This window comes from Bradyrhizobium sp., from assembly GCF_016219575.1.
Classification (GTDB): Bacteria; Pseudomonadota; Alphaproteobacteria; order Rhizobiales; family Xanthobacteraceae; genus Bradyrhizobium.
The window spans coordinates 56,389-113,704 of record NZ_JACRMG010000023.1 but is presented as its reverse complement, the minus strand read 5'-3'; the positions used below and the strand labels follow the sequence as shown (position 1 = coordinate 113,704).

51 protein-coding genes (2 of these 51 running past the window's edge) are annotated in these 57,316 nt (G+C 65.3%); 24 read left to right on the top strand and 27 right to left on the bottom strand.

The genetic code is table 11. From position 1 onward, the window contains the following. Positions 1-1,064: the 5' portion of an urea ABC transporter substrate-binding protein gene (gene urtA, locus HZB49_RS18880; protein WP_291614100.1), read on the bottom strand. The gene continues 253 nt to the left of window position 1, outside the view; only the first 1,064 of its 1,317 coding nucleotides appear in the window; the start codon lies at positions 1,062-1,064; its stop codon lies beyond the left edge, outside the window. 594 nt (positions 1,065-1,658) lie between these two features. On the opposite strand from urtA, the gene HZB49_RS18875 reads away from it, so the two are divergent. The 3 genes from HZB49_RS18875 to HZB49_RS18865 all read left to right on the top strand — a co-directional run bounded on the left by HZB49_RS18875 (position 1,659) and on the right by HZB49_RS18865 (position 3,855). Then, on the top strand, positions 1,659-3,068 hold the full coding sequence (locus HZB49_RS18875) for a DEAD/DEAH box helicase (RefSeq protein WP_291614098.1): 1,410 nt from the start codon (positions 1,659-1,661) through the stop codon (positions 3,066-3,068). Between the two features lie 23 nt (positions 3,069-3,091). Continuing rightward, the gene (infA, locus tag HZB49_RS18870; protein ID WP_291614096.1) at positions 3,092-3,385 is read left to right on the top strand and encodes a translation initiation factor IF-1; all 294 of its coding nucleotides are present in this window, start codon (positions 3,092-3,094) and stop codon (positions 3,383-3,385) included. A 260-nt stretch (positions 3,386-3,645) separates the two neighbouring features. Next, positions 3,646-3,855 (top strand): cold-shock protein, encoded by a 210-nt coding sequence (locus HZB49_RS18865; RefSeq protein WP_291614094.1) that lies wholly within the window; start codon positions 3,646-3,648, stop codon positions 3,853-3,855. A gap of 105 nt (positions 3,856-3,960) precedes the next feature. On the opposite strand, the gene HZB49_RS18860 is transcribed toward HZB49_RS18865, so the two are convergent. The 4 genes from HZB49_RS18860 to HZB49_RS18845 form a co-directional block, all read right to left on the bottom strand. Further along, positions 3,961-4,527 carry a TadE/TadG family type IV pilus assembly protein gene (locus HZB49_RS18860; RefSeq protein ID WP_291614092.1) on the bottom strand — a complete coding sequence of 189 codons (567 nt, stop codon included), beginning with the start codon at positions 4,525-4,527 and terminating at the stop codon, positions 3,961-3,963. A gap of 19 nt (positions 4,528-4,546) precedes the next feature. After that, positions 4,547-5,104, bottom strand: coding sequence for a TadE/TadG family type IV pilus assembly protein (locus HZB49_RS18855; RefSeq protein WP_291614090.1), 558 nt, complete (start codon positions 5,102-5,104; stop codon positions 4,547-4,549). Between the two features lie 181 nt (positions 5,105-5,285). After that, the gene (locus HZB49_RS18850) at positions 5,286-5,801 is read right to left on the bottom strand and encodes a pilus assembly protein N-terminal domain-containing protein (protein ID WP_291614088.1); all 516 of its coding nucleotides are present in this window, start codon (positions 5,799-5,801) and stop codon (positions 5,286-5,288) included. 135 nt (positions 5,802-5,936) lie between these two features. Next, a complete protein-coding gene (locus tag HZB49_RS18845; RefSeq protein ID WP_291614086.1) occupies positions 5,937-6,788 on the bottom strand; it encodes a sterol desaturase family protein in 852 nt (283 codons plus the stop codon). Positions 6,789-7,089: 301 nt separating this feature from the next. On the opposite strand from HZB49_RS18845, the gene HZB49_RS18840 reads away from it, so the two are divergent. The 10 genes from HZB49_RS18840 (at position 7,090) to HZB49_RS18795 (ending at position 15,988) form a co-directional block, all read left to right on the top strand. Next, a complete protein-coding gene (locus HZB49_RS18840) occupies positions 7,090-7,254 on the top strand; it encodes a Flp family type IVb pilin (protein ID WP_291614085.1) in 165 nt (54 codons plus the stop codon). An 85-nt stretch (positions 7,255-7,339) separates the two neighbouring features. Further along, positions 7,340-7,462, top strand: a complete 123-nt coding sequence (locus HZB49_RS18835; protein ID WP_291614083.1) for a hypothetical protein — start codon at positions 7,340-7,342, stop codon at positions 7,460-7,462. 94 nt (positions 7,463-7,556) lie between these two features. Further along, positions 7,557-8,081: a prepilin peptidase gene (locus HZB49_RS18830; protein ID WP_291614080.1), complete on the top strand. Its 525-nt coding sequence runs from the start codon at positions 7,557-7,559 to the stop codon at positions 8,079-8,081. A 135-nt stretch (positions 8,082-8,216) separates the two neighbouring features. Beyond that, positions 8,217-9,017, top strand: coding sequence for a Flp pilus assembly protein CpaB (gene cpaB / locus HZB49_RS18825; protein WP_291614078.1), 801 nt, complete (start codon positions 8,217-8,219; stop codon positions 9,015-9,017). 2 nt (positions 9,018-9,019) lie between these two features. Further along, on the top strand, positions 9,020-10,516 hold the full coding sequence (locus tag HZB49_RS18820) for a type II and III secretion system protein family protein (protein WP_291614075.1): 1,497 nt from the start codon (positions 9,020-9,022) through the stop codon (positions 10,514-10,516). 14 nt (positions 10,517-10,530) lie between these two features. Continuing rightward, on the top strand, positions 10,531-11,280 hold the full coding sequence (locus tag HZB49_RS18815; protein ID WP_291614073.1) for a CpaD family pilus assembly protein: 750 nt from the start codon (positions 10,531-10,533) through the stop codon (positions 11,278-11,280). Further along, on the top strand, positions 11,277-12,545 hold the full coding sequence (locus HZB49_RS18810; RefSeq protein WP_291614071.1) for an AAA family ATPase: 1,269 nt from the start codon (positions 11,277-11,279) through the stop codon (positions 12,543-12,545). Before HZB49_RS18815 ends, HZB49_RS18810 begins: the two co-directional genes overlap by 4 nt. 18 nt (positions 12,546-12,563) lie before the next feature. Continuing rightward, entirely contained in the window at positions 12,564-14,015 is a 1,452-nt protein-coding gene (locus HZB49_RS18805; RefSeq protein ID WP_291614070.1) for a CpaF family protein, read from the top strand. 10 nt (positions 14,016-14,025) lie between these two features. After that, positions 14,026-15,003, top strand: coding sequence for a type II secretion system F family protein (locus HZB49_RS18800; protein WP_291614068.1), 978 nt, complete (start codon positions 14,026-14,028; stop codon positions 15,001-15,003). Between the two features lie 10 nt (positions 15,004-15,013). Continuing rightward, complete coding sequence (locus HZB49_RS18795; protein WP_291614066.1) at positions 15,014-15,988, top strand: type II secretion system F family protein; 975 nt, start codon at positions 15,014-15,016, stop codon at positions 15,986-15,988. 190 nt (positions 15,989-16,178) lie between these two features. On the opposite strand, the gene HZB49_RS18790 is transcribed toward HZB49_RS18795, so the two are convergent. The 3 genes from HZB49_RS18790 to HZB49_RS18780 form a co-directional block, all read right to left on the bottom strand. Then, entirely contained in the window at positions 16,179-16,982 is an 804-nt protein-coding gene (locus tag HZB49_RS18790) for a tetratricopeptide repeat protein (protein WP_291614064.1), read from the bottom strand. Between the two features lie 80 nt (positions 16,983-17,062). After that, positions 17,063-17,773, bottom strand: coding sequence for an SH3 domain-containing protein (locus HZB49_RS18785; protein ID WP_291614062.1), 711 nt, complete (start codon positions 17,771-17,773; stop codon positions 17,063-17,065). 66 nt (positions 17,774-17,839) lie between these two features. Continuing rightward, entirely contained in the window at positions 17,840-21,406 is a 3,567-nt protein-coding gene (locus tag HZB49_RS18780; RefSeq protein ID WP_291614060.1) for a hypothetical protein, read from the bottom strand. A gap of 328 nt (positions 21,407-21,734) precedes the next feature. Between HZB49_RS18780 and HZB49_RS18775 the strand changes: the two genes are divergently transcribed. The 3 genes from HZB49_RS18775 (at position 21,735) to HZB49_RS18765 (ending at position 25,041) form a co-directional block, all read left to right on the top strand. Then, positions 21,735-22,706 (top strand): GlxA family transcriptional regulator, encoded by a 972-nt coding sequence (locus HZB49_RS18775; protein WP_291614058.1) that lies wholly within the window; start codon positions 21,735-21,737, stop codon positions 22,704-22,706. Positions 22,707-22,826: 120 nt separating this feature from the next. After that, entirely contained in the window at positions 22,827-24,206 is a 1,380-nt protein-coding gene (locus HZB49_RS18770; protein WP_291614057.1) for a leucyl aminopeptidase family protein, read from the top strand. Continuing rightward, positions 24,199-25,041: an NlpC/P60 family protein gene (locus HZB49_RS18765; protein ID WP_291614055.1), complete on the top strand. Its 843-nt coding sequence runs from the start codon at positions 24,199-24,201 to the stop codon at positions 25,039-25,041. The genes HZB49_RS18770 and HZB49_RS18765 overlap by 8 nt, the downstream gene beginning before the upstream one ends. Before the next feature lie 139 nt (positions 25,042-25,180). Here HZB49_RS18765 and HZB49_RS18760 read toward each other — a convergent pair whose 3' ends face one another. The 8 genes from HZB49_RS18760 to HZB49_RS18725 all read right to left on the bottom strand — a co-directional run bounded on the left by HZB49_RS18760 (position 25,181) and on the right by HZB49_RS18725 (position 34,359). Continuing rightward, positions 25,181-26,806 carry an ABC transporter ATP-binding protein gene (locus tag HZB49_RS18760; RefSeq protein ID WP_291614053.1) on the bottom strand — a complete coding sequence of 542 codons (1,626 nt, stop codon included), beginning with the start codon at positions 26,804-26,806 and terminating at the stop codon, positions 25,181-25,183. Beyond that, the gene (locus HZB49_RS18755) at positions 26,806-27,246 is read right to left on the bottom strand and encodes a PIN domain-containing protein (RefSeq protein ID WP_291614051.1); all 441 of its coding nucleotides are present in this window, start codon (positions 27,244-27,246) and stop codon (positions 26,806-26,808) included. Before HZB49_RS18755 ends, HZB49_RS18760 begins: the two co-directional genes overlap by 1 nt. After that, complete coding sequence (locus HZB49_RS18750) at positions 27,239-27,466, bottom strand: hypothetical protein (RefSeq protein ID WP_291614049.1); 228 nt, start codon at positions 27,464-27,466, stop codon at positions 27,239-27,241. The genes HZB49_RS18755 and HZB49_RS18750 overlap by 8 nt, the downstream gene beginning before the upstream one ends. 33 nt (positions 27,467-27,499) lie before the next feature. Further along, positions 27,500-28,678, bottom strand: coding sequence for an ABC transporter permease (locus HZB49_RS18745; RefSeq protein WP_291614047.1), 1,179 nt, complete (start codon positions 28,676-28,678; stop codon positions 27,500-27,502). After that, positions 28,678-29,790, bottom strand: a complete 1,113-nt coding sequence (locus HZB49_RS18740) for a microcin C ABC transporter permease YejB (RefSeq protein ID WP_291614043.1) — start codon at positions 29,788-29,790, stop codon at positions 28,678-28,680. The genes HZB49_RS18745 and HZB49_RS18740 overlap by 1 nt, the downstream gene beginning before the upstream one ends. A gap of 3 nt (positions 29,791-29,793) precedes the next feature. Beyond that, positions 29,794-31,665 (bottom strand): extracellular solute-binding protein, encoded by a 1,872-nt coding sequence (locus tag HZB49_RS18735; protein WP_291614041.1) that lies wholly within the window; start codon positions 31,663-31,665, stop codon positions 29,794-29,796. A 14-nt stretch (positions 31,666-31,679) separates the two neighbouring features. Further along, positions 31,680-33,515 (bottom strand): extracellular solute-binding protein, encoded by a 1,836-nt coding sequence (locus HZB49_RS18730; protein ID WP_291614506.1) that lies wholly within the window; start codon positions 33,513-33,515, stop codon positions 31,680-31,682. 295 nt (positions 33,516-33,810) lie between these two features. Beyond that, positions 33,811-34,359 (bottom strand): c-type cytochrome, encoded by a 549-nt coding sequence (locus tag HZB49_RS18725; RefSeq protein ID WP_291614039.1) that lies wholly within the window; start codon positions 34,357-34,359, stop codon positions 33,811-33,813. Between the two features lie 214 nt (positions 34,360-34,573). Between HZB49_RS18725 and HZB49_RS18720 the strand changes: the two genes are divergently transcribed. Both HZB49_RS18720 and HZB49_RS18715 read left to right on the top strand, forming a co-directional pair. Beyond that, positions 34,574-35,314: a 3-deoxy-manno-octulosonate cytidylyltransferase gene (locus HZB49_RS18720; RefSeq protein WP_291614037.1), complete on the top strand. Its 741-nt coding sequence runs from the start codon at positions 34,574-34,576 to the stop codon at positions 35,312-35,314. Between the two features lie 19 nt (positions 35,315-35,333). After that, positions 35,334-36,194, top strand: coding sequence for a prephenate dehydratase (locus HZB49_RS18715; RefSeq protein ID WP_291614035.1), 861 nt, complete (start codon positions 35,334-35,336; stop codon positions 36,192-36,194). 176 nt (positions 36,195-36,370) lie between these two features. On the opposite strand, the gene HZB49_RS18710 is transcribed toward HZB49_RS18715, so the two are convergent. Beyond that, positions 36,371-37,390, bottom strand: a complete 1,020-nt coding sequence (locus tag HZB49_RS18710; RefSeq protein ID WP_291614032.1) for an LLM class flavin-dependent oxidoreductase — start codon at positions 37,388-37,390, stop codon at positions 36,371-36,373. A gap of 382 nt (positions 37,391-37,772) precedes the next feature. Between HZB49_RS18710 and metF the strand changes: the two genes are divergently transcribed. The 3 genes from metF (at position 37,773) to maiA (ending at position 43,406) form a co-directional block, all read left to right on the top strand. Then, entirely contained in the window at positions 37,773-38,687 is a 915-nt protein-coding gene (gene metF, locus HZB49_RS18705; protein ID WP_291614030.1) for a methylenetetrahydrofolate reductase [NAD(P)H], read from the top strand. Between the two features lie 3 nt (positions 38,688-38,690). Then, positions 38,691-42,566 (top strand): methionine synthase, encoded by a 3,876-nt coding sequence (gene metH, locus HZB49_RS18700; RefSeq protein ID WP_291614028.1) that lies wholly within the window; start codon positions 38,691-38,693, stop codon positions 42,564-42,566. Positions 42,567-42,740: 174 nt separating this feature from the next. Continuing rightward, a complete protein-coding gene (gene maiA, locus HZB49_RS18695) occupies positions 42,741-43,406 on the top strand; it encodes a maleylacetoacetate isomerase (protein WP_291614025.1) in 666 nt (221 codons plus the stop codon). Between the two features lie 36 nt (positions 43,407-43,442). Here the strand turns inward: maiA and HZB49_RS18690 are convergent, their stop codons facing one another. Together HZB49_RS18690 and HZB49_RS18685 are read right to left on the bottom strand one after the other, a co-directional pair. Continuing rightward, positions 43,443-43,646 (bottom strand): hypothetical protein, encoded by a 204-nt coding sequence (locus tag HZB49_RS18690; protein ID WP_291614023.1) that lies wholly within the window; start codon positions 43,644-43,646, stop codon positions 43,443-43,445. Positions 43,647-43,734: 88 nt separating this feature from the next. Continuing rightward, complete coding sequence (locus HZB49_RS18685; RefSeq protein WP_291614021.1) at positions 43,735-46,950, bottom strand: type 2 lanthipeptide synthetase LanM family protein; 3,216 nt, start codon at positions 46,948-46,950, stop codon at positions 43,735-43,737. Positions 46,951-47,113: 163 nt separating this feature from the next. On the opposite strand from HZB49_RS18685, the gene HZB49_RS18680 reads away from it, so the two are divergent. Both HZB49_RS18680 and HZB49_RS18675 read left to right on the top strand, forming a co-directional pair. After that, positions 47,114-47,899 carry a fumarylacetoacetate hydrolase family protein gene (locus tag HZB49_RS18680; protein ID WP_291614019.1) on the top strand — a complete coding sequence of 262 codons (786 nt, stop codon included), beginning with the start codon at positions 47,114-47,116 and terminating at the stop codon, positions 47,897-47,899. 48 nt (positions 47,900-47,947) lie between these two features. Continuing rightward, entirely contained in the window at positions 47,948-49,405 is a 1,458-nt protein-coding gene (locus tag HZB49_RS18675; protein WP_291614016.1) for a Mur ligase family protein, read from the top strand. Between the two features lie 143 nt (positions 49,406-49,548). Here HZB49_RS18675 and HZB49_RS18670 read toward each other — a convergent pair whose 3' ends face one another. Together HZB49_RS18670 and HZB49_RS18665 are read right to left on the bottom strand one after the other, a co-directional pair. Next, complete coding sequence (locus tag HZB49_RS18670; protein WP_291614505.1) at positions 49,549-49,794, bottom strand: DUF3551 domain-containing protein; 246 nt, start codon at positions 49,792-49,794, stop codon at positions 49,549-49,551. Between the two features lie 134 nt (positions 49,795-49,928). Further along, on the bottom strand, positions 49,929-50,582 hold the full coding sequence (locus HZB49_RS18665) for a PAS domain-containing protein (RefSeq protein ID WP_291614014.1): 654 nt from the start codon (positions 50,580-50,582) through the stop codon (positions 49,929-49,931). 328 nt (positions 50,583-50,910) lie between these two features. Between HZB49_RS18665 and HZB49_RS18660 the strand changes: the two genes are divergently transcribed. Further along, positions 50,911-51,219, top strand: a complete 309-nt coding sequence (locus HZB49_RS18660; RefSeq protein WP_291614012.1) for a Kazal-type serine protease inhibitor domain-containing protein — start codon at positions 50,911-50,913, stop codon at positions 51,217-51,219. Positions 51,220-51,265: 46 nt separating this feature from the next. On the opposite strand, the gene HZB49_RS18655 is transcribed toward HZB49_RS18660, so the two are convergent. From HZB49_RS18655 to pimC, 6 genes are all read right to left on the bottom strand, one after another. Beyond that, positions 51,266-51,895, bottom strand: a complete 630-nt coding sequence (locus tag HZB49_RS18655) for a glutathione S-transferase family protein (RefSeq protein ID WP_291614010.1) — start codon at positions 51,893-51,895, stop codon at positions 51,266-51,268. 141 nt (positions 51,896-52,036) lie between these two features. Beyond that, a complete protein-coding gene (locus HZB49_RS18650; RefSeq protein WP_291614008.1) occupies positions 52,037-52,630 on the bottom strand; it encodes a GNAT family N-acetyltransferase in 594 nt (197 codons plus the stop codon). A 114-nt stretch (positions 52,631-52,744) separates the two neighbouring features. Beyond that, positions 52,745-54,247, bottom strand: coding sequence for a glycerol kinase GlpK (gene glpK, locus HZB49_RS18645; RefSeq protein WP_291614006.1), 1,503 nt, complete (start codon positions 54,245-54,247; stop codon positions 52,745-52,747). A 219-nt stretch (positions 54,248-54,466) separates the two neighbouring features. Continuing rightward, entirely contained in the window at positions 54,467-55,240 is a 774-nt protein-coding gene (locus HZB49_RS18640) for an SDR family oxidoreductase (RefSeq protein WP_291614004.1), read from the bottom strand. 182 nt (positions 55,241-55,422) lie between these two features. After that, positions 55,423-56,565 carry a pimeloyl-CoA dehydrogenase small subunit gene (pimD, locus tag HZB49_RS18635; protein WP_291614002.1) on the bottom strand — a complete coding sequence of 381 codons (1,143 nt, stop codon included), beginning with the start codon at positions 56,563-56,565 and terminating at the stop codon, positions 55,423-55,425. 215 nt (positions 56,566-56,780) lie between these two features. Then, positions 56,781-57,316: the end of a pimeloyl-CoA dehydrogenase large subunit gene (pimC, locus tag HZB49_RS18630; protein WP_291614000.1), read on the bottom strand. It continues 655 nt past the right edge of the window; 536 of the gene's 1,191 nt are visible here — the last part of the coding sequence; its start codon lies beyond the right edge, outside the window; it ends in the stop codon at positions 56,781-56,783.

Sequence of the window (57,316 nt, the reverse complement as noted above, 5' to 3'; positions counted from 1 at the left end):
CCCGGGAGAGCGTCGATCACCTTGTCGGCGTCGGTGGACTTCACCTTCTCGACCGCCTTGACCCACATGTCGAAGCCGATGACGTGAGCTTCCATCGGATCGTTGGTCACGCGCTTCGGATTCTTGGTGTAGGTCTGCCACGCCTTGATGAACTTCTCGTTCTCGGGCGACTTGATCGACTGGAAGTAGTTCCAGGCGGCGAGATGGCCGAGCAGCGGCTTGGTGTCGATGCCGGCGAGCTCTTCTTCACCCACCGAGAACGCCACGACCGGGATGTCCTTGGCCTTGATGCCCTGGTTGCCGAGCTCCTTGTAGAAGGGAACGTTGGCGTCGCCGTTGATGGTGGAGACCACTGCCGTCTTCTTGCCGGCCGAGCCGAACTTCTTGATGTCGGCCACGATGGTCTGCCAGTCGGAGTGACCGAACGGCGTGTAGTTGATCATGATGTCTTCCTGCTTGACGCCCTTCGACTTCAAGTAGGCTTCCAGGATCTTGTTGGTGGTGCGGGGATAGACGTAGTCGGTGCCCGCCAGCACCCAGCGCTTCACCTTCTCGTCCTTCATCAGGTAGTCGACCGCGGGGATCGCCTGCTGGTTCGGGGCGGCGCCGGTGTAGAACACGTTGCGCTCGCTCTCCTCGCCCTCGTACTGCACGGGGTAGAACAGGATCGAATTCAGCTCCTTGAAGACCGGCAGCACGGACTTGCGCGACACCGAGGTCCAGCAGCCGAACACGACCGAGACCTTGTTCTTGGTGATGAGTTCGCGCGCCTTTTCGGCGAACAGCGGCCAGTTCGAGGCGGGATCGACCACGACGGCCTCGAGCTTCTTGCCGAGCACGCCGCCCTTCTTGTTCTGTTCGTCGATCAGGAAGAGAATCGTATCCTTCAGCGTGGTTTCGCTGATGGCCATGGTGCCGGAAAGCGAGTGAAGGACGCCGACCTTGATGGTCTCCTGGGCCTTCGCCTGGGTAAACGCGGCGAGGCCGAGGACCAGACCGGCGGTGGCCGCCAGCCAGCGGCGCCGGCTCATCTTCGCTATATCGTGAGTCAATTGAGTAAGCATGAGGTGTCATCTCCCTGACGCAGACGCGTTAAACGCTGCGAGAACGGCCCCACGGCCGCCTGCGTTAAGGGAATCGCAAGACTCGTGCCACCGGCGTCACCTCGGCTAACCCTTTGACAGAATGACGCAATACCCCCCATTGCGGGCAAAACCGGAAAGCATCCGCCTAAAGAGTGGGCATTAAAAATGTATGCTTTAGCGGCAATCAGCCCAAATAGTGTGCAAAATTGACCTTTTGGCTAAATTTCCGGCAGGGGTTTGCCGGTGCCCAAGCACCGAATCCGGCCGCCATTTGCCGTCCAAGTCGTTCATTCCACGCGGAATTTTTCCGTCGCCGAAACCACGTTGACGCAATTCACCTTGAAAGCGCCGCCTTGATGGGCCATATGCACAGCGACCCAAGGAATCATCAGTGATGACCGGGTCACTGCAAGCCGCGTGTTCTGAGCCCGTCTAATTCATCCGACCGACGGCGTTCTGGCTTGCCCCTTCAGCCACCAACAACTCGATACCCAAAACACGCGGGTGTCTCCGATGACCTCGCGCGCTCCTGGCATGACGCCGGGCGCCTGCTGTTTTGACAGAAAGAAACCTTTGACCTCATTTCAGGATTTCGGCCTCGCCGATCCCATCTCGCGTGCCCTTCTCGAAGAGAATTACCACACGCCCACCCCCATCCAGGCCCAAACCATCCCGCTGGCGCTGTCCGGCCGTGACGTGGTCGGCATCGCCCAGACCGGCACCGGCAAGACGGCCGCCTTTGCGCTGCCGATCCTCAACCGCCTGCTGGCCAACCGCATCAAGCCGCAGCCGAAGACCTGCCGCGTGCTGGTGCTCTCGCCCACCCGCGAGCTCTCCGGCCAGATCCTCGACAGCTTCAACGCCTATGGCCGCCACATCCGCCTGAGCTCGACGCTGGCGATCGGCGGCGTGCCGATGGGCCGCCAGGTCCGCGCGCTCATGGGCGGCGTCGACGTGCTGGTTGCCACTCCCGGCCGCCTGCTCGACCTCGTGCAGGGCAATGCGCTCAAGCTCGCCCAGGTCGAATTCCTGGTGCTCGATGAAGCCGACCGCATGCTCGACATGGGCTTCATCAACGACATCCGGAAGATCGTCGCCAAGCTGCCGATCCGGCGGCAGACGCTGTTCTTCTCGGCCACCATGCCCAAGGACATCGCCGACCTCGCGGAAGCCATGCTGCGCGATCCGGCCCGGGTCGCGGTGACGCCGGTCGCCTCCACCGTGGAGCGCATCACCCAGCGCATCATCCAGGTCGATTTCGCGGCCAAGCACGCCTTCCTCGCCGAGTTGCTCAAGCAGGAGCCGGTGGACCGAACCCTGGTCTTCACCCGCACCAAGCACGGCGCCGACAAGGTGGTGAAGGCCCTTGCCAAGTCCGGCATCGCCGCGGACGCCATCCACGGCAACAAGTCGCAAAACCACCGGGAGCGGGTGCTGGGCGCGTTCCGCTCCGGCCAGATCCGCACGCTGGTGGCCACCGACATCGCCGCCCGCGGCATCGACGTCGACGGCATCAGCCATGTTGTCAATTTCGACCTGCCCAACGTGCCGGAAACCTATGTCCACCGCATCGGCCGCACGGCGCGCGCCGGCGCCGAGGGCATCGCGATCTCGCTGGTCGCCGGCGCCGAGGAGATGGGCTATCTGCGCGACATCGAGCGGCTGATCCGCGTCACCCTGCCCCGCGAGGACCGCCGCACCCAGGGCGGCCGCGAGGCACCTGCTGCAGCCCCGCAGCACCGCCCCGGCCGGCCCGCGCCGCGCGTGCATGCGCATCGCAACAATGACGGTGCGCAGCCTTCGAAAGGCCCTCGCCGACGGCGTCGCGGTGGTGGTAATCATGGCGCCGCTCCGCAGGGCGGCCGGCATGAGTCGGCCCGCCCGCAGGGCGGTCCGGCGGAGGGGATGCAGGGGGTTGCCTTTTTGCATCGCGAAAGCCGGCCGAAGTTCAAGCCCAACCGCAACCGACGTCCGCAGCACTAGCCGTCCACGACCTGGAGAGAACCATGGCTAAAGAGGAGCTGATCCAGTTCGAGGGACTGGTCACCGAAATCCTTCCCGACGCGCGCTACCGCGTGCAGCTCGACGCGGGCCACGAGATCGTCGCCTACACCGCCGGCAAGATGAAGAAGAACCGCATCAAGACGCTGGCTGGCGATCGGGTCACCGTCGAGATGTCGCCCTATGACCTCGAGAAGGGCCGCCTGATCTTCCGCCACAAGGACGAGCGGCCGGCCTCGGCAGGCCCGGGACCCCAGCGCGGCCCGCAGCGCGGCGGCCAGTTCAGAGGACGCAGGTAACGAACAGAACCGGGGATCGCGCATGGCATTTTCGTGGCATGCGCGACCCGCTCGCACCAAGACCAGCAGCAAAAATTCGCGCAGCTCAGGATTGTTTTGAGGCCTGTGTTCGAATATTATTGACCTATCGAGTTTCGGCCGGACGACATTAGCTATCCACCGGTGCAGCCGGTTCAGACGCTGACGACCCTTCCAAAAATTCGATCTCACCCAGCCTATCGAAAGTGGGCTTCGACTTTTTTTACTAGAGGACTATCCCCGTGAGCATGGGAACTGTGAAGTGGTTCAACGCGACCAAGGGCTTCGGCTTCATCCAGCCGGATGACGGCGGCAACGACGTGTTCGTGCACATCAGCGCCGTGGAACGCGCCGGTCTTGGCACGCTGCGCGAAGGCCAGAAGGTTTCGTACGAGATCGTGGCGGACCGCCGGTCCGGCAAGTCTGCGGCCGACAACCTGCGCGTCGCCTGACGCGTTTCTCCGGGGTACGCCGGGAATTCAATCGTGATGCGAAAAGGCCGCAGCCTTCGGGGCTGCGGCCTTTTCGTTTGATCGTGCCGTTGGCGGCTCTCGCGATCAGGTCGGGCAGACCGTCTGGCTGTAGAGCACGCAGGTCGACTGGCGCGGACGCGTGAAGGTGAAATCGGAAAGCGTGATGCCGGCCTTCGCCATCACATAGCCGACCGCCGGCACGTATTTGTAGTTGACCTCGCTGTAGATCAGATAGGTGCCGCCGATCTTGAGCGCGGTCGGGATGCTCACCGTCGTGTCGGTGCCGCGCGGCGCCGCCCCCTTGCTCCACTTCACTTTCGCGGTGAGCGTGGCGGGATCGACATAGAGCTCGCTCACCGTGGTGTTGAGCGGCGTCGTTTCGTAAGGCGTCATGATCGCCCTGCCGGTGGTGGTGAAATTGGTGAGGTCGGTGTCGGTGACGGTCGAGGACTGCGACACGAGGTCAGACATCGTGCGCGCCACCAGCGTTACCTTGCGGTTGACCGCGACGCCGGAAGAGAACTCCACCGTTCCGAAGAACAGGGTCAGCATCAACGGCACGATGAAGGCGAATTCGACGGCGGCATTGCCGCGGCGGTCGCGCGCGAACCGGCCGGCCAGCCGGCATACTTTGTCCGAGAGCTTGCTCATGGCTGCGATTCCCGCTGCATCAGGGTTCGACATGGAAGGCGGAAGTGGCTGCGAGCAGCCGCTTGCTGTTCGAGGTGTTGCGGCCGATATTGGCGATGTTGTAGCCGAGACCGGTGACGTAGAGCGGCCACTGGTAGAATGCGCGCGCCACGATGGTGCCGGTGGAGCCCGCGGGCGCCGTGACGTAGCCAAGGCCGCTGGCAGTGTAGTTGCCGCTGGAATCGATCGGGTCGACGATCGTGATGGTGGTGCCGGCCGCGTAATATTTGACATCGATATCGATGCCGTCGCAGCTCATCAGCACCGAGACGCGGTTGCACAGGTCGGTCTTGAACTGGGTGGCCGTCATGCCGGAATCCTGCGCCTGGTGGGTGTAGAGCAGACGGCCCGAATCCTGGATGCCGGTCTCCAGCACCTGGCTGGCGAAGAACACGATGCCGGTCTCGATGATGGCGAACAGCAGCGCGAAGAACGGCACGGCGACGAGCGAGAATTCGACCGCGGCCGAACCGCTCCTGTCGCGGCGGAACCTTCGCAAGAATCGCTTCGGCGGGGCTGAGACGGCTGACGCGGGCATCCCTGAAATCCCTTGGGTGGCAGTCACCTGAATTCAGAATTAGCTGAAACAGATTGTTGAAATGTTTCGGCCGTTTCGACCAATCCGGCCCGGGCCGTTAAGGAAGCCTTAACCAATCCCGTCAAACGAAAGCCGCGCGGTGCGATTCGCACGCCGCGCGGCTTTGCCGGATTTCCCGGGATCAGTTCTGCGCCTTGCCGGCGGCAGCCGCCTGGCCGGTGGCCGAGCTGTTGAGCGAGCCGGCCTGGTCCATCGCCGCCTTGAAGTAATCGCCGCCGTCGCCGAGCGTGATGCGGCGCTGGCAGATCGGCATGCAGCTGTAGGATTCCCGCTCCACGCCGCGATAGACGGTGACGAGCTGGTCGGTCGGGCCTTCGACCTGGATGACGCGGTCCACCAGCACCTCGCCGGCGCGGTCGAGCGCGATGAAATTGGTGGCGCCATAGCCCTTGCCGGTGACGACGATGATGCCGCCGGGCTGCAGGGTGACGTCGGCGATCAGCGGGTTGCCGACCACGATGGTGGCCACCTTGCCGGGCAGCTTCACCAGCTTGGCCTGGTCGACATTGACCGCGATGGAGTCGGCCACCGGCGGCACCGGGGCGGCGAGCGCCAGCGCCGGCCACAACAGCAGTCCCAATGCGAGGGAACGGAATCCGAAACGCGCAAGAGCGCGGTTACGCAAGGTGTACGCCATACTCTACTCCGGGGCGTTGACTAGCCGGCATAAGCGATACGCAGCGGAACCGGCGCCCGACCGGGTTAACCTGCCTGCAATGTGTGAAATAATCGCAAAGAGTGCAGGGAAAATGCTCGGTATTTCCCTGCAATTTCAAGCGGGAGGCGCGGAAGCCTGTCGGCGGAAGGGATAGGCCATCTGGCCCGCGATTTCGTTCGGGAAGACTGCCTGGTCGTCGACGCCGTAATTGTCCGGAAGCCGGCCTTCCGGCATCCGCCAAGTGCCGAACAGCAGATCCCAGAGCGGGAAGGTGCCGGCGAAATTGGTGTTGCCGCCCTCTTGCTGGGAGGTGTGGTGCCAGCGGTGAAAGACCGGGGTGGCCAGCACATAACGGAACGGACCTAGGGTCCAGTTCAGGTTGGCGTGCACGAAGGCCGAATGGAAGATGTTGAAGGGCCCGACCCAGATCATCACGTTCGGCGAAATGCCGGCCATCAGCAGCACGACGTCGACGCCGATGGTGCCGAGCACGAGGTTGACGGGGTGGAAGCGCGCCGCCGAAATCCAGTCGAGATCCTCGGAGGAGTGATGGATGGCGTGATATTTCCAGAAGCCGCCGCCATGGAACATGCGGTGCAGCCAGTACAGCATGAAATCGGCCAGCACCAGGAACAGGATCGCCTGCACCCATAGCGGCAGCGCCGACAGCGGGCCGTGACCGTTGTCGTAGAAGGCGATCAATTCGTCGGCGTCATGGATGTTGAAGAAGAAGCCGGCGCCCAGGACCAGCAGCCCGATGCGGAACACGCGCGCGAACAGCGGCACGAAGAACCAGTAGCAGATGTCGGTGACCAGCTCGCGCTTGCGCCACCAGGGCTTGCCGGGATTGCAGGCCCAGAAATGCGCCAGCACCGTAAAGACGAGGGCCAGCGCGATCGTCACCGGCACCACCTTGGCGATCGTCTGGCCGAGCATCTCGACCACTTCCATGGGCAGGTTCGACATAGGGGCCTCGTCCGGCAGCTGCAGGCATCGAGAGCGTTACGCCGCCGCACTTAAGGAGCCATGAACGCCGGCGCGCATCGCGGCCAACCATAAAGGCGCATGCAGGAAATTTCGCTTTTTATCAATGTCCTTAATGGCACATTTACTCTGCTCAAGAACAGCCCGTTCCACCCGGTTTTGCGCGATCAAATTAACTGCGCCGCAATTGTCGCACCCTAGGGTGACGCCATGGTCACGGTGCTGAGAACGCCGGCTCGACCAAACTCAAGTTCGACAGCCACTGTGTACATGGAGTTGTGTAATGAAGAACCTGTTCACCCGTTTCGTGAAGGATGAGTCCGGCGCCACCGCGATCGAATACGGCCTGATTGCCGCCGGCATTTCGCTGGCGATCATCGCGGTCGTCAACGGCCTCGGCACCAACCTGAACAACAAGTTCACCTCGATCAACACCTCGCTCAAGTAAGCGAGTGTTGCGAGCGTAGCTTGCAAGGGCCCTGGGCGTTCCCCGGGGCCTTTTTCTTGAGCCGTCGGCAGCGTGAGTGTTGCGTATGCGTGAACCATCCCCCGCCCCCGTTCCGCGCGGCCGGATCGAACACCCCGCCGTGCTGGTCAGCCTTTCGCTGCTGCTGGCGCTGGCCGCGCTGGTGGCGCGCATCGCAAGCATCTGGTGAGACGATCCTCCATTTCCCGATCGTTCACCATTGACGGCTAGACTCGGGGCGCGCGCTCCGTCCCCTCGCCTCGTCAATACCGGGCACAAGACCGATGATCCTCGATATCGCACGCCTCCTGTTGTTCCCGGCGCTGATGGCGTTCGCCGCGGCAACCGACCTCTTCACGATGACGATCTCCAACCGGGTGTCGCTGGCGCTGGCCGCGGGCTTCCTGGTGCTGGCCGTCGCTTCGGGCATGGGGGCCTACGACATCATGATGCATGTCGGCGCCGGCGCCGCGGTGCTGGTGATCGCGTTCGGCTGCTTTGCCATGGGCTGGGTCGGAGGCGGCGACGCCAAGGTGGCGGCGGCCGCGGCCCTCTGGTTCGGCTTTGCGCATCTGATGAACTACCTGCTCTACGCTTCGCTGTTCGGCGGGGCGCTGACCCTGCTGCTGCTGCAGTTCCGGCAATGGCCGCTGCCGGTGGCGTTCGCGGGCCAGCCCTGGCTCGCCCGCCTGCACGCCAAGGAGACCGGGATTCCCTACGGCATTGCGCTCGCGATCGGCGCGCTCATGATCTATCCCGAAACGGAATGGATGAAGGCCGTCGATATCGCCCGCTTCGTCGTGCGGTGATTTCGGCAACAGCCGCCGGGTAACTCTCCGTTAAGGCAATTTACTCACGCTCCATTAACCATGCTTTGACGAATAGCTGGTCAACTCCCGTTACAGCGGCGGAAGCGTCGCGGAGTAATGTGGAAAGTGAAGCGTATGACTCCCGCACGGATCGCAGTCCTTGGCATTGCCGTCGTCGCCGGCGGCATCGCCGCATATCTGGCGAGCGGATCAGACGACAAGCCCGCTCCCCAACAGGTCGTCTCACAGCTGCAGACGGTCGACGTGCTCGTCGCCAAGAACGAGATCGGTCTCGGCCAGTCGGTGAAGCCGGACGATCTGCAATGGCAGACCTGGCCGGCGGCGACCGCGAGCGGCACCTTCATCAAGCGCACCGAACGCCCTGAGGCCACCAGGGAGATCACGGGCTCGATCGCGCGCTCCCCCTTCATCGCGGGCGAGCCGATCCGCGAACCCAAGCTGGTGAAGGCCGACGGCTCCGGCTTCATGGCCGCGATCCTGCCCACCGGCATGCGCGCCATCTCCACTGAAATCTCGCCGGAAACCGGCGCCGGCGGCTTCATCCTGCCCAACGACCGCGTCGACGTGATTCTGACCAAGCGCGAGAAGAATCCGGACAAGACCGGGCCGGACATCGCCAATTCCGAGATCATTCTGTCCAACGTGCGCGTGCTGGCGATCGACCAGGCGCCGAAGGAGAAGGAAGGCCAGAACGCCGTGGTCGGCAAGACCGTGACGCTGGAGCTGAAGCCCGAACAGGCCGAAACGCTCGCGCGCTCGCGCCAGACCGGCACGCTGTCGCTGGCGCTGCGCTCCATCGCCGACGTCAACATGGTCGACAACCGCGACGAGGACGGCCAGCAGCGGTCGCGGCGCGGCGAAAGCGTCAACGTGGTTCGTTATGGGGTCGTCAGCCCGACGACGATGCAGAAGTGACGATGGGAACAGCTGAAATGAAGTGCGGGCGAGCCAGACTGACGCTGCGGAGCCTGATGGCCCGTACCCTGTCGCTTTCGGCGGTCGCGGCGCTGATGCTCAATCAGACCATGATCGCCCCGGCGCTCGCCGGCGACTACCGGATCGGGGCTGCGCCTTCCTCCGCCGACGGGCAGAGCAACGCGCGCTTCCTGTCGCTCGGCGTCGGCAAGTCCGTCGTCATCGACCTGCCGCGCGACGTCAAGGACGTGCTGGTCGCCGATCCCAAGATCGCCAACGCCGTGGTCCGCTCGGCACAGCGCGCCTACATCATCGGCGCCGCGGTCGGCCAGACCAACATCGTGTTCTTCGATTCCGCGGGCCAGCAGATCGCCGCCTATGACATCGCGGTGAAGCGCGACCTCAACGGCGTGCGCGCCGCGTTGAAGCAGATCATGCCGAACTCCGAGATCCAGATCGACGGGCTCGGCGAGGGCGTCGTGCTGAGCGGCACCGCCGCAAACCCGGTCGAGGCGCAACAGGCCCAGGACCTCGCCGCCAAGCTCGCCGGCGGCCAGGACAAGGTCGTGAACTCCATCGTGGTGCGCGGCCGCGACCAGGTGATGCTGAAGGTCACCGTCGCCGAGGTCGCGCGCAGCATCATCAAGCAGCTCGGCATCGACCTCTCGGGCAGCTTCAACTACGGCACCTCGGTCGTGAACTTCAACAACGTCAACCCGTTCACGGCCTATGGCCGCGCACTGGTTGCCAACAACACCATCCAGGGCGCGTTCGGCAACGGCCCCAACGTGCAGGCCACGATTCGCGCCATGGAAAGCGCAGGCGTCGTGCGTACGCTGGCCGAGCCGAATCTCACCGCGATCTCGGGTGAGTCCGCAACCTTCATCGCGGGCGGCGAATTCCCGATACCCGCCGGCTATTCGTGCGACCCCACGACCCGTGTCTGTACCACGCAAATCAGCTTCAAGAAGTTCGGCATCTCTCTGAATTTCACGCCGGTCGTGCTCTCCGAGGGCCGCATCAGCCTGCGCGTGATGACGGAAGTTTCCGAACTGTCCAACGAAAACGCCCTGACGGTGTCGCAGGCGTCGAGCTTGACGACCACCAATTCCGTGACCATTCCCTCAATCCGCACCCGTCGCGCCGAGACCACGCTGGAAATTCCCTCCGGCGGCTCGATGGCGATGGCCGGCCTGATCGCGGAGCAGACCAAGCAGGCGGTCAACGGCCTGCCCGGCCTGACGCAACTGCCGATCCTCGGTGCGCTGTTCCGCAGCCGCGACTTCGTCAGCAATCAGACCGAAATGATGGTGCTGGTGACGCCCTATGTCGTGCGCGCGGTGGCGCAGAAGGACCTGTCGCGGCCGGATGACGGCTTCGCCAACGCGACCGATCCGCAAGCCGACCTGCTCGGCAGCATCAACCGCATCTACGGCATTCCCGGCCGCGTCGAGCCGGCGCGGAGCTACCGCGGCACCTATGGCTTCATCACGGACTGAGGCGGGCAACAACGATGACAATCAAAGCCAAATCACCCGCCGACCGCAGCCGGGCCGTGCGTCTGGCGGTGACCCTGATCGGCCTTGCCGTCAGCCTCGGCGCCTGCAAGACCTTCGACGCCCCGATCGTGGCCGCGGAGCCCTATCCGGACGATTATCGCCTGCGTCATCCGATCGCGGTGACGGAAGCCGATCGCTCCATCGTCGTGTTCGTCGGCACCGGCCGCGGCGGCATGACCGCGGCGCAGCGCGCCGACGTCATGGGCATGGCGCAGACCTGGCTGCGCGAAGGCACTGGCGGTATCACCATCGACATGCCGGTCGGCACGCCGAATGCGCGCGCCGCCCATGAAACGCTGCGCGAGATCCGGGCGATCGTCGCGGCCGCCGGCGTGCCGCCGCGCGGGGTCAGCGTTCGCCAGTATCAGCCGAAGGATTCGCGGCACATGGCGGCGATCCGGCTCAACTATCCCAGGATCTCGGCGACGGCGGGCCCCTGCGGCCTGTGGCCGGACGACCTCGGCCCCTCCTACAAGAACACGAGCTGGTTCGACAACAAGTCCTACTACAATTTCGGCTGCGCCCATCAGCGCAACCTCGCGGCGATGGTCGACGAGCCATCCGACCTGGTGCAGCCGCGCGCCGAATCGCCGGCCTACACCATGCGGCGCAACACGGCTTTCGAGAAATATCGCAAGGGTGTGTCAACCACGACCATCTATCCAGAGGGCGACAAGGCCAAACTCAGCGACACAGGCAAATGATCAGCTACGCGCGCCAGAACCAGGAAGAACAGCCTGAGGCCACCACGCCGCCGGTCGACGATCACATCGCGCCGGCGCCGCGGGTGTCGGTGCAGGCCTTCTGCGAGACGGTCGAGACCGCGGCTGCCGTGCAGTCGGCGGGCGAGGACCGGCGCCTCGGCAAGGCGCATCTGAAGATCCAGATGGGCGGCATGGCTGCCGCCATCGAGGCCTATCGCTCGGCCCCGACGCCGAACGTCATCATCCTGGAGACCGAGGGCCGCAACAACGTGCTCGCCGGGCTCGACCAGCTGGCATCGGTCTGCGACGCCGGCACGCGCGTCGTCGTGATCGGTCGGGTCAACGACGTCGCACTGTACCGCGAACTGGTGCGCCGCGGCGTCAGCGACTATCTGATCGGTCCGGTCAACGCGCTCGACGTGGTGCGCTCGATCTGCAACCTGTTCTCCGCGCCGGAAGCCAAGGCCGTCGGCCGCATCATCGCGATCGTCGGCGCCAAGGGCGGCGTCGGCGCCTCCACCATCGCCCACAACGTCGCCTGGGCGATCGCCCGCGACCTCGCGCTCGATTCCGTGGTTGCCGACCTCGACCTCGCCTTCGGTACTGCCGGCCTCGACTACAACCAGGATCCGGCGCAGGGCATCGCGGATGCGGTGTTCTCGCCCGACCGCGTCGATACCGCCTTCATCGATCGCCTGCTGTCGAAGTGCACCGACCATCTGAGCCTGCTCGCGGCACCCGCGACGCTCGACCGCGTCTACGACTTCGGCGACGACGCGTTCGACGCGATCTTCGACACGCTGCGCGCCTCGATGCCCTGCATCGTGCTCGACGTGCCGCATCAGTGGTCGGGTTGGACCAAGCGCGCACTGATCGGCGCCGACGACATCCTGATCGTCGCATCGCCGGATCTGGCGAGCCTGCGCAACACCAAGAACATCTTCGACCTGCTGAAGGCGGCCCGGCCGAACGACCGCGCGCCGCTCTACTGCCTCAACCAGGTCGGCGTCCCCAAACGTCCCGAGATCGCCGCCGCGGAGTTTGCCAAGGCGATCGAAAGCCAGCCGATCGCCTCGATTCCGTTCGAGCCGCAGCTGTTCGGCGCCGCCGCCAATAACGGGCAGATGATCGCGGAAATCTCCGCCGGTCACCGCACCACCGAGATATTCCTGCAGGTCGCGCAGCGCCTGACCGGCCGCGGCGAGACCAAGAAGCCCAAGAGTTCGTTCCTATCACCCCTGATCGGGAAACTACGCGGCAAGTAAGCCCGCCCGGAGTGCCCAGTGTTCGGTAAGCGTACAGACAGCGACCAGCGCGTCGTAAAACCCTCGGCTCCGGTGCCGGCGCCCATGGCTGCGCCGGCCGCGCCGGCGGCCGCGCCCGTGGTTTCCTCCCCGCCGCTCTCCCCGGCCAAGCCGCCGCCCCCGCCGGTCGCGGAAGCGCGCCGGTCGGACAACTACTACCAGGTCAAGGCGACGATCTTCGGCGCGCTGATCGAGGCGATCGATCTCGCCCAGCTGGCGAAACTCGACAGCGAGTCGGCACGCGAGGAAATCCGCGACATCGTCAACGAGATCATCGCGATCAAGAACATCGTGATGTCGATCGCCGAGCAGGAAGAACTGCTCGACGACATCTGCAACGACGTGCTCGGCTACGGTCCGCTCGAGCCGCTGCTGTCGCGCGACGACATCGCCGACATCATGGTCAATGGCGCCGGCACCGTCTACATCGAGGTCGCCGGCAAGATCCAGCGCACCGGCATCCGCTTCCGCGACAACCAGCAGCTGCTCAACATCTGCCAGCGCATCGTCAGCCAGGTCGGCCGCCGCGTCGACGAATCCTCGCCGATCTGCGACGCCCGCCTCGCCGATGGTTCTCGTGTGAACGCGATTGTGCCGCCGCTGGCGATCGACGGACCCGCGCTCACCATTCGCAAGTTCAAGAAGGACAAGCTGACGCTCGACCAGCTGGTCAAGTTCGGCGCGATCACGCCGGAAGGTGCGGAAATCCTCCAGATCATCGGCCGCTGCCGCTGCAACGTGCTGATCTCCGGCGGCACTGGCTCCGGCAAGACCACGCTGCTCAACTGCCTGACCAACTATATCGAGCATGACGAGCGCGTCATCACCTGCGAAGACGCCGCCGAACTTCAGTTGCAGCAGCCGCATGTGGTGCGGCTGGAAACCCGCCCGCCCAACATCGAAGGCGAAGGCCAGGTCACCATGCGCGAGCTGGTGCGCAACTGCCTGCGTATGCGCCCCGAACGCATCATCGTCGGCGAAGTCCGCGGACCCGAGGCGTTCGACCTGCTGCAGGCCATGAACACCGGCCACGACGGCTCGATGGGCACGCTGCACGCCAACAACCCGCGCGAGGCGCTGTCGCGCTGCGAATCCATGATCACCATGGGCGGCTTCTCGCTTCCCTCGCGAACGATCCGCGAGATGATCTGCGCCTCGATCGACGTCATCGTCCAGGCCGCCCGCCTGCGCGACGGTTCGCGCCGCATCACCCACATCACCGAGGTGATGGGCATGGAAGGCGACACCATCATCACCCAGGACATCTTCCTCTACGACATGGTCGGCGAGGACGTGAACGGCAAGATCATCGGCAAGCACCGCTCGACCGGCATCGGCCGGCCGAAATTCTGGGAGCGCGCGCGCTATTACGGCGAGGAGAAACGGCTCGCCGCCGCGCTCGATGCCGCCGAAACCAAGCCGACGACATGAGGGGCGCGCCATGAACATGCAAAACCTCGCATTCGGCTTCCTCGCCGCCACCGCAGTGGGCGGGCTCGCCTGGGTATTCATCTATCCGATGCTTTCCGGCGAGCGGCAGGCCGCTGCCCGCCGCGAGCTGGTTGCGAAGCCCGAGCCGGCGGCACGCCGCGCCGACAACAAGACGCAGAAGTCGCGCCGCGAGCAGGTCGAAGGCTCGCTGAAGGAACTCGAGGCCCGCGCCAAGGAAAACAACAAGGTAACGCTGAGCACGCGGCTGACCCAGGCGGGGCTCGGGTGGTCCACCCAGCAATTCTGGATCATCTCCGGAGTACTTGGCGCGGTCGCCTTTGTTGCCGCATTCCTGGGCTCGGGCAGCCTGCCAGGCGCGATTGGCCTCGGTTTTGCCGCCGGCTTCGGCCTGCCGCGCTGGCTGCTGGCTTTCCTGAAGAAACGCCGCGAGAAGGCGTTCCTTGCGGCGCTGCCGGATGCGGTCGACGTCATCGTTCGCGGCATCAAGGCGGGCCTTCCGCTGTTCGAATCGATCAAGGTGGTCGCCGCCGACGCGCCGGAGCCGCTGCGCAGCGAGTTCAACGCCATCATCGAAACCCAGACGATCGGCATGCCGCTGGGCGAGGCCTGTACGCGGCTCTACGAGCGCATGCCGCTGCCGGAAGCCAACTTCTTCGGCATCGTGATCGCGATCCAGCAGAAGTCGGGCGGCAACCTCTCCGAAGCGCTCGGCAACCTCTCCAAGGTGCTGCGCGACCGCAAGAAGATGGCCGAGAAGATCCAGGCGATGTCGATGGAGGCGAAAGCCTCCGCGGGCATCATCGGCGCGCTGCCGCCGATCGTGATGATCCTCGTCTACCTGACCACGCCGGACTACATCTCCCTGCTGTGGACCCATCCGACCGGCCAGCTGATGCTGGTCGGCTGTGTCATCTGGATGTCGATCGGCATCATGGTGATGAAGAAAATGATCAATTTCGACTTCTGACGGTGCTGGTATGGTCGATTTCCTGGTTGCCAAGCTTCACGACGTCCGGTTCATGACCATGCTGCTCGCGGCGATCGCCGCGAGCCTGACCGTCTACACCCTGGTGATGCCGCTGCTCGCCGGCGAGAACATGTCCAAGCGCATGAAGGCGGTGGCGAGCGAGCGCGAACGCATGCGCCAGCGCGAGCGCGAGCGTCTCAACAAGTCGGAGAAGGTCTCGCTGCGGCAGACGCCGAAGCAGCTCGTTTCCCGGGTCGTGGAAGACTTCAACCTGACCAAATATCTCGCCCAGGAAGCGGCGCGCGAGAAGCTGGTGATGGCCGGCTTCCGCGGCCCGGCGCACTACGTGACCTTCCTGTTCGCCCGCCTGGTGACGCCGATCGTGCTGTTCATCGGCGCCGTGCTCTACGTGTTCGTGATCTCGAACATGGAGAAGTCGCTGCCGATCAAGATCGGCATCTGTGTCGGCATCGCCTATCTCGGCCTGCAGGCGCCGATGCTGTTCCTGAAGAACGCCATCAGCAAGCGCCAGCTGCAGATCAAGCGGGCGTTCCCCGATGCGCTCGACCTGCTGCTGATCTGCATCGAGGCCGGCATGTCGGTCGAGGTCGCCTTCCGCAAGGTGGCCGGCGAAATCGTGCAGCAGTCGGTGGCGCTGTCGGAGGAGTTCACACTGACCACGGCCGAGCTCTCCTATCTGCAGGACCGCAAGGTTGCCTATGAGAACCTGGCGCGGCGCACGGGTCTCGAGGGCGTCAAGTCGGTCTGCCTGGCGTTGCAGCAGTCGGAACGCTACGGCACGCCGCTCGGCCACTCCTTGCGGGTCATGGCGCAGGAAAACCGCGACATGCGCATGAACGAGGCGGAGAAGAAGGCCGCGGCGCTGCCGCCCAAGCTGACCGTGCCGATGATCCTGTTCTTCCTGCCGGTGCTGTTCGTCGTCATTCTCGGACCGACCGGCATCAAGGTCGCAGCGATGCAGTGATCCGCCTTCGCCAAGGCTTCGGCGGGAGGGGTGCGCTCCACTCAATCGTGAAGACTGTCATCGCCCGGCTTGACCGGGCGATCCAGTATTCGCTGGCAGCGATGTTCTCCTGAGAGGCCACGGCGTACTGGATCACCCGCTTTCGCGGGTGATGACGGTCACCGTGAAACGAGTCAGAGAATTGGTCCGGCTAATCCTGCGCCACGACCGGCGGCTTGCCGCGGGCGGCCGTGCGCGGAGCGTCCTTGCGGGACAGCATCTGCTTCAGATAGGCGACGTTGGCGGCGGCTTCATCCGGCGGCAGGTCGGCGCGCGCGATGGTTTCGGCCTCGGCGAAACGGCCCTGCAGGCCGACCGCCAGCGCCAGGTTCTGCCGTACCCGCGCGTCGGCCCGGCCGGTGGCCTGGGCCTTGCGCAGCGTCTCCTCCGCCTTGGGCAGCTCGCGGGAGAGCACATAGGACAGCCCGAGATTGGACAGCACCGAAGGCTCGTCCGGCGCAATGCGCAGCGCGCTCGCATAATAGCCGCGGGCTTCCTGATGCTTGCCCATCTGGTCGAGCGCTGCGCCCTGCACCGAGAGGATGCGCCAGTCGGGATTGTCGGGCGAATGCGCGCGGCTCAGCACGTCGAAGGCCTGCCGGAAATTGCCGTTGTCGGCGAGCGCGCGGCCGTAAGCCGCCAGCAATTGCTTGTTGCCGGGATGGGCGAGCGAGGCCTGCTCCAGCACGGCCGTGGCCTGGGCGCGCTGGCCGGTGGCGCGCAACGCCGTGCCGTAGCGCAGCCCGGCTTCGGCGTCCTTGGGATTGGCGCGGTAGCGCTCGCCATAGACCTCGGCGGCGCGGCGCGGATCGGTTTCGGTGACGGCAGCGGTATCGGATCGGGAGGTCAGCGAGCCCGTGATGTCGCCCATGGTCTTGCAGCCGCCGAGCCCGGTGGCCAGCAGGGCCGTGACGGCAGCGGAACCCAGCAACCGGGCGATGGAAGGACGACGCATGGCACATTCTCGGATTGGAACCGAACGCGCCAGCAATAGACTGTTAACCCTAACGTCCGGTTAATCGGCGCCCTCCCCTCTCAGGGCTCGCACTGCTGGAAGATGCCGCGGATCGGGGCTTGCGAACACATGATGCCGCCCCACTGATATCCGGTCGTGCCGCGATAGCTGACCTTGAACCAGTCATAGCCGTCCATGGCGCCGGCGCGCTCGACCAGCGTGATGGCGGCGCCCGCGGACAGGCTCATCACCCTGGCCGACGACATCGACGGCGCGCTGCGCATGATGCCGCCGAGCGATTGTCCCGCCATCGGGAATTTTCCTTCCGCCGTGCCGGTGCGGCGCGGCTGCGCGGTCGGCGGCGTGCCGCGATCGGGATCGCAGCGGTCGGTCTCGGGCACCGGATGGAAACCGGGTCCGCAGGATGTGGCGGCGGCGGTACTGCCGGGAATGAACGGCTTCACGTTCTGCGTGCCGTAAAGGCACTTTGCTGAACCCCAATCGGGAATTTCCAGCCTCAGCGCGCCCTGGTCCGGCGTCAATATCACCGCGTAATCGCCGTTGAAGAAGCGCAAGGGATTGCCGGGATCGCGCTTCATCGTCATCGGCTTGCCGTCGATCGGATTGGCGGAAACCGTGTTGGGTCCGGTGACGGTGAGCTCGACAACGCGGGCGTGCGGGCAGGAGAACAGCCTGCTCTGCGCCCCAGCGGGATCGCCCGAGGCGATCCATGCAATGCCGATGAGCGCCGTCAGCGGGAGAGAACGCGCGATCAATGCCATTTTGTTCATGCCTAGCTCTGCCCCGAAATGAAAACCGGAGCGGCGAGCGCCGCTCCGGTTGCTGTTCACGTCAGCTCAGACGCACTGGCCGGTCGCATTGAGCTTCTTCGGCGGCGCACAGGCCGGCGGAGTCGGCGGCGTGGGCGGCTTCGGCGGCGGCCTCAAGCAGTTCGGCGGCGTGCCGGTCGTGCCCGGCGGACACGTCGCCGGTGGCGCCGGGCGGCAATTCGGCGGCGTGCCGATCTGGCCCGAGGGACACGCCGCAGGCGGCGCCGGGCGACAATTCGGCGGCGTGCCGATCTGGCCCGAGGGACACGTCGCAGACGGCGCCGGACGGCAGTTCGGCGGCGTGCCCACCTGGCCCGACGGCGGCGTGCCCACCTGGCCCGACGGACACGTCGCAGGCGGCGCCGGACGGCAGTTCGGCGGCGTGCCCACCTGGCCCGACGGACACGTCGCAGGCGGCGCCGGACGGCAGTTCGGCGGCGTGCCGACCTGACCGGCAGGGCAAGCAATTGGTGCCGCAGACTTACAGTTTGGTGGCGTGCCGGTTTGTCCTGCCGGACATGTCTGTACCGGCGCAACCGCTCCTCCCGTAGGCCCCGGTGCCAGCCTTTCTCCTCCACGCGGTGGCGTGGCATTGCCTCCCTTGTTGAGCGGCTTGGTCTCGTTGAGCAGCAGCCGTCCGCAGAAGCCGTTCTCGATCTGCTTCAACGGCGGGCCGCAGACGCAACCGGTGGCGGCGATGTTCTGTCCTTCCAGACATGGCGCTCCGCCCTTGGTCGGCTGACCGCACTTGCCGCCCGGCAGCACCGTCAGCGGAGCGGCACAGCGGCAGCCCGATGCAGTGTTCTGCCCGTCAGTGCAGAGCGGCGGCCCCCCGGCCGGAGTCGTGGTCGTTCCACCACCAGCCGGTCTGTTGGCACTGCAGATGAACTTGCCGCCGCCGGCATCGACCGTGTTCATGTTGCACTGGCAACCGGTCGCCTTGATGTCGGCACCTTCAGCGCAGGTGCCGCCCTTCGCCAGCGGCTTGGTCTCGTTGAGCAGCAGCCGTCCGCAGAAGCCGTTCTCGATCTGCTTCAACGGCGGGCCGCAGACGCAACCGGTGGCGGCGATGTTCTGTCCTTCCAGACATGCCGCTCCCGGCTTGGTCGGCTGAGCGCACTTGCCGCCCGGCAGCACCGTCAGCGGAGCGGCACAGCGGCAGCCCGATGCAGTATTCTGCCCGTCAGTACAGAGCGGCGGTCCTCCAACCGGCTGCGCAGTCGTCGTCGATGCCTGACACTTGCCGTCGGAAACCTGCAACGGACTCCTGCACTGGCAGTTCGCGCTTTGCGGAATTTCGCCGGCGTTGCAGGCGCGCTGGCCACCCGCAGGGGTCGTCGGCGCGATCGTCGTGAACTGCTGACATTTGTTGTCGAAGACCTGCAATGGACTCCTGCACTGGCAGTTCGCGCTTTGCGGATTCTCGCCCGCAGTGCAGGCGCGCTGGCCACCCGGAGGAGTCGTCGGCGCAATCGTTGTGAATCGCTGACACTTGTTGTCGAAGACTTGCAATGGCGCATTGCACTGGCAGTTGGCGGTTTGCGGATTTTCACCGGCGTTGCAGGCTCGCTGACCAACCGGCGGGGTCGTCGGCTTGCTTCCGTCGATGGTGACATTGGTCGGTGCATTCGGCACGTTGGCGGTAACGCACTGGAAATTGTTGCCGCTCCCAGTCAGCCTTGTGCCTTGCGGGCATCCGCAAACACCTTGCTCAACCTTGCCGCCGGTGCAGGTGATCGCCGCGTTGAGGTCGACGCACCTGCCGTCGACAACTCTCTGGCCGACGCTGCAAACCGGCGTCGCTGGTGTACCTCCGGGCGTCACCGTGACATTAGTCGGTGGATTCGGCACGTTGGCCGCAACACACTGAAAACTGTTGCCGCCTCCGGTCAGCCGCGTGCCGGCGGGGCATCCGCAGACACCCTGCGCGATGGTGCCGCCCGTACAGGTGACGGCGGCGGTCACGCAGTTCGGCGGCGTACCGGTCTGGCCGGCCGGGCATGTGCCGGTACCACCGCCGCCAACAACCGGCGGCGGAAGGGTCGGCGGGGGCGGCGTCGTCGGCTGCGTCGGGGTCAGCACGACCGGAACCGTCGGCTTTTGCACGAGGCGCAGGCAATTCGGCGGCTTGCCGACCAGAGGCGGCGGGCAGGTTTGCGCAACGACGCAGTTCGGCGGCGTGCCGGTCTGGCCCGGCGGGCAGAACTGCTTGTTGCCGTAGACCTGTCCGATGGTCGGGCGGCCCTGGTTGGCGCCGAGAACGGCAATCGCCGCGCCACCGATCAAGAGCGGCGCGATCCGCGCCACCGAGGGCACGCAGGATAGGCGCGGATAATCGCCCCAGACGACGTAACCGATCGGGCAGTAGCAGGCGGGATAGCCGCGTCGCGAGATCCGCACCACGCCACCCTGGCAGACCAGGTCGGTGAGGCAGGCGCCGCCGGGACCCACTTGCCAGGGCGGGCAACTGCCGCCGTCCCACTGGCACTCGCCAACGTCTTCCGACCAGGCATAGCCACGCGGACACACCAAGGGCTGCGTGATGTAGACCGGGCGCCGGCACGATGAGCCGGTCCAGTAGCCGCCGATCTGTCGGCAGTTCGACACCGCGGAATCATAGAGAGGACGCTGAGGCAGCGGCGGGGGCGCCGCAACAGCGCTCGCGGCCGGCAGGGTACGCCAAAGGCTGTTGTTCTCCATCTCCTGGCGGAAATCGTCGACCAGCGCCGCGGCGCCGTTGATCGCCAGCAGGAAGCGGTCGCTCTCCCGGTTGCGGAACTGGACATAGGGCGTGCCGTCGACCGGCTCGAAGGTCCATTGGGCCTCGGTTGCGTTGGGCGCCGCCGGCATCGCCCGCGGCTTGCCGTTGAAGTCGGCGAGATAGGTGCCTTTCCATTTGTTCCTGATCCGCACGAAGGGCGTGCCGCTGACCGGCTCGAATATCCATTGCCCGCTGTCCCATTCGGGCTTTCCTGCAACGACCTCGATGGTGCCGCCGGCCTGGCTGTTGAGCATCTTGCCGTCGAGTTGCGTCGTCAGCCGGTAGGCGCCGCTGAGCCGGAATTGCTCGACCGGAGAAACCTGCGGCAGCGGCTCGGCAGCCGTGGAGGCAATGACGGTCGTGGGATCCTGTGACGCGGGCGGCGGCGCGGCCTGAGCGGCGGGCGGTGCTGCTTGCGCCGCGGGAGGCGGCGGAGCCACGGCGGGAGGCGGCGGCGCGGGCGGAGGCGGAGCGGCCTGCGCAATCGGCTGCTGGGCACCGGCCGGGGGCGCGGCGATTGCGGCAGACGCTTCGCCGACGTCCACAGCGCGCGGCTCGGCCGTGGCGACGAAGGTATAGAGACATTTCTCGGCGTCGTCGGTGACGACCCAGGCATGGTTGGCAAACGTCGGCTGCTTGAACACGTTACCGGGCTCGACGATGCCGTAGAACTTGCGGTCGCCGTCGTCGTCGATCCAGTAGATGCGTCGCTTCTCGGCCGATCTGTTCTGGAAAGAAAGCTCCGTCACTGCAGTCGACGGCACCGATTTCAGCGACTTTTCGTTGCTGCAATCGTCGGCCCTGGCGGAAATCGTGGCCGTTACGGCGAGCAAGGTCGTTGAAAGGACTAGGGAAAAAAGGCGGGAGGACAAGGATCGTCGCATTATATTGCACCCCTCAAAAAGACACGCCGCAACGGGCCGCCGGATTTGACAGCCTGCGTCTCGCCCCGCAAAATTCCGCATGCAAGGCTCTCAAGTACGCATCATCGGAGCAATGCCGACATCCCGGTTTGGCGCGGCCGGAGCGTTTTTTGGCAGATTATGCGCGCCACCCTTTGCGAGTGTGACGTGAATTCGGGGCGCAATCGATTTGATGAACGAGTGTAACGAGCCGGCGCCTCAGCGATCAGCCGGCATTCGAGCGCCGCGACGCATCGCCATGCTGATCTACCAGGGCGTGGCGCCGCTCGATGTTGCCGGGCCGCTCCAGGTATTCGGCGTCTCGAACTTCCTCGCCGGACAGAAGCTGTACGACGTCATAACCGTCGCGCCCACGCCGGGCCCGGTGCCGACGCCGCTTGGATTTTCGTTCATGCCGGCATGCGCGATGTCGGAGCTGCCGCTCCCGGTGGACACGCTGCTGGTCTCGGGCGGCGGCGGGCCGGATTCGGGAACGTCGCCGGAAATTCTGGACTGGTTGCGCCACGCATCGGCGCAGGCACGCCGCTTCGGCTCGGTCTGCACCGGCGCGTTCGCGCTTGGCGCAGCGGGCCTGCTCGACGGCAAGCGGGTAGCGACGCACTGGGCGTTCGGCGCGGAGCTCGCCCGGCGCAACCCGACGGCGCGGGTGGAGATCGACCCGGTCTTCGTGCGCGACGGCAATACCTACAGCTCGGGCGGCATCTCCGCCGGCATCGACCTCGCCTTGTCGCTGCTGGAGGAAGACCACGGCCGCGACTTCGCGCTCAGGGTTGCGCGCTATCTCGTGCTGTTCCTGAAACGCTCGGGCGGCCAGGCGCAATTCTCGACGCAGCTGATGGCCCAATTCTCCACGGTGCCGGCGATCCAGAAAGTCCAGCAATGGTGCAATGAAAACCTCGACGCGGATCTTCGTGTCGCAACGCTGGCGCGGCACGCTGCGATGAGCGAACGCAGTTTCATCCGCACGTTTCGCGAAGACACCGGCACGACGCCGGCCGAATTCGTGCAACAGGCGCGGCTGCAGGCGGCGCGCCAGCTGCTCGAGGAGACGGAGCTGCCGCCGAAGACCATCGCCCAGCGCTGCGGCTTCGGGTCCCCGGGGGTGATGCGGCGCGTGTTCTCACGGGAGCTCGGCGTATCGCCGGCAGAATACCGGGCCAGGTTCTGCGTGCAGCCCCCGGCGCAGGAAGGCGCGCAAGCCGGCCTTTGACGCCGGGCGATCGGAGAGGCGTTTTTCACGAACATTTTGCCGCTTCGCCATTGAAGTCGCCCGAATATCCTGCAACGTCGCGAGCATCGCCCGCGCCCCGCTCCACCTGCCGAGACAAGCATGCCTTCCGTGTTCGAGACCGCTCCCGCTGCTGCCGCCATTCCCATTACCTTCGCCAGCAAGGCGAATTGGGAGTCGATCAGGGGCGCGTTGCCGGCCGAAGCAAGGCAATTCGCCGAGGCGAACGGCTTTGCGGCCAAGCCCGGCAAATGCCTGATCCTGCCGGCGGCAAATGGTGCGATCGCGCAGGTGATTTTCGGGATCGAAGAGGAGAGCGCGAAATCGCGCGACCCGTTCCGTGCCGGTGCGCTGCCGGGGCTGCTGCCGGCCGGCACCTACCGCTTCGACAATGCGCCGCATGACGCGAGACTAGCTGCGCTTGCCTTCGCGCTCGGCAGCTACCGCTTTGCCCGCTACCGCAAGGTGGACGGCCCCGAGGTCCGGCTGGTGCCGCCCGACGGGGTGGACGCCGCAGAACTGGCGCGAATGGCCGACGCTGCGTTCCTTGCCCGCGATCTCATCAATACGCCGTCGAACGACATGGGACCGATGGAACTGGAGACCGCGGCGCGCGACGTGGCAAAACGCTTCGGCGCGAAATTCGGCTGCATCGAGGGCCACGAACTGAAGCAGAATTTTCCGCTCATCCACGCCGTCGGCATGGCCTCGACGCGCTCGCCGCGGCTGATCGATTTCACCTGGGGCGATGCCGCGCATCCCAAGGTGACGCTGGTCGGCAAGGGCGTCTGCTTCGATACCGGCGGACTGGACCTGAAACCGTCGAGCGGCATGCTGCTCATGAAGAAGGACATGGGCGGGGCCGCCAACGTGCTGGCGCTGGCGCAGATGGTGATGGACGCAAAACTGAAGGTGCGTTTGCGCGTGCTGATCCCGGCGGTGGAGAACGCGGTCGCCGGCAACGCCTTCCGTCCGCTTGACGTCTTCAAGTCGCGCAAGGGTCTTACGGTCGAGATCGGCAACACCGATGCGGAGGGCCGGCTGGTCCTCGCCGATGCGCTGGCGCTGGCGGACGAGGAGAAGCCGGAACTGCTGGTCGATCTCGGCACGCTCACCGGCGCGGCGCGGGTTGCGCTGGGGCCGGATCTGCCGCCCTTCTACACCGGCGACGAGACGCTCGCCGCCGACGTCGCACGACTGGCGCGGCAGGAGAACGATCCCCTGTGGCGCATGCCGCTGTGGCCAGCCTACGATTCATGGCTGGACTCCAAAGTCGCTGACATTACCAACGCGCCGTCGGGCACCTTTGCCGGCTCGATCACCTGCGCGCTGTTCCTGCAGCGCTTCGTCGAAACGGCGAAGAGCTGGCTGCATGTCGATATCTACGGCTGGACGCCGTCGGCAAAGCCCGGCCGCCCCGAGGGCGGCGAGTGCCAGGCCGCGCGCGCGATCTACAAGCTGTTGAGCGAACGCTATGGATGACCCGCGCCTGACGCCGGCGCGGCCGGAAGTCGCCGCGAAGTATCTCGAAGGCAAGGTCAGGGCTGCGCGCTTTGTCGAGGGCGAGGTGTTCGAGGTCATCGAAGCCATCGCACCCGTGCGCCGCGCGCCTGCCGCCGATGCCGAGCAGATGACGCAGGCGCTGAAGGGCGAGCGTGTCACCATCTATGACCGCAACGGCGAAGGCTGGGCGTGGGGCCAGCTTGGCAGCGACGGCTATGTCGGCTGGCTGCCGGACATCGCACTGGCAAAGCCCGGCGCGCCGCCGACGCACAAGGTCACCGCGCTGACGACTCTGGTCTTCCCCGGCCCCTCGATCAAGCTGCCGCCGCTCGGGTCGCTGCCGATGGGCGCCCGCGTCAGCATCGCGCGCGAGGACGCAACCTTCGCGGTGACGCCCGAGGGCCATCATCTGCCGCGGCAGCATCTTGGCTTGCTCGATGCGCGGGCACCGGATTTCGTTGCTGTCGCCGAGCGCTTCGTCGGCGCGCCCTATCTCTGGGGCGGCAAGAGCGCGTTCGGCATCGACTGCTCGGGCCTGGTGCAGATGTCGCTGGCGTCGGCCGGCACCGGCTGTCCGCGCGACAGCGACATGCAGTGCAGCGGGCTCGGTCGCGAACTGAGTGCCGCAGAGTCGAAGCATCTGCAGCGCGGCGACCTGATCTTCTGGAAGGGCCATGTCGCCATCGTGCGCGACGCCGAGACCATCGTGCACGCCAATGCGCATCACATGGCCACCGTGATCGAGAACACGAAGGACGCCATCGTGCGGATCAAGACGGCGGGCAGCGAGATTGTGGCAATCAAGCGGCTGTAAGCAAAAAGTGCGAAAACAACCCCATGCAAAGTAGGATCGCGGTAGAATCGTAGGATGGGTAGAGCGCAGCGAAACCCATCAACTTCGTCTCCGCGGGGTGAGCATGATGGGTTTCGCTGCGCTCTACCCATCCTACAAACTACGTCGCCACCGTGCCTGCGGGCGCGGCCTCGATGCGGAAGGCGGCCGCGAACAGGGCGCGGGTGTAGTCACTCCTAGGGTTCTTGAACAACTCCGCCGCGGGGCCCTCCTCCACCACCTTGCCGTGGCGCATCACGATCAAATGGCTCGCCAGCGAGGCAACCACGCGCAGATCGTGCGAAATGAACATGTAGGTGAGGTCGCGCTTGCGCTGCAACTCGCGCAGGAGATCGACCATCTGGGCCTGGAACAGCATGTCGAGCGCGCTGGTCGGCTCGTCCAGCACGACGAAATTCGGCTCCAGCACCGCCGCGCGCGCGATCGAGATGCGCTGGCGCTGGCCGCCGGAGAATTCGTGGGGATAGCGGATGCGCAATTGCGGATCGAGGCCGACATCCTGCATCGCCTTGACGACGCGGGCGTCGCGCTCTTCCTCCGAGAGCGCGCGTTGGTGCACGGTCAGCCCCTCGGCGATGATGTCGCCGACCGACATGCGCGGGCTGAGCGAGCCGAACGGGTCCTGGAATACGATCTGCATTTCCCGGCGCAGCGGCAGCATCTCCTTGAAGCGTAGGCCCTGGATGTCCTTTCCGAGAAAGACAATGGGCCCGTTGGAGGAGATCAGGCGCAACAGCGCCAGCCCCAGCGTGGTCTTGCCCGAGCCGGACTCACCGACCACGCCGAGCGTCTCGCCCTTGCGCACCGCGAGGCTGACGCCGTCGACGGCCTTGATGTGGCCGACGGTGGAGCGCAGGAAGCCGCGCTTGATCGGGAACCAGACCTTCAGATCCTCGGCCTTCATCACGACCGGCGCAGTCGGACGCGGCGGTGCCGGATCGGGTTTCGGTTCGGCCGCCAGCAGGTCGCGCGTGTAGGGATGCTTCGGCGCGGTGAAGACCTGCTCGACCGGACCCTGCTCGACGATCTTGCCGCCGTTCATGACGCAAACGGTGTCGGCGATGCGGCGGACGATGCCGAGATCGTGGGTGATGAACAACAGGCTCATGCCGAGCCGCCGCCGGATATCGGCGAGCAGCGCCAGGATTTGCGCCTGCACGGTGACGTCGAGCGCGGTGGTCGGCTCGTCGGCGATCAGGAGATCGGGCTCGTTGGCCAGCGCCATCGCGATCATCACGCGCTGGCGCTGCCCGCCGGAGAGCTGATGCGGATAGCTGCCCAGCCGCGTCTCCGGATCGGGTATGCCGACCTGCGTCAGCAGCTCCAGCGTGCGGGCGCGCGCCATCGAGCCGCCGATGCCCTGATGCAGCGACAGGATCTCGCCGATCTGCGCCTCGATGGTGTGGAGCGGATTGAGCGAGGTCATCGGCTCCTGGAAAATAATCGAGATGTCGTTGCCGCGGATCTCGCGCATCTCGCGATCGCCGGCGCCCAGGAGTTCGCGGCCATTGAAATGGATGGTGCCGGAGGGATGCGAGGCCGAGGGATAGGGCAGCAGCTTCAGGATCGACAACGCGCTCACCGACTTGCCGGAGCCGGATTCGCCGACCAGGGCGACGCACTGCCCGCGCTTTATCGAGAACGACACATGATCGACGGCGAGCGTCTTGCCGAACGCCACCGAGAGGTCGCGGACATCGAGCAGGGGCTGGTTGATGGCGTCCATCAGGATAGGTCCTGCACGATACGAAAAACACTGGCGGGGTCCGGCAGGAGCGAGCGAAACCCTTCAGGGAGCTTGAGCCGGGAGTCAGCAGAAATGACGGTACGGCAACCCGTCCGAATGGCAGTCACGACGTGAATGGCATCCGGAAGCTTGGGCATCTGCGCATTTCTTCGATAATCGGCGGTCTCGACGAGCACTTCGCGGCTGATTGGCTGCAGATCGAAAGTGCGGCTCCAAATGAGCAAGTCGAGATACAGCCGTCGCTGCACTGTGGTCGCCCTGGGCAAGACCTCCGCAAGCGTCAGTTCGCTCGTCACGCCGACACCGCGCTTTGTGCGGAACAATTCAAAGAGACGCTGAAGCGGTCCTGCGACTTCCGGGCTCCCTTCAATTGCATAGATGAATACATTTGCATCGAGATAAACGCGAGAATCAGTCATCCCACGCGTCTCGCTGACGGCGCAACTCCGCATCGATCTCTTCAGCCGAACGGAACGGCGGCCTGCGGGCCGCGAATATCTCTTCGAGGGTCATGGCTTTTTCAGGTCGCGCGTCCTCTTGCACGATCGTTACCGTGACCGTGGAAGATGGATCGACCCCTGCCCGCAGATCCTCGGGAAGCTTCGACGCCGGATAGTGTTCCTTGACAATCTTGTTCATCGTTCGCCTCTGGCGGCCAACATTAGCACGAATTCACCGGAACGTCTTGCGCGGATCGAAGGCGTCGCGCACGGCTTCGCCGATGAAGATCAGGAGCGACAGCATGATCGCCACCGCAAAGAAGCCGGTGAAGCCGAGCCACGGCGCCTGCACGTTGGCCTTACCCTGCGACAGCAGCTCGCCGAGCGAGGGCGAGCCGGGCGGCAGGCCGAAACCGAGGAAGTCGAGCGCGGTGAGCGTCATCACCGAGGAAGATACGATGAAAGGCAGGAACGTCATGGTCGCCACCATCGCATTCGGCAGCAGGTGGCGGAACATGATCACGGGATTGGAGACACCGAGCGCGCGCGCGGCCTGGATGTATTCGAAATTGCGCCCGCGCAGGAATTCCGCACGCACGAGGCCGACCAGCGAAACCCAGGAGAACAGCAGCAGGATGCCCAGCAGCACGAAGAAGCCGGGCACCAGCACTGAAGAGAGAATCAGGAGCAGATAGAGATAGGGGATCGAGCTCCAGATCTCGATGAAGCGCTGGAACAAGAGATCGATCCAGCCGCCGAAATAGCCCTGCACGCCTCCTGCGATGATACCGATGATGGAGGAGAAGATCGTGAGCGTGAGACCGAACAGCACCGAGATGCGGAAGCCGTAGATCAGGCGCGCCACCACGTCGCGGCCCTGGTCGTCGGTGCCGAGCCAGTTGTATTCGAGGTCGCGGCAGCTCTTCAGCCCCTTCTTCTCCACCACCTCCTTGCACTGCGCTTCGGTCAGCATCCAGGTCGGCGGCGACGGAGCCGGCGTCGGCAGATCGAGATTGTGGGTGGCGTAGGAGTAGCGGACCAACGGCCAGACGACCCAGCCGCGCTTTTCCGCGATCAGCTTCTGCAGATAGGGATCGCGGTAGTCGGCCGCGGTCTCGAAATCGCCGCCGAAGGTGGTTTCGGAATAGCTGACGAAGGCCGGCCAGTAGAGATGCCCGTCATACTTGATCAGGAAGGGACGGTCGTTGGCGATCAGCTCGGCAAACAGCGAGGTCAGGAACAGCGCCAGGAACACCCACAGCGACCAGTATCCCCTGCGGTTGGCCTTGAAATTATGCCAGCGGCGGCGGTTGAGCGGCGACAGCGCAAGACGATGCCGCGTCACGGGTGCGACAGCGCCGGGCGGCGACTGCGTCGAGGTTTCCACCGGCTGCGGCGCTAGCATCGTCATCAGACCTCCCGCGCCTCGAAATCGATCCGTGGATCGATCCACATGTAGGTGAGGTCGGAAATCAGGCCCACCACGAGGCCGACGAGGGAGAAGATGAAGAGATTGCCGAACACGACCGGATAGTCGCGATTGAGCACGCTTTCGAAGCTGAGCAGGCCGAGCCCGTCGAGCGAGAAGATGGTTTCGATCAGGAGCGAGCCGGAGAAGAAGGCGTGGATGAAGGCGCCGGGAAAGCCCGCGATCACGATCAGCATGGCGTTACGGAAGACGTGGCCATAGAGCACCTGGCGCTCGGTGCAGCCCTTGGCGCGCGCCGTCATCACATACTGCTTCCTGATCTCGTCGAGGAACGAGTTCTTGGTCAGCAGCGTCATGGTGGCGAAGGCGCCCAGCCCCATCGCGATCAACGGCAGCGTGATGTGCCAGAAATAATCGATGATCTTCCAGTACCAGGGGAAGTTCGACCAGCCGTCGGAAGTGAGCCCCCGCAGCGGGAACCAGTTGAAGAACGAGCCGCCGGCAAACAGGATGATGAGCAGGATCGCGAACAGGAAGCCCGGGATCGCAAAGCCGACGATGATCACCGCCGAGGTCCAGGTGTCGAAGCGCGATCCGTCGGCGACTGCCTTGCGCACGCCGAGCGGGATCGAGATCAGATAGGTCAGCACCGTCAGCCAGAGCCCGAGCGAGATCGAGACCGGCAGCTTCTCCTTGATGAGCTGGATCACGCTGACGTCCCGGAAATAGCTCTTGCCGAAATCGAAGCGGGCGTAGTTCCACACCATCAACGCAAACCGCTCGGGCGCGGGCTTGTCGAAGCCGAACTGCTTTTCCAGGTTCTTGACGAAATCAGGATCGAGGCCCTGCGCACCGCGATATTTCGAGTTGACCGCATCGGCCGAAGCGCCCGCCTGCGGCGTGCGGCCGGCAAAGTCGCCGCTGGAAGAGCCCGAGATGCGCGATGAGCCGCCGGTGTCGGCGCCGGAGAGCTGCGCGAGCACGCGCTCGACCGGCCTGCCCGGCGCGAACTGCACCACGACGAAGGCGACGAACAGAATTCCGAGCAGGGTCGGAAACATCAGGAGGACGCGGCGGGCGATATAGGCTGCCATGGACTATTTCGCCTGCTCGAGTTTGGCGGCCTTGGTGGCGTCATGCCACCACAGGATCCGCTCGCCGACGCCGGTGTAGCGCGGAAGTCTTGGCGGGTGACTGAAGATATCCCAATAGGCCAGCCGGTGGCTGGTGTTGTACCACTGCGGCACCCAGTAGCGGCCGGCACGGAACACGCGGTCGAGCGCACGGCAGGCGTAGGTGAGGTCACTGCGCGATTCCGCAGCCATGGCCTTCTCCACCAACGCGTCGATCGCCGGATTGGCGACGCCGGCGAGATTGTAGGAACCCTTGGTCGCGGCCGACTGCGACGTGAAATAGGCGCGCAGGCCGTCCCCCGGCGTCGGCGACATCGTCAGCCGCTGCACGGTGATGTCGAAATCGAATGACTCGACCCGCGCCCTGAATTGCACGGCATCGACGACACGCAGGCTCGCCTCGATTCCGAGCGTTCCGAGATTCTTGATGAACGAACCGTGATGCGGCTGAAACGACGGTTCGTCGATGATGAACTCGATCGCGAAGACCTCGCCGTTGGGAAGAACGCGCTTGTTGTCCTTGATGGTCAGACCCGCTGCCGTCAGCAGTTGCTGCGACTTGCGCAGAAGGGTGCGGTCCTGGCCCGAACCGTCGGAAGCCGGCGGTACGTAAGGCTCGCCGAACACCTCGTCCGGCACCTGACCGCGGAACGGCTCCAGCAGCTTCAGCTCCTCCGGCGAAGGCTTGCCTTCCGCCACCAGGTCCGAGTTCTGGAATGGCGAGCGGGTGCGCGCATAGGCGCCGTACATGATGGTCTTGTTGGTCCACTCGAAATCGAACGCGTTGATCAGCGCCTCGCGCACCCGCGGATCCCTGAACTTCTCGCGGCGGGTATTGATGAACCAGCCCTGACCGCCGGACGGCGTCTCGTCAGGCACCAGCTCCTGCTTGACCCGGCCTTCCTTCAGCGCCGGGAAGTCGTAACGCGTGGCCCAGATACGGGCGGTGAACTCCTCCCGGTACAAATAGGTCCGGGCGGCGAACCCTTCGAAGGCAACGTCGCGGTCGCGATAGAATTCGTAGCGGATGGTATCGTAGTTGTAGTGGCCGCGACAGACCGGGAGGTCGGCGCCCCACCAGTCCTTGACCCGCTCGAACTCGATGTAGCGGTTGACCTCGAACCTGCCCACCTTGTAGGGGCCGGAGCCCAGCGGCGTGTCGAGCGTGGATTCATCGAACGCACGGGCCTCGTAATATTTCTTCGAGAAGATCGGCAGTCCGGCGACATACAGCGGCACGTCGCGCGCGCGCTTCTCGGCGAAGGTAACTGCGACGGTCGCATCATCCAGCGCCTCGGCGCCCTTGACGTCGCGCATCTGCACCTGGATCAGCGGATGGCCCTTCGCCTTGAGCGTGTTGATGGACCAGGCGACGTCATGCGCCGTGATCTTCGAACCGTCGTGGAACTTCGCCTCCGGGCGCAGCGTGAAGCGGTAGGTCAGCTTGTCCGGCGAAATCCGCACCGACTTCGCTGCAAGGCCGTACATCGCATCCGGCTCGTCGCCGGCCCGCGCCATCAACACTGTAAAGGTGAGGTCCATGCCCTGGGCGCCCTCGCCCTTCAGGATGAACGAATTGAGCGAGTTGAAGGTCTGGAAGGATTGGTTATAGGCCCGCGACGAGGCAATGCTGGAGAACATCCCGCCCTTGGGCGCAGCGATATTGACGTAGTCGAAATTCCTGAAGTCGGCGGGATATTTGAGATCGCCGAACGCCGAGATGCCGTGCACCTCGGTGCCCGCGGCCTCATCCGCGGCAGCGGCCGGCGGCAGCCGCAGCGCGGCGAGCGCGCCGGCACTGGCCCCGAGGAAGTGCCGGCGAGAGAAGGCCGCCATGCGCAAGAAATCCTTCACGAGCGCTTGCCGATCCGGGAAGCCTTCTCGGCGTCGTACCACCACAGCGACGGCAGGCCCGAGCGCGCGTATTTCGGCAGGCCCGCGTTGGAGAAGCGGTCCCAGCGCGCATAGCGCGCAAATCCATAAGTGAATTGCGGCACCAGGTAATGGTTCCAGAGCAGCACGCGATCGAGCGCCCGCGTCGTCGCCACCAGGGTCTCGCGATCCCTGGCGAAGATCACCTTCTCGATCAGCGCGTCGATCGCCGGATTCTTGATGCCGATCAGGTTGCGCGAGCCGGGCGCGTCGGCCGCCTGCGACCCCCAGAACTCGCGCTGCTCGTTGCCGGGCGACAGCGACTCGCCCCAGCTGCCGATGGTGACGTCGTAGTCGAAGCTGCGCATGCGGTTCTCGTATTGTGCATCGTCGACGATACGAATCGAGGCGGTGACGCCGATGCGCTCCAGCGAGGGCTTGTAGAACAGCGCGATGCGCTCGGAGGAAGGGCTTTCGACGAGAATCTCGACCGTCACCGGCCGGCCGGCCCCATCCACGAGCTTGCGGTCCTTGACCTCGAAGCCGGCTTCCTTCAGCAGCTTCGTCGCCTCGCGCAGATTGCTGCGGACATTCTCGGGGTTGCCGCCGACCGGATTGGCAAAGGGCGTGGTGAAGACTTCCGGCGGCACCTTATCCTTCACCGTTTCGAGGATCTGCAGTTCCAGCCCCTGCGGCACGCCGGAACAGGCGAGCTCGGTGCCCTCGAAGTAGCTGTTGATGCGCTTGTACTGTCCGTAGAACAGCTGCTTGTTCATCTCCTCGAAATCGTAGGCATAGTTGAAAGCCCGGCGCAGCCGCGCGTCCCTGAACTGCTCGCGCCGCAGGTTGAACACGAAGCCCTGCATGCGGCCGGAATCGTTGATCGGAAACTCTTCCCTCACCACGCGCTTGTCGACGACCGCAGGAAATTCGTAGGCCGTGGCCCATTGCTTGGCGGAATTTTCCGCGATCCAGTCGGCCTGGTCGGCCTTGAAGGCCTCCAGCGCCACGAGGTTGTCGCGGAAGAACTCGAAGCGCATCTCGTCGAAATTGTTCTGCCCGACGCGCACGGGCAGGCTGGCGCCCCAATAATCCTTGACGCGCTCCAGAACGATCGTGCGGGCGGCAACGAACTCCTTGATGCGGTAGGGACCGGAGCCGAGCGGCTTCTCCAGCGTGGTCGTGGAGATGTCGCGCTTGCGGCCCTGCTCGTCGGTGCCTTCCCACCAGTGTTTCGGCAGTACCGGAATTTCGCCGACGATGGTGGGCAATTCGCGGTTGCCGGGCCCGTCAAAGGTGAACTTGATGTCGCGGTCGCCGGTTTTCTCGGATTTGACGACGTGGCGATAATAGGCGCCGTAGAACGGGCTCAGCTTCTTCAACGTTTCAAGCGAGAAGATCACGTCCTCGGGCGTGACGGGCTTGCCGTCATGCCAGCGCGCTTCCTTGCGCAGCCGGTAGATCACCCAGGAGAAATCGTCGGGGTGCGCTGCTGCTTCCGCCAGCAGGCCGTATTCGCTGACGACCTCGTCCTGCGACTTCGCCATCAATGTTTCGTATATCTGCGTCGCCGCCGGCGCGAGCGAACCCTTGATGCCGGCGACCGCGATGTTGAAATTGTCGAACGTGCCGATCGAGATCAGCCGCACCGTGCCGCCCTTCGGCGCGTCGGGATTGACGTAATCGAAACGCTTGAAGTCGGCGGGATACTTGACGTCGCCGAACAGCGACAGCGCGTGACGCCAGGCCGGCTCGGCGGCGCCTTGCGCATTGGCGGTGTCGATGAAGGGAAGGCGCGAGAGCGCCGGGGCCATGGCGGCGACGGCGGCGCTGGTCAGAAGGTGTCGTCGGGAAATTGCCAAAACGAGAATTCCTGTTGTGAGCGATGGACGAGCAGTTTCGACGTCCCCCAAGGTCCTCAGGCCCCGATCATTGAGAACCCATTATACGGCAAGGATTCGGCCGATTATGTTGCTTTTTCCTCATCTTGCCAGCCTGCTCTCGAGGCGGCTGCGGCGAAACGCCCCGATAACAAGCACGCGATCCCCTGAAACCAAAACGGCCAGGCATTGCCTGGCCGTTCGAAACTCATGTCTGACGCCGGCAAACCTACTTCGAGGCGGTCGGCAGCGGCACCGGCTTGTCAGACAGCGTGCGCAGGTAGGCGATCACGTCGGCGCGCTCGCTGTCCTTCTGGATGCCGGCAAAGCCCATCGCGGTGCCCGGGACGAAGCCCTTCGGGTTGGCGAGGAACTTGTTGAGATCGTCATAGGTCCACTCGCCGCCCTTGGCCTTCAGCGCCGCGGAGAAGTTGAAGCCACCCTTGCCCTCACCCTTCTTCTCGCCGAGCACGTTGTAGAGGTTCGGACCGACGCGGTTCGGACCGCCCTTCTCGAAGGTGTGGCAGGCGGCGCACTTCTTGGCGGCGGCGGTGCCCTTCTCGACGGAGGCGGTCTGCAACAGCTTCTCGATCGGCTCGGACGGCGCGGCGGCAGCGGCTGCGCCACCCTTGGATTCTTCCTTGACGGCGATCTCGAAGCCCGGCTTCTCCAGCGGCTTCGGCGTGAACACCGCTTGGGCGGCAAAGCTCGTCACCAGCACCAGGATGCAGGTCGCCAGGATGGCGCCGAGGATTTTATTGAGTTCGAAGGAGTCCATAGTGGATCAGGCTCCAGGCCGGAAGGTCACGTAAGGCCGGAACGGCCCGCGGGAAGGAAATAGCCTCAGGAATCAGGCTTTCGCGCCGCACCCTCAGCAGGGTTTCAGATATCGGTTTGCCCCGCCTATGGCAACCCGGTAAAACGCGCCAGCTTTCACCCGATCCCCCACTATTTCCGGCCGGTTTTTCCGCTGCCCGGGAGCCCCTTATTCAATGCCCGAAAACCGCGTTTTGGTGCTGATTCCGGCCCGCATGGCGGCCACCCGCCTGCCCGGCAAGCCGCTGCTCGACATCGGCGGCTTGCCGATGATCGTCCATGTGCTGCGCCGGGCGGAGGCCGCCAAAATCGGCCGGGTGGCGGTGGCGACCGACACGCCCGAAATAGCTGAAGTCGTGCGGGCCGCCGGCGGCGAAGCGGTCATGACCCGCGCCGACCACCCTTCCGGCTCCGACCGCATCTTCGAGGCTGCGACCATCCTCGATCCCCGCGGCAAGGCCGAGATTGTGGTCAATCTGCAGGGCGACTTTCCGACCATCACGCCGGAGACGATCCGCGCCGCGCTGCCCCCGCTCGACGATGCGGCGGTCGATATCTCGACACTGGCCGCGCAGATCCACACCGCGGAAGAGGACCAGGCTCCGAGCGTGGTGAAGGCGGTCGGCTCGTCGATCTCGCCGCGGCGGCTGCGTGCGCTGTATTTCACCCGCGCCACGGCGCCTTACGGCGACGGGCCGCGCTATCACCATATCGGGCTCTACGCCTATCGGCGGGCCGCGCTGAAACGGTTCGTCTCCCTGCCGCCCTCGCCGCTGGAGATGCAGGAGAAGCTGGAGCAGCTCCGGGCGCTGGAGGCGGGCATGCGGATCGACATCACCATCGTGGACACGGTTCCTCGCGGGGTGGATACGCCCGCCGACCTCGAAACTGCCCGCCAGATCCTTTCAAAAGCCTAGACGGCTGTTACAAGGCACCATGACCAAAAAGCTGAAAATCGCATTCCAGGGCGAGCCGGGGGCCAATTCCCATATCGCCATCGTCGAGGCCTATCCGGGCGCCGAGCCCCTGCCCTGCGCCACCTTCGAGGACGCGCTGGGCGCGATCTCCGGCGGCGAGGCCGACCTCGGCATGATCCCGATCGAGAACTCGGTCGCCGGCCGGGTTGCCGACATCCATCATCTGCTGCCGGCCTCGGGCCTCTACATCGTCGGCGAGTTCTTCCTGCCGATCCGCCATCAATTGATGGCGCTGAAGGGTGTGAAGCTGTCCGACATCAAGACGGTGGAAAGCCACGTCCACGCGCTCGGCCAGTGCCGGCGCATCATCCGCAAGCTTGGCATCAGGCCGATCGTCGCCGCCGACACTGCCGGCAGCGCCCGCGACGTATCCGAGCGCAAGGACAGAAGCGTCGCCGCGATTGCCTCGCGCCTGGCGGCTGAGATCTACGGCCTCGAAATTCTGGCCGAAGACGTCGAGGACGAGGCGCACAACACCACGCGCTTCGTGATGCTGGCGCGCGAGCCGAACTGGGCCAGGCAGGGTTCCGGCCCGCTGGTCACCAGTTTCGTCTTCCGCGTGCGCAATTTGCCGGCCGCGCTCTACAAGGCGCTGGGCGGCTTTGCCACCAACGGCGTCAACATGACCAAGCTGGAAAGCTACATGGTCGACGGCAATTTCTTCGCCACGCAGTTCTACGCCGACGTCGACGGCCATCCCGACGACCGCGGGCTGGCCTTTGCGCTGGAGGAGCTGAAATTCTTCTCCCGCGAACTGCGCATCGTTGGCGTCTATCCCGCCCACCCCTTCCGCGCGACGTTCAGCGAGAAGGCGGAGTGAGCTGCTTCTTACCCTCGCCCCTTGTGGGAGAGGGTCGCTTCGCGGAACGCGAAGCGGGGTGAGGGGTCTGTGTCCACAGAGTGACCTCTCACCGAAGCGCTGCATTCGCGGATAGAGACCCCTCATCCGTCGCGCATCTGTCGATGCGCGCCACCTTCTCCCACAAGGGAAATGTTCTACGCCGCCGCCTTCTTCGCCCGCCTAAATGCATCGGCCAGCAGGCTGTACGACTTCTTCCGCGCTTCGTGGTCGTACACCGCGGTGATCACCATCAGCTCGTCCGCCTCGCTCGCCGTGATCATCGGCTGCAGCTTCGCCAGCACCGTGGCGGGACTGCCGACGAACAGGCGCGAGCGGTTGCGGGCGATCGAGGCGCGCTCGGCGTCGCTGTAGGGATAGGCGAGCGCCTCCTCGACGCTCGGCAGCGGCAGATACTGGCCGCGGTCGCGGCGCAGGCGGTTGAGGTCCATCGAGGTCGCGAGTTGTTCGGCTTCCGCATCGGTTTCGGCGCAAACCGCGGCGACGGCGAGAATGGCGTGCGGCGTTTGCCGCCAGCCCGACGGCTTGAAGCGCCGGCGGTAGTGGGTCAGCGCCTCGATCGCGTCATAGGTCGCAAAATGATGCGCGAACGCGAAGCCCATGCCGACCTGGGCGGCGAGCTCGGAACTGTAGTCGGAGGAGCCGAGCAGCCAGATCGGCGGCAGCGGCGTGTCGTCGGGCATCGCCACCACGTTGTTGTAGGGGTGGCCGGGCGGAAAATCGCGCGTCTCCCACAGCGTCAATTCGTGCAGGCGCTCGAGGAAATCGTCGCCCTCGCGGCGGTCGAGCCGGCTGCGCAGCGCGTGGGCGGTGGCGCCGTCGGTGCCCGGCGCGCGGCCGAGGCCGAGATCGATGCGGCCGGGGAACAGCGCCTCCAGCATCTTGAAACGCTCGGCCACCACCAGCGGCGCGTGGTTGGGCAGCATGACGCCGCCGGAACCGACGCGGATGTCTTGCGTCACCGCCGCGATCTGCCCGATCATCAGGTCCGGCGCGGGGCTGGCAACGGAAGCCAGGTTGTGGTGCTCGGCGAGCCAGTAGCGGACATAGCCGAGCCCATCGACATGGCGTGCCAGGTCGATGCTGTTGCGCAGCGCCCTCGCGGGCTTTGTGCCTGTGGTGACGACGGAAAGGTCGAGGACGGAAAGCGGAATCATGGGCGTAAACTAGTGTGCGGGGCGGAGGCGACAAAGGCCCCGATGGCGCAGATCAGGGCCGCGCCCCGAGGCGCTGAGGGTAGACGATCCCCTTGCCAGATGTTGGGACGAAATATGACAAATTTTCTATTTTCACGCATGGCCCAACTCACTTCCCGAATCGACATGACGATAATATATTGGAATTACTATATATTTTATGCTGGTATCGTGTTAAGCAATTCCCAACGTCTGAGATATTGAACCAATATCGTCAAAGTTTTTCGCTGTATTGGGCAACTTCCCAATCCTGATGGGCTGTCTGACCGACCACGTTTGGCTTATTTTAGCGTCCACGCGATAGGCCTGTTGTCCGCATTTTCCGTGAGGTTTTTTGAGCGTCATGTCCGAGTTTGCCATTCCCGCGCCCGATGGGCAGCGCGTTCTGAAATCTCCCAACATCTCCTTCGAGTTCTTTCCGCCCAAGACGGAGGAGATGGAGCGCAGTCTCTGGGACACGATCAACCGGCTGGCGCCGCTTGCCCCCAATTTCGTGTCGGTGACCTATGGCGCCGGGGGATCGACCCGCGAGCGCACCCATTCGACCATCGCCCGCATCCTTGCCGAGACGCGGCTTACGCCCGCCGCGCACCTGACCTGCGTCGGCGCGTCGCGCGGCGAGATCGACGAGATCGTCGACCGCTATCATGACATCGGCGTCCGCCACATCGTGGCGCTGCGGGGCGACCCCGCGACCGGCATCGGCACCGCCTATGTCGGCCATCCCGACGGCTACAAGACCTCGGCCGATCTGGTCGCCGGCATCAAGAAGCGCCATCCCGACATCGAGGTCTCGGTCTCGGCCTATCCGGAGAAGCATCCGGAGGCGCTCGACTTCGACGCCGATATCGACCGGCTGAAGGCCAAGGTGGATGCCGGCGCGGCGCGCGCCATCACCCAGGTGTTCTTCGACAACGATCTCTACTTCCGCTACCTCGACCGCGTTCGCGCCCGGGGCATCGAGATCCCGATCGTGCCCGGCATCATGCCGATGCACAATTTCAAGCAGGCGCGCAATTTCGTCACCCGCGCCGGCACCACCGTGCCGGACTGGCTGGCGGAAAAATTCGAAGGGCTCGACGACGATGCCGAGACGCGGAAGCTGGTGGCTGCCACCGTTGCCGCGGGCCAGGTGCAGAAGCTGGCGAAGCACGGCGTCGACACCTTCCACTTCTACACCATGAACCGCGCCGACCTCGTGCTTGCGATTTGCCATCTGCTCGGCATCCGCCCGAAGAGCGCGGCGAAGGCGGCCTGATCCATGAAAGTACCGGTTTCACCGAAGCGCACCGCCCTGATCGCCGCTGCAAGCGAGCGCATCCTCGTGCTCGACGGCGCCATGGGCACCATGATCCAGGGCCTGCAGTTCGACGAGGCCGCGTTCCGCGGCGCGCGCTTTGCGGATTTTCACCGCGACGTCCGCGGCAACAACGACCTGCTGATCCTCACCCAGCCGAAGGCCATCGAGGATATCCACGCGGAATATCTGCGTGCAGGCGCCGACATCGTCGCCACCAACACTTTCTCCTCGACCTCGATCGCGCAGGCCGATTACGACATGTCGGAGCTGGCCTACGAGCTCAACCGCGACGGCGCGAAGCTCGCCCGTGCCGCGGCGGAGCGCGTGTCCGCCGAGGACGGCAAGCCGCGCTTCGTCGCCGGCGCCATCGGGCCGACCAACCGCACTGCCTCGATCTCGCCCGATGTCGCCAACCCCGGCTATCGCGCGGTCACCTTCGACGATCTGCGCCAGTCCTATGGCGAGCAGATCAAGGGCTTGCTCGACGGCGGCGTCGACCTGCTGCTGGTCGAAACCATCTTCGACACGCTCAACGCCAAGGCGGCGCTTTATGCGATCGCCGAGATCACCGAGGAGCGCGGCATCGACGTGCCGGTGATGGTGTCCGGCACCATCACCGACAAGTCCGGCCGCCTGCTCTCCGGGCAACTGCCCGAGGCGTTCTGGAACTCGGTGCGGCATGCCCGGCCCATCACCATCGGTTTCAACTGCGCGCTCGGCGCCGAAGATTTGCGCGCGCACATCGCCGATATCGGCCGCGTCGCCGACGCCCTCGTTTGTGCCTATCCCAATGCCGGCCTGCCCAACGAGTTCGGCCAGTACGACGAGAGCCCGGACTACATGGCGCGCCTGATCGGCGAGTTCGCTCGTGACGGCCTCGTCAACATCGTCGGCGGCTGCTGCGGCACCACGCCGGACCACATCGCGGCGATTGCCGCCGCCGTCGCCCCGCACAGGCCGCGCACGGTGCCCGCGATCGAGCCGCGGTTGCGGCTCTCGGGCCTCGAGCCCTTCGCGCTGACGCCGGCCATTCCCTTCGTCAATGTCGGCGAGCGCACCAACGTCACGGGCTCGGCGCGATTCCGCAAGCTGATCACCGCCGGCGACTACACCGCCGCCCTCCAGGTCGCGCGCGACCAGGTCGAGAACGGCGCGCAGATCATCGACGTCAACATGGACGAGGGCCTGCTCGATTCGGAAGCGGCGATGGTGACCTTCCTCAACCTCGTCGCCGCCGAGCCCGACATCGCCCGCGTGCCCGTGATGGTCGACTCCTCGAAATTCGCGGTGATCGAGGCCGGACTGAAGTGCCTGCAGGGCAAGCCGGTGGTGAACTCGATCTCGATGAAGGAAGGCGAGAAGAAATTCATCCACGAGGCGAAGATCGCGCGCCGCCACGGCGCGGCTGTCGTGGTGATGGCGTTCGACGAGAAGGGCCAGGCCGACACGTTCGCGCGCAAGACAGAGATCTGCAAGCGCGCCTATGACATCCTGGTCGAGCAGGTCGGCTTCCCGCCGGAAGACATTATCTTCGATCCGAACATCTTCGCCATCGCCACCGGTCTCGAAGAGCACAACAATTACGGCGTCGACTTCATCGAGGCGACGCGCTGGATCCGGCAGAACTTGCCGGGCGCCCATATTTCCGGCGGCGTGTCGAACCTGTCGTTCTCGTTCCGCGGCAACGAGCCGGTGCGCGAGGCCATGCACTCGGTGTTCCTGTATCACGCCATCAAGGCCGGCATGGACATGGGCATCGTCAATGCAGGTCAGATGATCGTCTATGACGACATCGATCCCGAATTGCGCCAGGTGTGCGAGGACGTCATCCTCAACCGCGATGCGGGCGCATCCGAACGGCTGCTGGCGCTGGCGGAGAAATTCCGCGGCAAGCAGACACAGACCAGGGAGGCCGATCTCGCCTGGCGCGAATGGCCGGTCGAGAAGCGGCTCAGCCACGCGCTGGTGCACGGCATCACCGAGTTCATCGAGGAAGACACCGAAGCCGCGCGGCAGACCGCCGACCGGCCGCTCAGCGTGATCGAAGGCCCGCTGATGGCCGGCATGAACATCGTCGGCGACCTCTTCGGCGACGGCAAGATGTTCCTGCCGCAGGTGGTGAAATCGGCGCGGGTGATGAAGCAGGCCGTCGCCTACCTCATGCCGTTCATGGAAGAGGAGAAGGCGCGCAATCTCGCCAATGGCATCACCGGCGGCAGCAACAGCGGCGCCGGCAAGATCGTGCTCGCCACCGTCAAGGGCGACGTCCACGACATCGGCAAGAACATCGTCGGCATCGTGCTCCAGTGCAACAACTTCGAGGTGATCGACCTCGGCGTGATGGTGCCTGCTGCCAAGATCATCGAGACGGCAAAGGCCGAGAAGGCGGATATCATCGGCCTCTCCGGCCTGATCACGCCTTCGCTCGATGAAATGAGCTTCCTCGCCGGCGAGATGGAACGGCAGGGCATGAAGGTGCCGCTGCTGATCGGCGGCGCCACCACCAGCCGCGTGCACACCGCCGTCAAGATCGACCCGAACTACAGGGGCGGGCCGGTGGTGCATGTCAATGATGCCAGCCGCGCGGTCGGCGTTGCCTCCTCGCTGCTGTCGCCCGACAAGCGCGACGCCTTTGCTGCCGACATCCGCACCGAATACGCCAGGATTTCGGCGGCGCATTTCCGGGCACAGGCCGACAAGAAGCGGTTGCGGCTTTCGGCCGCGCGCGCCAATGCCGTGCCGGTCGACTTTGCCAAGGCGCCGCCGAAAAAGCCGACGTTCCTCGGCATCCGCAGCTTTGACGATTATGACCTGGCGGAATTGGCCGAGTACATCGACTGGACGCCATTCTTCCAGACCTGGGAGCTGACCGGCCGCTTCCCGGCGATCCTCAGCGATCCCAAGATCGGCGAAGTCGCGCGCTCGCTCTATGACGATGCGCGCAGGATGCTCGACCTGATCGTCAGGGAGAAATGGTTCAAGGCCCGCGCCACCATCGGCTTCTGGCCTGCGAATGCCGTAGGCGACGACATCGCGCTGTATTCCGATGAGACGCGCAAGGACAAGATTGCGACATTGCACACGCTGCGCCAGCAGCTCGAGAAGCGCGAGGGCCGCTTCAACGCCGCGCTGTCGGACTTCATCGCGCCTGCCGCGAGCGGCGTGCCCGATTACGTCGGCGGCTTCGTGGTCACGGCGGGGATCGGCGAGGATGCGGTGGCCGACCGTTTCAAGAACGCCAATGACGACTACTCCTCGATCCTGTGCAAGGCGCTGGCCGATCGGCTGGCCGAAGCCTTTGCCGAGCGCATGCACCAGCGCGTGCGCAGGGAATTCTGGGGCTATGCTCCCGGCGAGACGCTGGCGCCGGAGGAACTGATCCTGGAGAAATACCAGGGCATCCGCCCCGCGCCCGGCTATCCCGCGCAACCCGACCACACCGAGAAGAAGACGCTGTTCGAGCTGCTCGATGCGGAAAACACCGCCGGCGTGAACCTCACCGAGAGTTTTGCGATGTGGCCGGGCTCGTCGGTGTCGGGGCTCTACTTCAGCAATCCCGAGAGCTTCTATTTCGGCGTCGGCAAGATCGAGCGCGACCAGGTCGAGGACTATGCCGCGCGCAAGGGCATGACGGTAGCCGAGGCCGAACGCTGGCTGGCGCCGGTCCTCAACTACATCCCGGCGCAGGACCAGTCCGCCCCCGGCCGCGCCGTGAAGGAAGCGATGCCGACGCAGGCCCCGGCCGCGGTGCCTGCCAACGATGTCGCTTCCCACCCGCCCGGCTGTACCTGCGCCGTGCATCTGGCCTGGCGCAAGAAGGCCGTCGGAGCGGGGTAGCGCCATCTTCCTTCCCTTCTCCCCTTGTGGGAGAAGGTGGCTCGCATCGCCAGATGCGAGCCGGATGAGGGGTCTGCATCCGCGGAGAGAACCCCTCACCCGGCACGAATTCGCTATGCTCATTCGTGCCGCCCTCTCCCACACAAGGGGAGAGGGCGAAAGAGGAAGCCCCCCATGAAATTCTTTTCCTTCTGGCGATCGCTGGCGAGCTTCCGGGTGCGCATCGCGCTCAATCTGAAGAACGTGCCGGCCGAGGTCACCTTCGTCGATCTCGACGCGGACGCCCATCGCAGCGACGAGTATCGCCGCCTCAATCCGCAGATGGCGCTGCCGGCGCTGGTGGAGGACGACGGCACCGTGCTGTTCCAGTCGCTGGCGATCCTCGAATATCTCGAGGAGAAATATCCCGCCCCGCCGATCCTTCCCTCCGACGCCAAGGGCCGCGCGCGGGTACGCGCGCTGGCGCTGATGGTGGCCTGCGAGGGCCATCCGCTGCTGGTGCCGCGGGTGCGGCGCTATCTCGACCGCGAGCTCAACCTGCGCGACGAGCAGCAGACCGCCTGGCGGCGGCACTGGACCATCGAGACGCTCACCGCACTGGAAGGTCATCTCGCCGGCAGCACGGCGACCTCCAAATTCTGCCATGGCGATACGCCGACCATGGCCGACATCTGCATGGTCGGCCATTGCACGGTGGCTATCACGCAGCATATCAGCCTCGACCGCTGGCCGACGGTGAAGCGCGTCTTCGAGACCGCGATGGCGCTGCCGGAATTTGCCAAAGCGCATCCGGTGGCCCAGCCGGATACGCCGGAAGCCATGCGGCCGAAGAAGGGATAATCTCCCGCGTCCATGACGCGGGACGGTGCGGAGCCATCACGTCTTGCAGTCGGGCTCCCTGGTCGTGCAGACGTATTTCTTGGTCGCGCATTCGGACCAGCAATAGGTCTTTCCACCGTCGGTGGCATTGGCGCCGATGTCCCTGCCCGTGGCCGCAGCCTCCAGCGCTTCGTCGGAAACTTCGCAGGCCAGCACATCCTCGTCGGCCCGGTCGAGATCGGCGGATTGCTCGTCGTTCATGGCATTCCCCCCGTTTTCCTGGCTGAAGCCTATAACAACCCGAGCGGGAATTCAAAGGATCGCGGGATGGCGGGCCATATGCAGTCCGCTATTCCCAGATCAGGATGTTCGGCAGCGAGCCGTCGACCCGCCGCAGGCAGGTATAGCCGACGCCCGCCAGACCGCGGAACAGCCCGAGATTGAACCGTCTTGCGCCGAAACTCCATCGGTAGTCACCGCTCGACGACGCCGTCTGCAATACCGTCATCAATTGCCGCGATGCACGTTCACGGAGTTCGCCGCGCTCCAGTGCGGCGCCGGCCTCGCAGAGGAACTCGATGCTGCCGAGCGTGCCGCAGCAGAGCGTGTCGATCGCGCCGGGCCAGCCTCGCTCCGTTCCGGCGAGCGCATGGACAATGTCCGTCGTCATCCGGCTGGAGGCCGGCCCGAACGCGGAGGCCGCTCCCGCTTTCCTGGTCATGGCGATGCGGGCAAGCCCGATGCCGGGAGCTCCGTGGCACCACTGGCACGACCATGCAGGCGGACCGCCACCGCGAAAATCCGGCCAGTTCGCGCGTTCGCCGTCATAGGTGGAATCCTCGAGCGCCATGCATTCGGACGCGGCCTGCGCGAACTCCTCCCGTCCGGTCACTGCGGCCAGCGACGCCAGCGCATAGGCAAAGCCGGCCGCGCCATGCGACATGCCGTTGAGGGGACGCGTGTCGGCACCGTGTCCGATCCAGCTGCGGCGGCCCTCGGCGCCGTGACGCGGCTGCGCGAGCAGATGCCGGCCGCATTGCAGCGCGCGATCGAGTGCGAAGCGCGATCCGCTGTCGCGATGGAGCCGCAGCAAAGCGAGGATTGCGCCGGCGCACCCGCCGATGACGTCCAGCGACCTGTCGGCCGCAATCAGTTCGTCCGTAAACAGACGCGCAGCCACATCGGCATCCGCAAGGATATCGTCGTCACCGAGGAATTCTGCCAGCAATGCGAGCGCATGGACGACAGATCCAAGTCCAGTGCCGCCGCCCACGCCGAGCGATCGCGCCATGCGTGCGCTGCTTCTACTCCTGAGGCCCTTGCGCAGATGCGCAACTGCCATCAACGCCAGCTGTCGCGAGGACTCGCGTCCGGTCAGGGCCGCGTGCGCGGCGAGAAAGACTGCAATCCCCGAAGCACCGTTATAGAGATCTGGACCGAGGGGGACGAGCTGGGCAACCTCGGAATCCCCCAGCCAGTCGAGGCCGATCCATGCGGCTCCCGGGCCGCGGCGCAGGGCGCGATCGCCGATCTCTTCGGCGATGCGATCCGCCTCCGCGAGAAATGCCTCGCGCGCCGGTGCGGCCGAGGCAGCCGCCAGCGGCCGCTTCGGCTCATTTGCCGCGGCCGGTCCTGCAGGCTGCGAAGCGCCCGCGGCATGGCGGATGACCTCGACCTGCCAGGCGATTTCCCGTTCGTCGAAGCCGCGCAAGCGGTCCCGGGCACGATCCAGTCCCGGCATGGATGCAGTCGGGATCGAGATGCCAGCCGCATCGCGGATTTCCTGCCCGTCGCTGCGCGCGACGAAATGCGGCACGTTGAGCTGAACGGCCGCGTTGCGCTCGGCCGCATGCAGCGGCCACAGAAAATCCTCCTCGTCGTCCCAATCCGACAGTCTGGCCATGAAATCCGCCTGGGCCGACCAGATGACGCCATCGTCCATGCTGCGCTGATCGCGCAGCCGTTGCAGCAGCAGGTGATAGAAGCGGGTCGGACGAATGACCCTGCGCACCGGCAATCCGGCAAAGCCTGCGGACAGCTCGCCGGCGTCGCCGCGCCGGCGCGACAGGAAGGCGGCATATCGCTCGAAGCCGCGCACGAAGTCGTCGACGTGGCGGTCGAACCTCGCATAGCGGCCTTCGATGTGGGGCAGGTTGGGAAGCTGTTGGCGCATTTGCCTCGTTCGCGCCGGCCGCATGGCGTCGGAATTGACGTCGGTCCAGATGAGCCCGGCTGCGGAGCTTTCGTCAGCCCCCATGCCGCCCATCGCAAACAGCTCGTTGTCGGGCGTCCTTCCATGGGTCGGCAGCAGGCCGACCGACATCACCGAATTGGCAACCGCCTCGATGGCCGCCTCGGCGGCCTCGCTTGCCGGCTCACGGGATCGATATTCCTCGAAGACGCCCTGCAGGGTCATTTCGAGATCGACCGGCACCGGATGCTCGCCGGCGGCGATCAGGTTTTCCTGATGCATGTCGGTGGTGCAGAAGCAGTGGAACAGGGCAAGCCAGGCGCCGGCGCGCTCGAAAAACCGCACAAAGCCCGGTTCGTCCCTGCATCCGGCGTGATCGACGAACTCCGCCCAGCCGTAGCCGTCGCGCACAACGGCGCGCGCCGTCTTCAGCGCGACGGGGGCGCCGGCCTGATTCAGCCGCGCGACCAGCGCGTGCCAGGCAGCATCGAGACGCAGATCCTTCGGCTTGTAGACGACCCGGGAGCCGTCCGCGAAGGTCAGGACGTGCACGGAACGTCCACCATTGTGCGGATCGGACAGCTCGCCCTCGATCGCGACGACCCGGCTGTCAGCCTGCGCAACGCGAAGCTCGGTCCGGATCGCCTGGAGATCGACGCCCAGGCGCAGCACGAGTTCGCGACAGCTGTCGATCCATTGCCGCACGATCGTTGCGACCAGGCGCAACGGGACCGGCTTGTCCTCGAACAGCCGGCGCAGGCCTCCCGCTTTCATTTCGGCGACGAATTGATCGTAGAGCGACGCCGAATCGTCGCGGGCCGCACTGCGTGTCCCGCGGCTCCTTCGCATCCCGGCGAAGCGATGATAGAGCGCCGGGGCGCAAAGTTCCGACAGCGCCCTGAGGATGGCGCGGCGCAAATCGGCGCGCGCTGTCTCCAGCAGGTTGCCGGCCTGTCCCGCGTCGATGCCCGACCACAATCGCGCGGCGGCCTCCTCGACCAGCGGCGAGAACAGGGCCTCGAACGTATACGCCTCCGACTGACCGGACCTGCTGCCGCAAGGAGCGTGTTGGGCCGGGCTGTGCAGCGCCTTCATGATCCAGGCTGCGTCGTCGATATAGGGCGGCGGCGAAGCGGCGACATGGCGGGCGAATGCGAATCTTGCCAGCACATCGGCAAACCGCAGGCGATCGCGCGCAAGACGCCTGGCGAACAGCGGCAAGTCTCCGCCGGCGCTCGACCGGCACCACGCGGCGAGCCGGCGCGCCGCCTGGTCGGAATCAGCGTTCTGGCCGGCGAGCGTATCGAAATCGCCGGACAGCAATTCGTCCACTGTCGCAGCACGGACAATCAGGCGGGCAAGGAATTCATCCATTGTCTTCCAGACTTCCACCGGGGACAGCGGTTGCGCTGCGATCGAACGACCTGCCGCGACGAGGATAAATCAGCTCGACGAAACTGTCCCCTCTGTCGCGCGACGCTTGCGCCTTGACTGTTCGGCGGAAAGCCCGCCGAATGGGCAAAAAGGGAGAATGCCCATGGACGATATCGCCGCCCGGCGCGCGGCCGAGGCGCTGCTCGCCGAACACCGGGCCAATGTGCGGTTCACGACGCTCGGTCCGCCGGACGGACCCGCCACGATATCGGACGCCTACGATATCCAGCAGCGATATGTCGCGCTGTTGCGGGGTGGGCACGGCGAGGCCGTGGGCTACAAGGTCGGGCTGACGTCGGCCACGATGCAGGCATTTTGCGGAATCGACCATCCCATTGCAGGTGTCGTGCTCGCCGGCCGCGTGCATCGATCCGGTGCGAGCGTCCGTCGCGCGGATTTCGGCCGGCTCGGCCTCGAATTCGAAATCGCCGTCCGCATCGGGTCGGACGTTCCGGTCACCGGCCGGCCCTGCACGGCCGAGACGATCGCGCCCCACATCGACGGCGTTTGTGCGGCGGTCGAGCTCGTCGACGACCGAAACGCCGATTACAGCAAGCTCGACGTTCGCTCGCTCGTCGCCGACAATTCCTGGAACGCCGGCATCGTGCTGTCGGAATTTGCGACCAAGTGGCCCGACCTCCAGGCCGTACTTGGGCGTGCCGCCGGGGACGGCGCCGCGATCGGCGAAGGACACGGCCGCGACATCCTCGGCCATCCCTTCAGTTCCGCCGCATGGCTGGCGACGCAGCTTGCTTCGCGCGGCGAAGGCCTGAAGAAGGGCGAGATTGTGATGACCGGCAGCGTGATGAAGACCGTGTTTCCGGAAGGCGCGGCCGGCTATCGCTTCGAGCTTGAGGGAATCGGATCTGTCGAGGTACAGGTGCGCTAGGGCGCGACAGCTTCGGTATCGCAAGCCGCGCCCGCATTTGGGGGACGGATGGGTTTTTCGAAAGCACATTTCATCGGCATCGCGGGCAAGGGCATGAGCGCGACGGCGCTGCTGCTCCGGCAAATGGGCGCGCGGATCACAGGGTCCGATGAAGGTTTCTATCCGCCGGTCAGCGACTATCTCAGGAACGAGAAAATTGCCTTCGCCGAAGGATACCGGAAGGAAAATATCCCCGACGATGCCGACGTCATCGTGATCGGCAAGAACGCAAAGCTCCAGCCCGAAAGCAACGAGGAAGTCCGCGCCGCGATGGCCAGCGGAAAACCGGTTCGCTCGTTTGCGGACCTGCTGCACGACTTGACCGCCGGTTCCGAGACCATCGTGGTGGCCGGAAGCTACGGAAAATCGACCTGCACCGCCTTGCTGGCCTGGTGCCTGCGGAGCGCCGGCAAGGACCCGAGCTATTTCATCGGAGAGATCACCAACGGGCTCGATCGACACGCGCATCGCGGCAAGGGCCCGACCTTCGTTCTCGAAGGCGACGAATATCCGGCTTCGAACTGGGACAACCGGTCGAAGTTCCTGCTCTACAACGCCAGGAATGTCCTGCTCACCTCGGCGACCCACGACCACATCAACGTGTTTCCCACGCATGCGGAGTACCTCGCGCCGTTTCGCGCGCTGCTCGGCGCGCTGCCGGCCGACGGGCTGCTGGTCGTCAACAGCACCGAGCCGCACGCACGGGCGCTGGCCGCAAATCTCTCCTGCACCATCGTGTTCTACGGACTGGACGACCGGGCGCACTGGCATGCCGCCAACATCGAACGCGGCGCGGAGACCGGTTTCGACCTGATGCGGGGCGGCGAGAAGATCATTCGCCTGTCGACGCGGATGCTCGGCGACCACAACATCGAGAACATCGTCGGCGCCGGCGCGATGCTGCTGGAGAAGAAATTGCTGACGCCGGAGGAACTGCGCACCGGCATGCAGAGCTTCCAGGGCGTGAAGCGCCGGATGGAGCTGCTGTCTCCTGCGTCGAAGGTGCCCGTCTACGAAGGATTCGGCTCGTCCTACGAAAAGGCGAGGAGCGCGATCGCTGCGACGAAGCTCCACTTTCCCGACCGGCGGCTGATCATCGTGTTCGAGCCGCATACATTCACCTGGCGCAACCGCGCGGCGATCGCCGCCTATGACGACGTCTTTGCGGGGGCTTCGAAAATATTCATCTTCGAGCCGGCGTCCCAGGGCGCCGCCAGCCATGCCCAGCTGACCCAGAGCGAAATCGTCGCCCGCACCCGGGCGGCGAACTTCGATGCCGAGGCGATTACCGGTCCGGAGGAGGGCTTGCAGCGATTGAGCGGCATGCTGGGTGCGGACGATGTCGTCCTGTTGCTCACCTCAGGCGATCTCGGCGGACTGATCCGGGAAATTCCGCAGCTGGTGGAAGCGAAGTTCCCCGCGGCCCATCCTTCGAGACGCCCGCCTTCGGCGGGCTCCTCAGGATGAGGTCTTGTTTCGCGGCAAAATCCTGGACCCTCATGGTGAGGAGCGCCGCTTGCGGCGCGTCTCCGGACGATGCTGCGCATCGCCAGGCGAACCATGAGGCCGAGCACATTCGCAGGGACGACAGCTAAGCAAGGTTGAGCCGCCTAGTTCTGCGTGCGCTTCTTGCTGCGCTTGCCCTTCGGTCCTGCGTAATACGGATTGACCACGCAGGAGGCGGAACGGCCGGAGGCCGACATCTGGCATTGCGCCATCGACGTGTAGCCGCACTCGAAATAGTAATCGACAAAACCTTGATAGACCTGGAGGCAGACGGGATATCTGGGATCGTAGGTCTGGGCCCGGGCAGGCGCGGCCGGGAAGGCCAGCGTGCCGAGAATCGCCGAAACCATCGCTCCGGCAAGGATGTGGGTCAGCTTCATGGCCATGTCCCCGAAAAATGCGCTTCGACTGTAGCGGCGGACGCACCGCCGGCAACTCAATCCGGCGTGACCTTGCGACGCGGCGGCCTTCCTGGCCCGCGCGGTTATGCCGGCACGGCCCTGTCGCCCTCTTCCAGCGGGGGCCATGGCTTTTCCTGCGGGAACTGCGGCGTCACGTCGATCGCGCGATTGAGGATGAAGGCGAGCTCGCCCTTTTCGTTCAGCACCGGGCTGTTCACCGGCTGCCAGTATCGCACCACGAACTTGCCGTCGGGATCCCGCACGTCGTAGCGCTGCACCGCCATGGCATGCGTCCGGCCGGTCTCGGCAACGATGCGCAGGGATTCGAACACGTTGGCGGCGCCGTCGGCGAAGGGATCGCCGGGATTGTCGGGAAAGACGCTGAACAGCTTTTCGCCGGCCACCTTGCCGGGATCGACCATGGTGGCCGCCGCATAGACCCGGTTGGCGTCGACGATGCGCAGCCCCGGCCCGGGATCGAGCAGCAGCAGCGGCATGTCCGCCGCCTCGAATTGCCGGTGGAACAGGCTGGTGATTTTCGGCGAGGAAGCGGACAGCGCCCGCTCGATCTGGGGCCTCGACTTGAGCCCTGCCTTGACGGCGGTGAGCGTCGCGAGCCGGCGCTGCGCGGCATTCAACTGCTCCTCGACGAGACGGCGCGACTTCTCGGACATCGTCTCGCTGGCGAGAAGACGCTCAAGATAGGCAATGTTCTGTCGTTCGATGAAGCGAAGCATTCCAGGTCGCAGCGAGCGGGGGAGTGCCGATCCAGTTGCGCGGATTGCAAACTGGCCCGTCTGCCGGGCGGCGGCGCTGCATAGCACCGATCTCCGCGCTCCACTACCTACCTCCGCGAGGGGAGGAAGCAAGGTTCAATCTCCGCTCGGCGGTGCGAGCGGCTGCACGACTTCAGACGATGGCGGTGCCTGCGCGCATGGAGGCCGTTGCGGCTCCTCATGCGCCGTTCAGAAAAGGCTGGCTGCAGCATCGTTTTGGTTGTATTATTCCTTGCTACGACCTTATAGCGAATTCATTTTGCGCAAGACCATTGCAACGGAGGACTCGATGAGGACTCGACATTTCATTTTCGTCGCCTGCCTTCTCCTCGGACTGAGCGGCACAACGGCCGGCAACGCGGCCAAGGTGGGCGAATCCTGCGGCGGCTTTGTCGGAGCTGTCTGCGACAGGGGTCTGTGGTGCGATCCATTCCCGGGCCAGTGCGGCTGGGGCGGCGCCGCCGGCGTCTGCGTCAGGGTCGGGCAGATCTGCACGGCGGACTACCGTCCCGTCTGCGGCTGCGACGGCAGGACCTACAGCAACGATTGCAAGCGGCAGCAGCGGCGGACCGGCAAGCGCAGCGACGGCAAGTGTTGAGCTGACGAACCGGACGCTCCGTTCGAGGTTGCTCGATCGCCCCGGCTCAGCCGCTCGGCGGAACGAGCGGCTGCACGATTTCCTGGAATGGCGGCAGCGCCTCGCATCGCGCGGCGTGCGCCGCCAGCGCTGGATAGCGCGAGGCATCGAACAGCGCCGCGTGCGCCTCGCCGGTGAAGCGCAGCACGCAGGCGACCGCGACGTCGGCGTGGCCGATGCGCTCGCCGAACAGCCAGGGCGTCTTCACCGCGGCGCGCTCCTGCTCCAGCACGCCAAGCACGCCGCCGATCTGCGCTTCGCAGCGCTCGACCCACAGCTTCAGCTGCTCCTTGCGCAGCACGCGCTCATAGACAAGGCTGACCGCCTTGTCGCCCAAGCCCGTTGCGAGCGCACAGAGCCGCAATTGCCGCCGCCGCGCTTCCCCGCGCGGGGGCAGCATCGCCTGGTCCGGCCCGACGGTTTCGTCGAGATAATCCAGGATGGCCGTGCTCTCAATCAGCGCCTCGCCGGAATCCAGCACCAGCGTCGGCACCCGGCGCAGCGGATTGTACGGCGCGATCTTGTCGGCATCGCCGAAGGTCGACCACGGCCGGTGCTCGAAGCCGATGCCATAGAGCCGCATCGCAATCGCAACGCGGCGGACGAAGGGGGAGTCGTACTGGCCGATGAGGAACATGGTGCTCGCTGCCTAATCTTTATTCATCCGTCATGGCCGGGCTTGTCCCGGCCATCCACGTCTTTGTTTCCGAGCGGACAGATTAAAGACGTGGATCACCGGGACAAGCCCGGTGATGACGTCTCATTTGCGGCGACAGACCTACTCAATCACCGGCACATGCCTCGCCACATCGCGCGGCGCGGTGCCGTCGAGGCGCGGGTCGGCGGCGACCTCGACCTGCCTGCGAAATGGGCGAAAGCCGGCGCGCCGGTAGAACGGCAGCGCGGCGGGGGAATCGAAGGTGCAGGTGTGCAGCCAGAGGCGTTCGATCGGCCGCGACCATGCAAGCTCCAGCGCGCGGTGCATCAGCCAATGGCCGGCGCCGCTGCCGATGAGTTTTGCGGTGACGCCGAACATGCCGATCTCGCAGGTCGCGGGCTCGCGGAAATCGAGTTCGAGCAGGCCTTCGTCGCGGCCATCGGCGACCAGCGCATGGGTCGCGACCAGCGAATGATGCAGCCGCGCCGCCAGCTTGTCGTCGGTTGCGCGGATGCGCGAGAACCACAGCCACTCCTCGCCGACGCGGCGATAGAGATCGCGATACCAGGCGAGATCAGGCCGCTCGACGTGGCGCAAGGTCCACGGACCTGAGGGCGCGGATGACAGCGTGGGACGCGCCGTCATTTCAAGATGCGTGACGATGGCGGCAATCTTGCCGGCGGGGACGTCGGAATAGCCGTCGGGGAGGATCATGGCGCACACTCTCTCCAGTCGTCATGGCCGGGCTTGTCCCGGCCATCCACGCGCATCAGGCGACGAAAGTAAGACGTGGATCGCCGGGTCAAGCCCGGCGATGACGATTAGGCGTTACCCCTCCCCCTCATCGCTCGCCAGCACGCCCTTCACCGCGCGCGCCCAGCCCTTCAGCTTGCGCTCGCGCGTGGCGGCGCTCATGGCGGGCTTGAAGCGGTGTTCGAGGCGCCAGTTGTCGGCGAATTTCGAGGGCTCGGGATAGACGCCCGCCTGCAGGCCGGCGAGATAGGCGGCTCCTAACGCGGTGGTTTCCTGGATCATGGGGCGGTCGACGGGGGCGTCGAGCAAATCCGCAAGGCGCTGCATGGTCCAGTCGGACGCCGTCATGCCGCCGTCGACGCGCAGCACGTTGGCGGCCTTCTCGCCAGGCCAGTCGGCGCGCATCGCCTCGCGCAGATCGTAGGTCTGGTAGCAGACGCTTTCGAGCGCGGCGTGCGCGAGCTCGGCGGGGCCGGTGTTGCGCGTCAAGCCGAACAGCGCCCCGCGCACATTCGGTCTCCAGTAGGGTGCGCCGAGGCCGACGAAGGCCGGCACGAGATAGACGCTCTGCATGGAGTCCGACTTGTCGGCCAGCGGGCCGGTCTCGGCGGCCTGCCTGATGATGCCGAGGCCGTCGCGCAGCCATTGCACGGCGCTTCCGGCGACGAAGATCGAGCCTTCCAGCGCGTAGGTGCGTTTTCCGCCGAGCTGGTAGGCGATGGTGGTGAGCAGCTTGTTCTTCGAAGCGACCGGCGTGGTGCCGGTGTTGAGCAACGCAAAGCAGCCGGTGCCGTAGGTCGACTTGATCATGCCGGGCTCGAAGCAGGCTTGTCCGATGGTGGCGGCCTGCTGGTCGCCGGCGATGCCTGATATCGCGATGGGGCCGCCGAACAGGTCGGGCACGGTGTCGCCGAATTTGGCGGAAGAATCCTTCACCTCCGGCAGCATCGAGCGCGGCACGCGGATGATCTTCAGCAGCTCGTCGTCCCACGCCCCGGTGTGGATGTTGAACAGCAGGGTGCGCGAGGCGTTGGTGGCGTCGGTGGCGTGCGACTTTCCGCCGGTCAGGCGCCACAGCAGGTAGCAGTCGATGGTGCCGAACAAGAGCTCGCCGCGCTCGGCGCGTTCGCGCGCGCCGGGGACGTGGTCGAGGATCCAGGCGACTTTCGTTCCGGAGAAATAGGGGTCGAGGAGCAGGCCGGTCTTCTGGGAGATCGCGGGCTCGTGGCCTTCGCCCTTCAGCTTCGCGCAAACGTCCGATGTGCGGCGGTCCTGCCAGACGATGGCGCGGTGGATCGCTTGTCCCGTGGCGCGATCCCACACCACCGTGGTCTCGCGCTGGTTGGTGATGCCGATCGCGGCGATGTCCTTTGCCTTCAGGCCCGCTTTCTCCAGCGCGTCGCGGCAGGTGATGACGGTAGAGGTCCAGATGTCCTCCGGCTCATGCTCGACCCAGCCGGAAGCCGGAAAATGCTGCGGGAACTCCTGCTGCGCGGTCGCCGCAATGGAGATGTCGCCGCGGAACACGATGGCGCGCGAGGACGTGGTGCCCTGATCGATGGCGAGGACGAAGGACATGGATGCTTCTTCCCGGGAGGTTTTTGTGTCGGGGGGAGGACAGCGGATTGGAGGGCGGAGGTCAAGGTTGCGGGCGGCGGCGCCACAAATTCAGGTGTCGTCTCGGCGCAGGCCAGGACCCATAGCCACAACCGGTCGCTGCCGCGCTCGCTGTGGCGACAGCCTTCGTAACAACTCGATCCTGTGGTTATGGGCCCCGGCTTTCGCCGGGGCGACAACTCAAACCGACGCCGTGGTGACGCCGCCGTCGACGACGATGGTCTGGCCGGTCATGAAGGTGGAAGCATCCGACGCCAGATACGCCACCGCACCTGCGATCTCGTCCGGCTCGCCGATACGGCGGAGCGGCGTGCCGGCGGTGCGGCGCTTCAGCCGCTCCTCGTCCTCCCACAACGCGCGGGCGAAATCGGTCTTCACCAGGCCCGGCGCCACGCAATTGACGCGCACGCCTTTGGGGCCCCATTCGCCGGCGAGGCTGCGGCACAGCGCGAAATCGGCGGCTTTCGAAATGCCGTAGGCGCCGATCACGGTAGAGCCGCGCAATCCGCCGATGGAGGAGACGATGACGACGGAGCCCTTGCCGCGCGCCGCCATCTGCGGCACGGCCTCTGCGCAGAGCCAGATGTTGCTCTTGACGTTGCTGCCCATGATCTTGTCGAAAGCTTCGTCTGATATGTCGAGCAGCGGGCCGTAATACGGATTGACCGCGGCGTTACAGACGAGGATGTCGACCTTGCCGTAATGCTTGGTGGCGCCCGCGATCAGCGCCTTCACCTCGTCATGGCGCGAGATGTTGCAGGGAATGACGTGGGCGTCGCCGCCGGACTTGTTGATGCCCTCGGCCACGGCGTGGCAGGCGTCCGCCTTGCGGCTGGAGATCACGACTTTTGCGCCGAGCTTGGCCAGCAGTTCGGCCGAGGAACGGCCGATGCCGCGGCTGGAGCCGGTGATGACGGCGACTGTGCCTGAGAGATCGAACGGGGTGGATTTCACGGCATCTGCTCCCTTTGTTTCTTCGTTCGTTATTCTTCGTCATGCCCGGGCTTGACCCGGGCATCCACGTCTTTCGTTGCTGCGGCCAAGACGTGGATGGCCGGGACGAAGCCCGGCCATGACGCGGATGAAGTGAGGCCGAGGCGCGCGCACGCGCGCCCCGGAATGACGGAGGGAGAGACCTACATCAGTCCGCCTGCGTCGGTGACGCGGCGGAGGTGATAGTCGGTGTCGCCGAAAGTGTTCTCGATCATGGTCAGCCGCTTGAAATAGTGGCCGATCTTGGCCTCCATCGTCATGCCGATGCCGCCATGGAGCTGGATCGACTGCTGGCCGACGAACTTCAGCGACTTGCCGACCTGCACCTTGGCGGCCGCAATCGCCTTCGCCCGCTCCTTGGCATCGTCGAAATCGGACGCCATGGTCGCGAACATCGACATGCTGCGGGCCTGCTCGACCGCGACGAACATGTCCGACGCCCGGTGCTGCAGGCTCTGGAACGTGCCGATCGGCACGCCGAACTGCTTTCGCGTCTTGATGTATTCGACGGTGGTCTTCAGCGACTCGTCCATCAGTCCGACCGCCTCCGCACAGAGCGCCATGCGGGCGTCGTCGACCACGCGCTCGATCAGCGCAAGGCCATCCTCGGGATTGCCGATCGCGGCGTCCGCGCCAACTTCCACGCCGGTGAAGCTGATGTCGGCGGCGTGCAAGCCGTCCTGGGTCGGGTACGACTTCTTGGTGATGCCCTTCGAACTGGCCGGCACCAGGAAGACGCCGACGCCGGTCTTGTCGCGGCGGTCGCCCCTGGTGCGCGCGGTGACGATCAGCGTGTCGGCGTTCTCGCCGTTGACGACGACGAATTTCTCGCCGTCGATGACCCAGCCATTGCCCTTCTTCTTCGCGGTGGTGACGACGTCATGCAAATCGTAGCGCGAGTTCTTCTCGAGCTGCGCAAACGCAAACGTCTTGCTGCCGTCGATGATGCCGGGAATGTGCGCGGCCTTCTGCGCATCCGAGCCGCCATGGCGCAGGAAGCCGCCGCCGATCACCACCGTCGCCAGATAGGGCTCCAGCACCAGCGCCTTGCCGAGCGCCTCCATCACGATCGTGGTCTCGACGCCACCGGCGCCGAAGCCGCCATCGGCCTCCGCAAAGGGAAGACCGAGCAGGCCCTGCTCGGCGAGCTTGCCCCACACGGCCTTGCTCCAGCCGCCCTTCTCCTTCATGTATTTCTTGCGGGCATCGAAGTCGTAGGAGTCCGTCAGGAGTCCGTCGACGCTTTCCTTGAGAAGCCGCTGCTCCTCGGACAAATCAAAATCCATCTTCTCTTCCTTAAGAACTAACAGTCGTTACTCGGTTCAGCGGTGTCGCGGGGCTTCCTCTTCACCTCTCCCCGCCTGCGGGGAGAGGTCGGATCGCATCGCAGATGCGATCCGGGTGAGGGGGTACAGGTCCATCCGCGTTCAGCGCTCGTGGAGAGATGCCCCTCACCCCTGCCCTCTCCCCGCGAAGAGCGGGGAGAGGGAGAGGAGAGGCATCACAGCCCCAGCACCGCCTTGGCGATGATGTTGCGCTGGATCTCGTTGGAGCCGCCGTAGATCGAGACCTTGCGGTAGTTGAAGTAGGTCGGCGCGATCTGCGCGGTCCACTCCATCGCCTCGTTGGAGCCGTCGTCGCCATGGACGTCGTAGGGCGCGGCGAGCGGCCCGATCACTTCCATCAGGAGCTCCGTGGTGGTCTGCTGGATCTCCGAGCCCTTGATCTTGAGCACCGAGGATGCCGGGTTCGGCTTGCCCTTGCCGTGCTTGCTCTCGTCGGCGACGACGCGCAGCTGCGTCAGCTCGAGCGCCTTGAGCTCGATCTCGCAGGCCGCGAGCTTCTCCCGGAAGCCGGGGTCGAGCAGGATCGGCTTGCCGTTGGATTCGACCTTGGCGGCGAGTTCCTTGATGCGGCGGATGCGCTCCTTGGACATGCCGACGCGGGCGATGCCCGTGCGCTCGTTGCCGAGCAGGAACTTTGCGTAGTCCCAGCCCTTGTTCTCCTCGCCGATGATATTCTCGTAGGGCACCTCGA

Coding starts and splice junctions, on each gene's coding strand:
- infA (WP_291614096.1), top strand. CDS start 3,092: ATGGCTAAAGAGGAGCTGATCCAGTTCGAGGGACTGGTCACCGAAATC.
- HZB49_RS18860 (WP_291614092.1), bottom strand. CDS start 4,527: ATGAGCAAGCTCTCGGACAAAGTATGCCGGCTGGCCGGCCGGTTCGCG.
- HZB49_RS18855 (WP_291614090.1), bottom strand. CDS start 5,104: ATGCCCGCGTCAGCCGTCTCAGCCCCGCCGAAGCGATTCTTGCGAAGG.
- HZB49_RS18850 (WP_291614088.1), bottom strand. CDS start 5,801: ATGGCGTACACCTTGCGTAACCGCGCTCTTGCGCGTTTCGGATTCCGT.
- HZB49_RS18845 (WP_291614086.1), bottom strand. CDS start 6,788: ATGTCGAACCTGCCCATGGAAGTGGTCGAGATGCTCGGCCAGACGATC.
- HZB49_RS18840 (WP_291614085.1), top strand. CDS start 7,090: ATGAAGAACCTGTTCACCCGTTTCGTGAAGGATGAGTCCGGCGCCACC.
- HZB49_RS18835 (WP_291614083.1), top strand. CDS start 7,340: ATGCGTGAACCATCCCCCGCCCCCGTTCCGCGCGGCCGGATCGAACAC.
- HZB49_RS18830 (WP_291614080.1), top strand. CDS start 7,557: ATGATCCTCGATATCGCACGCCTCCTGTTGTTCCCGGCGCTGATGGCG.
- cpaB (WP_291614078.1), top strand. CDS start 8,217: ATGACTCCCGCACGGATCGCAGTCCTTGGCATTGCCGTCGTCGCCGGC.
- HZB49_RS18820 (WP_291614075.1), top strand. CDS start 9,020: ATGGGAACAGCTGAAATGAAGTGCGGGCGAGCCAGACTGACGCTGCGG.
- HZB49_RS18815 (WP_291614073.1), top strand. CDS start 10,531: ATGACAATCAAAGCCAAATCACCCGCCGACCGCAGCCGGGCCGTGCGT.
- HZB49_RS18810 (WP_291614071.1), top strand. CDS start 11,277: ATGATCAGCTACGCGCGCCAGAACCAGGAAGAACAGCCTGAGGCCACC.
- HZB49_RS18800 (WP_291614068.1), top strand. CDS start 14,026: ATGAACATGCAAAACCTCGCATTCGGCTTCCTCGCCGCCACCGCAGTG.
- HZB49_RS18795 (WP_291614066.1), top strand. CDS start 15,014: ATGGTCGATTTCCTGGTTGCCAAGCTTCACGACGTCCGGTTCATGACC.
- HZB49_RS18790 (WP_291614064.1), bottom strand. CDS start 16,982: ATGCGTCGTCCTTCCATCGCCCGGTTGCTGGGTTCCGCTGCCGTCACG.
- HZB49_RS18785 (WP_291614062.1), bottom strand. CDS start 17,773: ATGAACAAAATGGCATTGATCGCGCGTTCTCTCCCGCTGACGGCGCTC.
- HZB49_RS18775 (WP_291614058.1), top strand. CDS start 21,735: ATGCTGATCTACCAGGGCGTGGCGCCGCTCGATGTTGCCGGGCCGCTC.
- HZB49_RS18770 (WP_291614057.1), top strand. CDS start 22,827: ATGCCTTCCGTGTTCGAGACCGCTCCCGCTGCTGCCGCCATTCCCATT.
- HZB49_RS18765 (WP_291614055.1), top strand. CDS start 24,199: ATGGATGACCCGCGCCTGACGCCGGCGCGGCCGGAAGTCGCCGCGAAG.
- HZB49_RS18760 (WP_291614053.1), bottom strand. CDS start 26,806: ATGGACGCCATCAACCAGCCCCTGCTCGATGTCCGCGACCTCTCGGTG.
- HZB49_RS18755 (WP_291614051.1), bottom strand. CDS start 27,246: ATGACTGATTCTCGCGTTTATCTCGATGCAAATGTATTCATCTATGCA.
- HZB49_RS18750 (WP_291614049.1), bottom strand. CDS start 27,466: ATGAACAAGATTGTCAAGGAACACTATCCGGCGTCGAAGCTTCCCGAG.
- HZB49_RS18745 (WP_291614047.1), bottom strand. CDS start 28,678: ATGACGATGCTAGCGCCGCAGCCGGTGGAAACCTCGACGCAGTCGCCG.
- HZB49_RS18740 (WP_291614043.1), bottom strand. CDS start 29,790: ATGGCAGCCTATATCGCCCGCCGCGTCCTCCTGATGTTTCCGACCCTG.
- HZB49_RS18735 (WP_291614041.1), bottom strand. CDS start 31,665: ATGGCGGCCTTCTCTCGCCGGCACTTCCTCGGGGCCAGTGCCGGCGCG.
- HZB49_RS18730 (WP_291614506.1), bottom strand. CDS start 33,515: ATGGCCCCGGCGCTCTCGCGCCTTCCCTTCATCGACACCGCCAATGCG.
- HZB49_RS18725 (WP_291614039.1), bottom strand. CDS start 34,359: ATGGACTCCTTCGAACTCAATAAAATCCTCGGCGCCATCCTGGCGACC.
- HZB49_RS18720 (WP_291614037.1), top strand. CDS start 34,574: ATGCCCGAAAACCGCGTTTTGGTGCTGATTCCGGCCCGCATGGCGGCC.
- HZB49_RS18715 (WP_291614035.1), top strand. CDS start 35,334: ATGACCAAAAAGCTGAAAATCGCATTCCAGGGCGAGCCGGGGGCCAAT.
- HZB49_RS18710 (WP_291614032.1), bottom strand. CDS start 37,390: ATGATTCCGCTTTCCGTCCTCGACCTTTCCGTCGTCACCACAGGCACA.
- metF (WP_291614030.1), top strand. CDS start 37,773: ATGTCCGAGTTTGCCATTCCCGCGCCCGATGGGCAGCGCGTTCTGAAA.
- metH (WP_291614028.1), top strand. CDS start 38,691: ATGAAAGTACCGGTTTCACCGAAGCGCACCGCCCTGATCGCCGCTGCA.
- maiA (WP_291614025.1), top strand. CDS start 42,741: ATGAAATTCTTTTCCTTCTGGCGATCGCTGGCGAGCTTCCGGGTGCGC.
- HZB49_RS18690 (WP_291614023.1), bottom strand. CDS start 43,646: ATGAACGACGAGCAATCCGCCGATCTCGACCGGGCCGACGAGGATGTG.
- HZB49_RS18685 (WP_291614021.1), bottom strand. CDS start 46,950: ATGGATGAATTCCTTGCCCGCCTGATTGTCCGTGCTGCGACAGTGGAC.
- HZB49_RS18680 (WP_291614019.1), top strand. CDS start 47,114: ATGGACGATATCGCCGCCCGGCGCGCGGCCGAGGCGCTGCTCGCCGAA.
- HZB49_RS18675 (WP_291614016.1), top strand. CDS start 47,948: ATGGGTTTTTCGAAAGCACATTTCATCGGCATCGCGGGCAAGGGCATG.
- HZB49_RS18670 (WP_291614505.1), bottom strand. CDS start 49,794: ATGGTTTCGGCGATTCTCGGCACGCTGGCCTTCCCGGCCGCGCCTGCC.
- HZB49_RS18665 (WP_291614014.1), bottom strand. CDS start 50,582: ATGCTTCGCTTCATCGAACGACAGAACATTGCCTATCTTGAGCGTCTT.
- HZB49_RS18660 (WP_291614012.1), top strand. CDS start 50,911: ATGAGGACTCGACATTTCATTTTCGTCGCCTGCCTTCTCCTCGGACTG.
- HZB49_RS18655 (WP_291614010.1), bottom strand. CDS start 51,895: ATGTTCCTCATCGGCCAGTACGACTCCCCCTTCGTCCGCCGCGTTGCG.
- HZB49_RS18650 (WP_291614008.1), bottom strand. CDS start 52,630: ATGATCCTCCCCGACGGCTATTCCGACGTCCCCGCCGGCAAGATTGCC.
- glpK (WP_291614006.1), bottom strand. CDS start 54,247: ATGTCCTTCGTCCTCGCCATCGATCAGGGCACCACGTCCTCGCGCGCC.
- pimD (WP_291614002.1), bottom strand. CDS start 56,565: ATGGATTTTGATTTGTCCGAGGAGCAGCGGCTTCTCAAGGAAAGCGTC.